At 46.7% G+C, this 49,732-nt stretch carries 42 protein-coding genes; 12 read left to right on the forward strand and 30 right to left on the reverse strand.

Annotation, left to right across the window (positions count from 1 at the left end):
• Positions 1 to 51: 51 nt before the first annotated feature.
• The 8 genes from OXH00_10660 to OXH00_10695 form a co-directional block, all read right to left on the reverse strand.
• The gene (locus OXH00_10660) at positions 52 to 1,488 is read right to left on the reverse strand and encodes a sulfatase (protein ID MCY3741471.1); all 1,437 of its coding nucleotides are present in this window, start codon (positions 1,486 to 1,488) and stop codon (positions 52 to 54) included.
• A gap of 3 nt (positions 1,489 to 1,491) precedes the next feature.
• Positions 1,492 to 2,205 carry an orotidine-5'-phosphate decarboxylase gene (pyrF, locus tag OXH00_10665; protein ID MCY3741472.1) on the reverse strand — a complete coding sequence of 238 codons (714 nt, stop codon included), beginning with the start codon at positions 2,203 to 2,205 and terminating at the stop codon, positions 1,492 to 1,494.
• Between the two features lie 11 nt (positions 2,206 to 2,216).
• A complete protein-coding gene (locus tag OXH00_10670; GenBank protein ID MCY3741473.1) occupies positions 2,217 to 2,624 on the reverse strand; it encodes a hypothetical protein in 408 nt (135 codons plus the stop codon).
• A 176-nt stretch (positions 2,625 to 2,800) separates the two neighbouring features.
• Positions 2,801 to 4,297: an argininosuccinate lyase gene (gene argH / locus OXH00_10675; protein ID MCY3741474.1), complete on the reverse strand. Its 1,497-nt coding sequence runs from the start codon at positions 4,295 to 4,297 to the stop codon at positions 2,801 to 2,803.
• A 6-nt stretch (positions 4,298 to 4,303) separates the two neighbouring features.
• Positions 4,304 to 4,576 carry a hypothetical protein gene (locus tag OXH00_10680; GenBank protein ID MCY3741475.1) on the reverse strand — a complete coding sequence of 91 codons (273 nt, stop codon included), beginning with the start codon at positions 4,574 to 4,576 and terminating at the stop codon, positions 4,304 to 4,306.
• A 9-nt stretch (positions 4,577 to 4,585) separates the two neighbouring features.
• Positions 4,586 to 4,834 (reverse strand): hypothetical protein, encoded by a 249-nt coding sequence (locus OXH00_10685; protein ID MCY3741476.1) that lies wholly within the window; start codon positions 4,832 to 4,834, stop codon positions 4,586 to 4,588.
• Between the two features lie 17 nt (positions 4,835 to 4,851).
• Positions 4,852 to 5,706, reverse strand: coding sequence for a phytanoyl-CoA dioxygenase family protein (locus tag OXH00_10690; protein ID MCY3741477.1), 855 nt, complete (start codon positions 5,704 to 5,706; stop codon positions 4,852 to 4,854).
• 44 nt (positions 5,707 to 5,750) lie between these two features.
• On the reverse strand, positions 5,751 to 6,554 hold the full coding sequence (locus OXH00_10695) for a ThuA domain-containing protein (protein ID MCY3741478.1): 804 nt from the start codon (positions 6,552 to 6,554) through the stop codon (positions 5,751 to 5,753).
• Positions 6,555 to 6,767: 213 nt separating this feature from the next.
• Between OXH00_10695 and OXH00_10700 the strand changes: the two genes are divergently transcribed.
• Positions 6,768 to 7,622 (forward strand): amidohydrolase family protein, encoded by an 855-nt coding sequence (locus OXH00_10700; protein ID MCY3741479.1) that lies wholly within the window; start codon positions 6,768 to 6,770, stop codon positions 7,620 to 7,622.
• A gap of 73 nt (positions 7,623 to 7,695) precedes the next feature.
• Here OXH00_10700 and OXH00_10705 read toward each other — a convergent pair whose 3' ends face one another.
• Positions 7,696 to 9,879, reverse strand: a complete 2,184-nt coding sequence (locus OXH00_10705) for a malate synthase G (GenBank protein MCY3741480.1) — start codon at positions 9,877 to 9,879, stop codon at positions 7,696 to 7,698.
• Between the two features lie 808 nt (positions 9,880 to 10,687).
• Here OXH00_10705 and OXH00_10710 point away from each other — a divergent pair.
• Positions 10,688 to 11,767 carry a Gfo/Idh/MocA family oxidoreductase gene (locus tag OXH00_10710; GenBank protein MCY3741481.1) on the forward strand — a complete coding sequence of 360 codons (1,080 nt, stop codon included), beginning with the start codon at positions 10,688 to 10,690 and terminating at the stop codon, positions 11,765 to 11,767.
• Positions 11,768 to 11,814: 47 nt separating this feature from the next.
• Here OXH00_10710 and OXH00_10715 read toward each other — a convergent pair whose 3' ends face one another.
• From OXH00_10715 to OXH00_10775, 13 genes are all read right to left on the reverse strand, one after another.
• The gene (locus tag OXH00_10715) at positions 11,815 to 13,704 is read right to left on the reverse strand and encodes a hypothetical protein (GenBank protein MCY3741482.1); all 1,890 of its coding nucleotides are present in this window, start codon (positions 13,702 to 13,704) and stop codon (positions 11,815 to 11,817) included.
• A 119-nt stretch (positions 13,705 to 13,823) separates the two neighbouring features.
• Complete coding sequence (locus OXH00_10720; GenBank protein ID MCY3741483.1) at positions 13,824 to 14,597, reverse strand: hypothetical protein; 774 nt, start codon at positions 14,595 to 14,597, stop codon at positions 13,824 to 13,826.
• A 119-nt stretch (positions 14,598 to 14,716) separates the two neighbouring features.
• Entirely contained in the window at positions 14,717 to 15,679 is a 963-nt protein-coding gene (gene hflC / locus OXH00_10725) for a protease modulator HflC (GenBank protein ID MCY3741484.1), read from the reverse strand.
• Between the two features lie 87 nt (positions 15,680 to 15,766).
• Positions 15,767 to 16,735, reverse strand: a complete 969-nt coding sequence (gene hflK / locus OXH00_10730) for an FtsH protease activity modulator HflK (protein MCY3741485.1) — start codon at positions 16,733 to 16,735, stop codon at positions 15,767 to 15,769.
• A 223-nt stretch (positions 16,736 to 16,958) separates the two neighbouring features.
• A complete protein-coding gene (locus OXH00_10735; protein ID MCY3741486.1) occupies positions 16,959 to 19,946 on the reverse strand; it encodes a DEAD/DEAH box helicase family protein in 2,988 nt (995 codons plus the stop codon).
• Between the two features lie 82 nt (positions 19,947 to 20,028).
• Positions 20,029 to 20,316, reverse strand: coding sequence for a hypothetical protein (locus OXH00_10740; GenBank protein MCY3741487.1), 288 nt, complete (start codon positions 20,314 to 20,316; stop codon positions 20,029 to 20,031).
• Between the two features lie 221 nt (positions 20,317 to 20,537).
• Positions 20,538 to 21,755 (reverse strand): restriction endonuclease subunit S, encoded by a 1,218-nt coding sequence (locus OXH00_10745; protein MCY3741488.1) that lies wholly within the window; start codon positions 21,753 to 21,755, stop codon positions 20,538 to 20,540.
• Positions 21,756 to 21,877: 122 nt separating this feature from the next.
• Positions 21,878 to 24,310, reverse strand: a complete 2,433-nt coding sequence (locus OXH00_10750; GenBank protein MCY3741489.1) for a hypothetical protein — start codon at positions 24,308 to 24,310, stop codon at positions 21,878 to 21,880.
• Positions 24,311 to 24,505: 195 nt separating this feature from the next.
• Positions 24,506 to 25,555 (reverse strand): hypothetical protein, encoded by a 1,050-nt coding sequence (locus tag OXH00_10755; protein ID MCY3741490.1) that lies wholly within the window; start codon positions 25,553 to 25,555, stop codon positions 24,506 to 24,508.
• Positions 25,556 to 26,029: 474 nt separating this feature from the next.
• Positions 26,030 to 26,563, reverse strand: coding sequence for a hypothetical protein (locus OXH00_10760; GenBank protein MCY3741491.1), 534 nt, complete (start codon positions 26,561 to 26,563; stop codon positions 26,030 to 26,032).
• Positions 26,564 to 27,065: 502 nt separating this feature from the next.
• Complete coding sequence (locus tag OXH00_10765) at positions 27,066 to 27,422, reverse strand: hypothetical protein (protein ID MCY3741492.1); 357 nt, start codon at positions 27,420 to 27,422, stop codon at positions 27,066 to 27,068.
• Positions 27,423 to 27,568: 146 nt separating this feature from the next.
• Positions 27,569 to 28,177, reverse strand: coding sequence for a Uma2 family endonuclease (locus OXH00_10770; protein ID MCY3741493.1), 609 nt, complete (start codon positions 28,175 to 28,177; stop codon positions 27,569 to 27,571).
• 139 nt (positions 28,178 to 28,316) lie between these two features.
• A complete protein-coding gene (locus tag OXH00_10775) occupies positions 28,317 to 30,062 on the reverse strand; it encodes a class I SAM-dependent DNA methyltransferase (GenBank protein ID MCY3741494.1) in 1,746 nt (581 codons plus the stop codon).
• Between the two features lie 871 nt (positions 30,063 to 30,933).
• On the opposite strand from OXH00_10775, the gene bioD reads away from it, so the two are divergent.
• Entirely contained in the window at positions 30,934 to 31,677 is a 744-nt protein-coding gene (gene bioD, locus OXH00_10780; protein MCY3741495.1) for a dethiobiotin synthase, read from the forward strand.
• Position 31,678: 1 nt separating this feature from the next.
• Complete coding sequence (locus tag OXH00_10785; protein ID MCY3741496.1) at positions 31,679 to 33,073, forward strand: NDP-sugar synthase; 1,395 nt, start codon at positions 31,679 to 31,681, stop codon at positions 33,071 to 33,073.
• Positions 33,074 to 33,224: 151 nt separating this feature from the next.
• Here OXH00_10785 and OXH00_10790 read toward each other — a convergent pair whose 3' ends face one another.
• On the reverse strand, positions 33,225 to 33,614 hold the full coding sequence (locus tag OXH00_10790) for a hypothetical protein (GenBank protein ID MCY3741497.1): 390 nt from the start codon (positions 33,612 to 33,614) through the stop codon (positions 33,225 to 33,227).
• A gap of 417 nt (positions 33,615 to 34,031) precedes the next feature.
• On the opposite strand from OXH00_10790, the gene larA reads away from it, so the two are divergent.
• The 4 genes from larA to minE all read left to right on the forward strand — a co-directional run bounded on the left by larA (position 34,032) and on the right by minE (position 37,144).
• Positions 34,032 to 35,297, forward strand: coding sequence for a nickel-dependent lactate racemase (gene larA, locus OXH00_10795; protein MCY3741498.1), 1,266 nt, complete (start codon positions 34,032 to 34,034; stop codon positions 35,295 to 35,297).
• A 79-nt stretch (positions 35,298 to 35,376) separates the two neighbouring features.
• Entirely contained in the window at positions 35,377 to 36,048 is a 672-nt protein-coding gene (locus OXH00_10800; GenBank protein ID MCY3741499.1) for a hypothetical protein, read from the forward strand.
• A gap of 17 nt (positions 36,049 to 36,065) precedes the next feature.
• The gene (minD, locus tag OXH00_10805) at positions 36,066 to 36,860 is read left to right on the forward strand and encodes a septum site-determining protein MinD (GenBank protein ID MCY3741500.1); all 795 of its coding nucleotides are present in this window, start codon (positions 36,066 to 36,068) and stop codon (positions 36,858 to 36,860) included.
• Positions 36,861 to 36,871: 11 nt separating this feature from the next.
• On the forward strand, positions 36,872 to 37,144 hold the full coding sequence (minE, locus tag OXH00_10810) for a cell division topological specificity factor MinE (protein MCY3741501.1): 273 nt from the start codon (positions 36,872 to 36,874) through the stop codon (positions 37,142 to 37,144).
• A 62-nt stretch (positions 37,145 to 37,206) separates the two neighbouring features.
• Here the strand turns inward: minE and OXH00_10815 are convergent, their stop codons facing one another.
• The 3 genes from OXH00_10815 to OXH00_10825 all read right to left on the reverse strand — a co-directional run bounded on the left by OXH00_10815 (position 37,207) and on the right by OXH00_10825 (position 40,111).
• Positions 37,207 to 38,007, reverse strand: a complete 801-nt coding sequence (locus tag OXH00_10815) for a Cof-type HAD-IIB family hydrolase (protein ID MCY3741502.1) — start codon at positions 38,005 to 38,007, stop codon at positions 37,207 to 37,209.
• A 264-nt stretch (positions 38,008 to 38,271) separates the two neighbouring features.
• Positions 38,272 to 39,390 carry an ABC transporter ATP-binding protein gene (locus OXH00_10820; protein ID MCY3741503.1) on the reverse strand — a complete coding sequence of 373 codons (1,119 nt, stop codon included), beginning with the start codon at positions 39,388 to 39,390 and terminating at the stop codon, positions 38,272 to 38,274.
• Between the two features lie 133 nt (positions 39,391 to 39,523).
• Positions 39,524 to 40,111, reverse strand: coding sequence for an SEC59/DGK1/VTE5 family protein (locus OXH00_10825; GenBank protein ID MCY3741504.1), 588 nt, complete (start codon positions 40,109 to 40,111; stop codon positions 39,524 to 39,526).
• Between the two features lie 397 nt (positions 40,112 to 40,508).
• On the opposite strand from OXH00_10825, the gene OXH00_10830 reads away from it, so the two are divergent.
• The 4 genes from OXH00_10830 to OXH00_10845 all read left to right on the forward strand — a co-directional run bounded on the left by OXH00_10830 (position 40,509) and on the right by OXH00_10845 (position 46,877).
• On the forward strand, positions 40,509 to 43,361 hold the full coding sequence (locus tag OXH00_10830) for a TonB-dependent receptor (protein MCY3741505.1): 2,853 nt from the start codon (positions 40,509 to 40,511) through the stop codon (positions 43,359 to 43,361).
• A gap of 236 nt (positions 43,362 to 43,597) precedes the next feature.
• A complete protein-coding gene (locus OXH00_10835) occupies positions 43,598 to 45,112 on the forward strand; it encodes a hypothetical protein (GenBank protein ID MCY3741506.1) in 1,515 nt (504 codons plus the stop codon).
• On the forward strand, positions 45,099 to 45,629 hold the full coding sequence (locus tag OXH00_10840; GenBank protein ID MCY3741507.1) for a hypothetical protein: 531 nt from the start codon (positions 45,099 to 45,101) through the stop codon (positions 45,627 to 45,629). Before OXH00_10835 ends, OXH00_10840 begins: the two co-directional genes overlap by 14 nt.
• Before the next feature lie 372 nt (positions 45,630 to 46,001).
• A complete protein-coding gene (locus OXH00_10845; protein ID MCY3741508.1) occupies positions 46,002 to 46,877 on the forward strand; it encodes an energy transducer TonB in 876 nt (291 codons plus the stop codon).
• 157 nt (positions 46,878 to 47,034) lie between these two features.
• Here the strand turns inward: OXH00_10845 and OXH00_10850 are convergent, their stop codons facing one another.
• From OXH00_10850 to OXH00_10865, 4 genes are all read right to left on the reverse strand, one after another.
• On the reverse strand, positions 47,035 to 47,670 hold the full coding sequence (locus OXH00_10850; protein ID MCY3741509.1) for a hypothetical protein: 636 nt from the start codon (positions 47,668 to 47,670) through the stop codon (positions 47,035 to 47,037).
• A 42-nt stretch (positions 47,671 to 47,712) separates the two neighbouring features.
• Entirely contained in the window at positions 47,713 to 48,210 is a 498-nt protein-coding gene (locus OXH00_10855; protein MCY3741510.1) for a hypothetical protein, read from the reverse strand.
• 71 nt (positions 48,211 to 48,281) lie between these two features.
• Entirely contained in the window at positions 48,282 to 48,665 is a 384-nt protein-coding gene (locus tag OXH00_10860; protein ID MCY3741511.1) for an STAS domain-containing protein, read from the reverse strand.
• Between the two features lie 351 nt (positions 48,666 to 49,016).
• On the reverse strand, positions 49,017 to 49,732 hold a 716-nt coding region (locus OXH00_10865), incomplete at its 5' end, for an MFS transporter (protein ID MCY3741512.1).

Below are 49,732 nucleotides of genomic sequence, written 5' to 3' on the forward strand. Positions count from 1 at the left end.
ATTGACTACAACCTATCCGATAAGTTGTGGGAGGAACTTCGTAAGTCTGGTTTACATTTCCGCCAACTTCTTTTGGAGCCATCGTGTCATTGGGGCATATCCGGGATCGCAGACCTCAATGAAATGTCCGGGCAAGGGTTGACCGATCAACGCCTCAACATCCCGTCGCCGTTCTGCGACAACTGTCGGATGATCACTCGCAACGTTTACCTTCTCCTCTGGGTCGTTCCGAGTATCAAAGAGTTCATCGCCTCTTTCATCGTTATAGCCTACAGACGTACAGAAGTTCCAGTGGTCATCGCGCACACTGACGCGTCCGCGTGCATTGCCCGTAGCAAAGCCAGCCCACCCCGTGATAATCCGTTCACGGAGAGCCGCTTTCTCTTGTGTAACGAGTTGCCACATATCCTCACCATCCGTCCAACCGCACGGTATGCCAAGTTGATTCAGGAGCGTCGGCATTAGATCGTGATTCTGCACAAACGCGAAAATCTCCTTGTCGCTCGGTCCTTCAGGATGTCGGATCATCAAGTTTAGCTGCGTGTTGAAGGGGTGGAGCTTGTTCGCGCCCTTCCCGAAACTCCCGTGGTCGCGGAGTTGTGTGCCGTGGTCGGACATCAGCACAACCAATGTATCGTCTTTGATGTTCAATTGCTCTATTTTATCAAGCAGCACACCGACCCATTTATCGACAAAGGTAACCTCTCCGAGGTAGAGTGCCTCAATGCGGCGCAGTTCATCTTCCGTAGGACCGTCGCCTTCGTTTGCGCCGCCCGGTGTGATGAAATCTTTACCGGAATAGTCTGGGAAATAGATATCTGCGTAGGACTTCGGGGGATCCCAGGGTTCATGCGGATCGAAACTATCCACCCATAAGAAGAAGGGACCGACAGTGTGATTATCTTCAAGCCAATCCGATGCAGCACGGAAGACGCGCGCGCAACTATAGTCATCTTCTGATTGCCGGTGGCGTTGCGACAATAGATAGTTAACGAGCCCGGCATGTCGTCGCCAGTTGAGCGGTTCACGGACATGTTTTCGGAGTTGTTCCTCAATCAACCTCGGATCACCGCTGTGCCAGTTATCGGATTCCTGTCCGCGGATGAAATCGAAATGTGCAAATCCGCGCGAGAAATTCATCGTCGGTTTGAACATGTGATACGTATCGGCAATCAAGGCAGTGAGGTAACCACGTTCCAGCAAAACCTCGGCAATCGTGTCCTGTTCAGGCGGAATCTTATGCCAGCCGGGTGCGTGGTGCCAATGTCCCCGCCGATCGAAATTATATCTCCACGGGAAACTCCGCATTCCTGTGAAGTTACCACGGCGTATCTGAAGTGTCGGTTGCCCCTCGCCAAATGCGCGTGTGAAACGGACAGACTCCGATGCGAGCGTGTCGAGGTTCGGGGTTTGCACGTGGCTATACTTTTTACCTTCACCGATGATGTCGGCGCGGAACGTATCTAAACAGATACAGACAATATTCATATTTTAAGCCTCCTTCATTTCATCAAGGATCATTCCGGCAGCCTCTAATGGATCATCAGCCTCAATAATAGGTCTACCGACGACAATGTAATCCGCGCCTCGACGGATCGCCTCTGCTGGTGTGGTAATTCGACGCTGGTCGCCAGTCTCCGCCCACTCCGGCCGGATTCCGGGTGTGACAATCAAAAAGTTATCGCCGCACGCTTTTCGGATTGGCTCAATCTCCAACGGCGATGCGACGACCCCGTCTAACCCTGCTTCTTGTGCCAATTGTGCCAGATAGACAACCTGCTTTGTAAGTTGCCGTTCTGAACCGAAATTTCGCTGAAATCCGGTCTCATCAATGCTCGTCAGAATAGTCACGCCGAGCAGAATGGGTCTCGGAATATCTGCTTTGTATGCGGCATCATCTGCGCTGTTTCTTGCGGTTTGCATCATTTCAAATCCACCGGAGGCGTGCATGTTAATCATGTTTGCGCCGTGTTTCGTCATCATGCCGACATCGCGTGCGACTGTATTCGGGATATCGTGGAATTTCAGATCAACAAAGACTTTATGTCCGTTCTGTTTGAACCAAGGAAAAGCTTCCACTCCAAGCGCACTGAACGCCTGAAAGCCCATCTTAAACCAACGGACTGTCTCAGCAAGTGTTGCAGATAACCAATCAATCTCTTTACCATCATCCGTATCCAATGCGACGATTAATCTGTCTTTCAATTTTCGCCTCCTTATTCGTGTTTAAGAGTATTGGTGTTTTCTGGATCTTGCGCTTCCGAGTAGCGAGTGGGACCGGATTTCGCGTTAGGGACCTGTTGTGCTCTACAGTTTTCAATATGCGCAGCCAGTTCTGGCATCTGTGTATGGTCATATTTTTCAATAAGTAGGATAGCAAATTCCATCAATGGCGCGAAAATGTGATTTTCGTCATCACGCACGACATCGGTTAAGTCACCAAGCAGGACTACAAGGTGTTCGTAGTCGTCTTCAGTCACAGTCGGGATACTGTCGTCTTTACAAACACCAACTGCATGAATTAACACTTCTAAGGCTACCGCAAGTGACTGCGGATTGCTATGCGGGTCGTGCTTCAACTCCACTCGCGATACGTCAGATATACGATGTTCTTCAGTTACCATAATTTACTCCTCACATTTTTTAGTAATAGATTTCCCCTCTCAGGGTCTCCATTTATCAATCTATACCAATGGTTGAGTGCAGATCTGGTATTCGGATGCTGCTGGGCAAAATCCCGCAATAGTGTGTACGGACCTGTATGCATTGATGCTTTATATTCGTTCGCTTACAATATTATCTAAACCGGCACTTCTAAAACTTCGTCAACGATTCGGAGCGTCTCTCGATGCGCGTCTCCAATTTGCGTCTGGCAATTATAGATATTTAGATCAACTGCCTCAAGTTGCGCTTCAAAATTATCTATCATCCGATGAACTTCCACGGGAGAGGTACCGCCGAGGCTCTGATTATTCTGAATCGCTGACTCTGCATCCAAAACCTGTTTCAACTGCGAAATCGGTATATCAATATTTTTTTCTTTCAAGAGTTCCTGCGTGAGTTTCCAATCCGAAAAGGTTTTTCCGCGCTGTACCAACTCACCAACAAGCCATCCGACAATCTCGTGGCACTCCCGGAAACTGATCTGATGCTCTTTAACGAGATAGTTCGCCAACTCCGTTGCGGTCGCGAAATTCGCATTCGCCAATTCAGCCATCCGGTCTGTCTGGAAATCTGTCGTTTTGAGGAGTTCCGGTAGTAGACCGAGGCACGCCTTCACAACATCGAACGCCTCCCACAGGGGCGGTTTATCCTCTTGGAAATCACGGTTATACCCCATTGGCAAACCCTTGAGGTTCGTCAACAAGTCGAGCAATGCACCGTAGACGCGTCCGGTGCGCCCGCGTGTGAGTTCGGCGATGTCTGGATTCTTCTTCTGGGGCATGATGGAACTCCCGAAACTATACGCATCATCAAGCACCGCCATCCGAAATTCATAGGTCGTCCAGTAGACAATTTCTTCGCTGATTCTTGAGAGATTTGCCATCACGAGCGATAACGCAAAAAGCACCTCGGCAATAAAATCTCGGCTGCTGATAACGTCAAGGGCGTGTTCGTGTGGTGCGTCAAAACCGAGTAGTTTCGTTGTCAATTCTCGGTCGATTGGGAAGGTCGTGCCAGCCAAGGCACATGCGCCGAGGGGGTTCATATTGGCGAGTGCATAAGCAGACTGCAGACGTTTCTGATCCCGCAAGAACATACTGACATAAGCCGTCGCCCAGAAACCGAGACTGATCGGTTGCGCGTGCTGTGTATGCGTATACCCCGGCATTACGGTGTCGGCGTGTGCTTTCGCAATTTGCAGGAAGGCTTCGCAGAGTGTGGAGAGTCCACGCTGGGTATTGAGAATCTCATCTCGGATGTAGAGATGGGCATCTACGAGTACCTGATCGTTACGGGAACGCGCTGTGTGGAGTTTACCGCCGAACTCGCGTCCTGCGTTCTCAATCAGATACGATTCAACGTTCATGTGGACATCTTCTTTATTGGGATCAAGCACAAAATCGCCGTTTTGAAAATCCTCTTCCGCTTTGTGGAGCCACCGTAAAATCTCGCGTAGATCAGCATCGGAGATGATTTTTTGCCGAGCGAGCATAATCGCGTGCGCTTGGCTCCCCCAAATATCGTATCCGATGAGGCGTGTGTCGGCTTCAATGGAGTGTGTGAAGGCTATAGTCTCTGTGGTGAGGTTTGTGCTAAAACGTCCACCCCAGAGTGTTTTTTTCGGTTTTCCCATATTCCGTCAGTTTTCCGTTTTATCAAGCAAATCAAAAACCTCTGCTGCTACTGAATTTTGATCCCATTCCGTCCAGACCCCATAGTCGTCATAAAAAATGATAGTTTCATGACGCGCCCGATATAAATCGTGAATAACCTGTTCAATATGAAGCAGCTCATCGGTGCTTAAGTTCGGCAATGCTGCGATTATTTTTTGAATTGTCCGCATTTGGTAAAAAGTCTGTTGTGGGCTGTCCCGCATGAGCTCCGAGACGACATTAGTGTCAAGAACAATCATGGTTGGTATTTAGTCAAAGCGAGGTGGTTCTCGTGCCGGTTCCCGTTGGGGTATCTCAAGTTCCACTCCACCAAAAGGTTTGAACAGTTCGTGGATCGCCGTTCCCAGATTTTGTGATGGAATTTCGTGATCAGAAGAGACATTTCGCGTCTCTGCATCTTGAAGATAAACGAGATAATCAACAGCAGATTTGAGCCTTTCGGTAGAAAGTTGTCTGATTAACGTAACTGCTTGCTGTTGTAAATCAACTTTTCGCATGATATATGTCTCCTTTGCTACGTAACTTGTGGTGGACGGCGTATTGACATCGGTTGGATAATCTTACGTTGGTCTGGGGTCAACCGCGCCAACAATTCATCTGAATGCGGATAGTCGAATCGTTCACGGACATATCTCGGAGAGTAACGATAAACGATTGATCTGCGATACCCCTCATTTGTTCGCTCCGCCGACCCGTGCGTAATCGCGTCTGTGAACATGACGACATCGCCCGCCTTGAGATAGATTTCCTGTGTCGCGAAGGCTGTCCCTGCCGGTTTCCCGGTCACACCGTCATAGACCATACCTTTCCCGTTCTGCTTTAAACGCGGGTGTATCTCTGTGCATTTATGGCTCCCTGGGACGAGTACCGGTGCGCCATCACCCGGCCCAATGTCGTTGAGTGCCATGAGAACGTTAATCTGTCCTACCATCCATTCGCCAGTATTCTCCTGCCGGAATGTCAGGTAACTCAACGGAACATGCCCACCGCAGTGGATATGAATGAAACCACCGGGGCCGCGGACATTGAGGAAATTCTCGTGGATCGAAAGCCCATTGACTTCATGGATGTATTTCCGAACAAGCCCGATCCACGCGGGATGGTCGATTAACTTCTGAAAAACATCGCCGCCCTCAATGATATTCTGGAAATTCACACCGTTCTCGATGTTGTAGGTATGCGTCTCAATATTGCCGATCCAACGTGGAATCCGTTTATCCTCTGTATTTTCTTCCCAAGGTTGTTCAACGTAAGCCCAATGTGCGTCGATCCACACGTTCATCTTATCCAGATCGTCTTTCGAGATGGCGTTCTCCAAAATGAGATAGCCTTGTAGGTCAAACAGATAATCTTGTATCTCTTGATCCATGTTCTGTCTCCTGAGCCAGTAGGTGCGGTTGAATGAAGCTGCACTTACAGATATGCGTCCAATTCCGCTTCCGTCGGTGTCGGTGTCGAGATACCGCCTTCAGGGATTTCTAACTTGGCTGTCCATACGATTGCGTTGAGAATGAGTTTACGGATCTGGTCATCTGCCCAATTGCTGTGGAGATGCCCACCAGTAAACCCGAACCCGCGCCCACCATCTGGACGCTCTACACACCATCCTAAGTGCTGCGGTTCACCATTCGCAACGGATGCGCGGACGTGCGGGTTCCCGCTATGGGGTCCGTCGGGTCTTTCAAGTGTTGATTCAGGTGCGATTGCGCTCAATAGCGGTGTCACACCCTGCATATTCTCACGGAAACGCATGTGATAATACCACTCGTCTTCGAGTGAGAACGGTTCCAACCCTTGCGTTATCGGGTGTTCAGGAAATCCGGTAAATGTTGCTGTCCAATACGGGTTGACCGAAAGATGTGTTTCAAAGTAACCGCCGATCCAGTCCAAGAAACGATCTCCGGGTTCACCTTTCGGCACTTCGACTGCATAATGCAACATCGCAAGTCCAACGCCTTGATCTATCAGTTCAGAGATCTGTTCAAGGTGCGGAATGCTAAGGTGTCGGGCACCACCATCAGAATAAACAATGATTGCATCTGTATCAGCGAAAGTTGCCGGATCCTCGGGCCAGCCCTGAGAGACCACGGCTTCCACACCTTCAACATGTTTGTTCAATAGATCCGCGAAAAGTGCGCATCCAGCGGGATGCTCATGCGAACCGCTGCCATGACTCGCGCTCCCTGCCACCATAACAATTCGAGACTTTTTCGACATATTTTACTCCTCTGTTTGGAATATCTATCAGTTTATCACATCTCACGTCTTTTTGCCAAAACTTTTTGCTAAATAGCAATCAACTGTCAGCCATTAGTACTCAGTTCCATTCGTTTTGATTAGCGTGTATACTAACCGTAAAAGAAAATATTGACAAACCTCAAAAGACGGACTAAAATAGAGGCAAACCCGATACAAAATAGGAGGACCTCAATGGAAAAATTCCCGATCGTTGACACACACGTTCATCTCTGGCACCCGGAACAGTTGCGCTATCCGTGGCTTTCGGAAGTCCCTCCCTTAAACAGACCTTACCTCCTAAAAGATTACATCGCAGCGTACGGTGCGTTAGAAATCGAATCCATCGTCTTTGTCCAATGTGATACACACCCGGATGACGGCTTGAAAGAGACAGCGTGGGTCACCTCGCTCGCGGCGGTAGAACCCCGGATTCAAGGGATCGTTGCGTGGGCACCGCTCGAAGAAGGTGAACAAGTTGCCCCATTCATCGAAAAATTGGCAGCGAATCCGCTTGTCAAAGGGATCCGCCGCCTCATCCAATCCGAAAGCATAGACTTCTGTGTCCAACCGAATTTTGTGAGCGGTGTCAAGACGCTTTCTCACTACGATTTGAGTTTTGACATCTGTATCTTCCACCCACAACTCGCCAATGCGATTCGGCTTGTCGAACAGTGCCCGCATGTCCGATTCATTTTGGATCATATCGGCAAACCGGACATCAAGCACCAACTTTTTGACCCGTGGAAAGAGGAGATCCAGGTGCTTGCGTCGTTTCCAAACGTCCACTGTAAAATATCTGGCTTGGTAACAGAGGCAAACCTTGAGGGGTGGACCCCTGCCGACTTACAACCGTATATTGAACACGTCATCAGCTGTTTCGGTTTTGAGCGTGTTATATACGGCAGTGATTGGCCCGTCTCCACACAAGCCAGTGATTATCCACACTGGGTGCAGACATTGCAGGATGCAGTATCAGGCTGCTCATCCGAGGCATTAGGCAACCTTTTCCGTGATAACGCTATTAAATTTTATCGCCTCAATGGGTAAAAAAAGAAAAGGGAAGCATGGAAGGACAGATTTTCCACCCTTCCACGCTTCCCTCTTGTAGCAATCCGTTTCATTAACTTCCTGCTTTAACCTCTCGTCGACGTGGATGTAAGACAAACTCTGTATAGCCATTCGGCAGTTCGCATCCCTTAAACACCAAGTCTAACGCCGCCTGAAACGCCACACTCTGGTCATAATTGGGTGCCATGTTTCGATAGTTTGGATCACCGGCGTTCTGTTCGTCAACGATCTGTGCCATCCGCTGGAATGTCTCGGTCACCTGCGCCTCCGTGACGATCTGGTGGTGTAGCCAATTTGCGATATGTTGACTCGAAATCCGCAGGGTCGCCCGATCCTCCATCAAGCCGACATTGTTAATATCGGGTATCTTGGAGCAGCCAATCCCTTGGTCTACCCAGCGGACGACATAACCTAAGATGCCTTGTGCGTTGTTGTCCAACTCACGCTGAATCTCATCGGATTTTAACGGGCGCGCCTTCAAGAGGGGTGGTGTTAACAGATCCGCCAAACTCGCGCGCTGCCTCGCCGCCAACTCTTTTATCCAGTTTCCAACATCAACGCGGTGGTAGTGCATCGCGTGCAGCGTTGCAGCCGTTGGCGATGGCACCCACGCCGTTGTTGCACCCGCCAGCGGATGATTCACCTTCGTTTCGACCATCTCTGCCATCTGGTCAGGTTTCGTCCACATCCCTTTTCCAATCTGTGCGGTTCCGAGCAAGGCGGTCTCAATTCCGATATCAACGTTCCAATCCTCATAAGCGAGCATCCAGGGTTCGTTGCGAATGTCCATTTTCGGAATCATCGCGCCCGCCTCCATACTGGTATGGATTTCATCGCCGGTTCTATCCAAAAAGCCAGTGTTAATAAAGACGAGTCGTTCCTGCGCGACGCGGATCGCTTCTTTGAGATTGACGGTTGTCCGCCGTTCCTCATCCATAATCCCGATTTTAATCGTATTCGTCGGCAGTCCAAGAGCGGACTCGATCCACTCAAACAACCGAATCGTCATATCGACTTCTTCGGGGCCATGGAACTTCGGCTTGACGATATAGATACTCCCCGTTTTGCTATTGGTGAGGGGACCGTCGCCTTTTAGATCATGCATTGCAGCGAAGCTCGTTACCATGGCATCAAGGATACCTTCTGGAATTTCCTCACCCTCTGCTGTTATGACGGCATCGGTGTACATGTGGAGTCCAACATTCCGAATAAGAAGTAGACTTCTGCCGGGTAATGTCAAGGTACTTCCATCGGGAGCGGTAAACGTCTTATCGGGTGCGAGGCGGCGGGTCAGCATTTCGCCATTTTTCTCGAAAGTCGTCTCCAGCGTTCCCTTCATGATACCGTTCCAGTTGCTATAGACGCGGACCTTGTCTGCCGCGTCTACTGCAGCAACAGAATCTTCGCAATCCTGAATTGTCGTGATTGCGGACTCAAGGATAACATCAAACACACCGGCAGGGTGTGCCTTCCCAACCGGATGCTCGTTGTCTATCTGTATTTCAATGTGCAGCCCGTGATTTTGGAGCAGAATCGCGCTGAGTCCAGCGTTGTTTTGGGTAAACCCTACAAATTTGCTTGGATCCGCTAAACCGACTTCACTCCCGTCCTTGAGTGTTGCGCGTAACTGTTGATCGCCATGAACAGCTTTAAGGGAAAATTCTGTAACGTCAGAGAAACTCCCGGCTTCAAGCCCTGTCATTTCATCTAAAAACTGTTCGGTGTACGCGATGACTTTCGCCCCTCGGATCGGGTTATAGGTAGCACTCCGCGTAGCACCGTCCGACTCATCAATCACATCGGTGCCGTAGAGTGCATCGTAGAGACTTCCCCAGCGCGCGTTCGCGGCATTGAGTGCATAGCGCGCGTTATCGGTCGGTACCACAAGTTGCGGACCTGAGATGAGTGAAATCTCCAAGTCAACATCCTCGGTAATCACAGTAAAATCCCGACCTTCCGGGAGTAGATAACCGATTTCAGTAAGGAACGCCGAATACGCCTGGCTGTCCAGCGGTTCATCTCTGCGCGCCAGATGCCATGCGTCGATCTGTTGCTGGAGCGTATCTCGTTTCTCCAAAAGCGATTTGTTCTCTGGTGCGAATGCCGCAACGATGTCGCCAAGTGCTCTCCAGAATGCTTCTGTTTCTACCCCCGTGCCGGGAGCAATCTCATCTCTTACGAGTGCGTACAAACCTTCATCTATTTTGAGATTCCCGATTTCAATCCGGTTTCCCATGCTATTTTCTCCATTGCGAAGTGCCGTAGGGCGTTGCTTTGAACCCATATTGCGAATGCCAATTTTCTGTCAACCGATGCGCCGTTGCAACGGTGTCCATCTGCCTCAAATCCTCATTATTATGATAGCAACACATCCTGTTTGTGTCAATCATTTTTATTAGCGCAGGATCATTTAGTTTTAAGAAATTATCCGATTTCATATCTTCTTTTACAGATCCGGTGCGGTTAGAATGCAGGTCGCATTTGGGCGAGTACGCCGCAAAACACGCACCATAGGTGTCAATTTAGTGATTTTTTGATGGCATTTTAGCATAAATGATATAAACATGCCGCCCTTACAGGGCTGAGGAAACGAGGGAAACGCGTTTCTATAAACATTGCGTCCCTACGGGACTGAAGAGGGCTTTGAGATCTTCAAGGTTTCCGCGTAGTATCCGGTTCGGTTAGGGGATTTAGTCTGGGAATAGACTAAATCCATTCCTTGTATTACATTCCGAACCTACCGGACCTGGGTCCGAGGCGGTTTTTCTCCTTAAATTGACGCTTATGGTACGCCGCAAAACACGCCCCTACCGGGCCTGGGGAAAATCGGAATTACCGATTTAAATAATTAAACTTCATGAAACCGCCCCTACCGGGCCTCTTAACCGAGTCCTGAGTCCTGATAACTAATAACTGAAAGGTTTTCGTAGAAAACCGTACTGACAACTACTATAAAATCTTGCCAACATCCTCTATAACTGATATAATACACACAGATTTAATTCATCACCTCGTAGATAAACACCGGAAAGGTAAAATCAAACATGAAAATTGGAATTATTGGTTGTGGAACCATTAGCAGTGCTTATTTTGAAGGGGCACGGAAAACCGACATCTTAGAAATCGAAGCGTGTGCTGACCTCCGAATAGAAGCGGCACAGGCGCAAGCCGAGAGATATAACTGTAAGGCATGTACTGTTGACCAATTACTCGCAGACGATGCAATTGAACTCGTTGTGAACCTCACGATTCCGAGGGCACACGTGGATGTCGGACTCCAAGTTTTGGAAGCAGGCAAACATGTCTACAGCGAAAAACCGCTCGGCGTGGATACCGAAAGCGGCAAAAAACTCATTGAAACCGCCGCTGAAAAAGGACTTCAGGTCGGTTGTGCCCCAGACACCTTTCTCGGTGCAGGCATCCAGACCTCGCGGCAGGTATTGGATTCAGGCAAGATTGGTAGACCGATCGCTGGCACGGCGTTTATGTGCGGTCATGGTCCCGAAGGTTGGCATCCGAATCCCGCCTTTTTTTACGACATCGGCGGCGGCCCGATGCTGGATATGGGACCTTACTATGTGACGGCACTCGTGAATATCCTCGGTCCCGTTAAACGCGTCGCGGCGATTACCACAAATGCATTTGAGGAACGCATCGCGACGAGCGAAGCACTAAACGGCTTACGGATTCCCGTCAAAATCACGACCCACCTCACGGGGACGCTTGAGTTTCAGAACGGTACGATTATCACAATGATTATGAGTTTCGATATGTGGCGGCACAGTCTCCCTTGCATCGAAATCTACGGTGAGACGGGTTCAATGACGGTCCCGGATCCAAACGGATTTGGCGGCCCTGTAAATGTCTGTCCGGCAGGCGGCGATTGGGAAGAGCAGGAACTCGCTTTCCCGAACAACGCTCGGATGATTGGTGCCATTGATATGGCATCGGCAATCCGTTCAGGACGGACGCATCGTGCAAACGGTGCGTTGGCATATCACGTGCTTGAGGTGATGTGCGCCTTCGACAAATCTTCGGAAACCGGCGAACACGTTGTCATCGAAAGCACGACGGAACGTCCCGAACCTGTACCCGTTGGTTTGAATGAATGGGAGGTAGATTAGATTTTTCATGCCGCGCAGTGAGAGAAAACCGTACTGACAACCAATCTCTACAAATTAATCGTAATGTAGGTCTCGACTCGGAATAGAATCGCCGCTGTGCCCCAGAAGGTTGTCACGACGAATTCACCCAACACGAGACCGAGAAAGAAGGGTGCCGCCTTCCGAAAACCGCCGATGCCGCTATGCTTGCTAATCAGCCACTTTAGCAGGAAACTCAGGAAGATCGAAAACCAGAAAAAATTCATCGTGAAGGTGCTCGTAACGGCATAGCCCGCCGAATGGAACGGCAACCACATCCATCTACCGCGTATAAAAGTGAAGAGCATCGCGACAACAGTTCCGACACTGATTGCACCAAGCACGGCTGTATCGGGGCCCGCGGGTTGGACGAGCCTTCTACCGAGCCGACTGAAGGTCTCTCTGCCTGCCCACGCTGTATAGACACCATCCTGATAGGAGACATGCAAATATGCCCAGATTGTCGCGACGATGCTGACACCGATCGCGATAATCACAGCCTTCGCGAAAGTTTTGTTTTCGATGTTGGCGCGTTCCGCTATTTTCAGACCTTCAAGATGGTGCGGCATCAACAGACAATCGTACGCGCGATTGAAAAAGTAGAGATACGCCAACCCTGTCAGATTGCTTGCCCCGAGTCGTTTTGCACCGAATACCGAATACATCATCCTATCGGGACCGGCATAATGCTGATCGTGAACGGGTGAACCGAGTTCAGCGCGCATCCGCGTAATCCCCGTCGCCAATCCGAAGAACAACCCGAAGAAGGAGGCGATCACCCACAACGACATCCCCATCTTATAGCAGAACGCGACCAGAAACACGATGCTCAACAGCATCCATACCACCGCTGCACGGTATGAGATGGGTTCATCGCTATCAGTGAGTGTAGACTGCGCGCCAAACAGCCTGCGGAAAACTTGCGTTAGGTATCGACGCGCGCTCCATACGGCAACGATGCCGATGCCGAGATACGCTCCGAAAGATTGCTCCTCCGCATACGGAAACGGTGCCGACAAACCGACTGCGCTGCCCAATACACGGAGTGCTTGCCAATAGAGATAAAAGAACCAACAGGAAAATGACAACTCTAACGGCATGAAAAACGCCAGGCCAACCGCAAATGGATAAATGCCGATCGGGAACCACGTAATCGCGTTCCATGGACGGACGGTAAAGAAATCGGCGATGTCGTAGGCACGGATCCCACTGAGCCGCGGCACCTGCGGAAACAGATAATTAATCCCGTTGAGGAGATCAATACTCGCGGCAACGCCAAACCCGATCCACATCGCCTTACTGCGGAAAAATCCGCTTCTCGGATTCGCCATCGCAAGTGGCAATTGGATCAGTGGATAACTCAATTTTTCGTTCTCTGTCCACTGCCTTCGGAAGATGAAGTTGATACTTAGCATCACCGAGAACAGCGCAGCGAGAAAGAGTCCCCACCATAACAACGGCGTGCGCCACGCTTCAAAGTGCGGATAAAATGTGGAACCGCCATCAAAGAAATTTGACAGTCCGCGTTTATCGGTAACCGATGTCCACGACGGGATATAGTGCCAAAATAGGGATTGCCAATCGTTCTCCGGTGTTGCGTATGTAAAGGCATAACTGATAATAGGAAGGAGGATCTGCACACACATGTGCCCACCGATAGCTGTCGAGAGGCACAACATGACATAGATCGTCAGGAGTTCGGCAGTGGAAAGGGAAAATTGGGGTGAGACTTTTTTCGTGAACCGATTTACAATCGTCAGTACGAACAGCAGCGTGATGGTGTTATAGAGCAGGGAGATCATCGACATGTGCGCGATGTCCCAGCGTAGCCCCATCATCTGCCACATTGCATTTACGGGTATCAACAGCAGCCCGATGCAAACCGCTTTTAAACTAAGAGGGGAGCGTTGACGTTTCACGGATAATAGTTGTCAGTACGATTTTCTCTCACTGCGAGGCATGAAAAATCTTTCAGTACTCAGTTGTCAGTTAAGCCGAACAACCAGATATCCTTCCCTTCTTCCTCACAGAGCGACTGTCACATTTTCAGATGCGCCCATTGCGTTGCGAGTTTACCCTCTGCTTCAACAGCGGCGAATTCCTCAACATGGTTTAGCAAATTCTCCATGAAAAGTTTTGCCATGTCTTTTGTATGGTCATCGTTCCCAGCGATATAGTATTTATCAGGCGCGATCGCCATCATCAGGAACTTACCTTTCCCGAATTCTGCTTCCATAATGACGGGTTGTCCCAAACTTTCCATCAATACGTCAAACCCCTTTTGAGAAGAGATGACTTCCCAGACGGTTGGCCAGCCTTGATGTCCCCAGTTTTTGAACGTTTGCTCGGTCATACGGTTGGGTTCGTTAAAGAGGGAGTGCTTGGCTTCCAAGATTTCAAAATCTGGGCTATCACGGTCGCTCCGAACACAACTTAATTCAGGCGGCAACCAATCTACATTCGCTTCGTTCTGATCTGCTTGGGTCGGTTCCCAGACGAGCCCTCCGTTTTTGACGAAATCCTGAATCACTTCTGCATTCTTGTCGAGGTTTTGGTGAAGTCCAGCATTGTTGGTTGTCATGCTTCCGATCAAGAAGACTCTATTTTCCGCCTTGAAAGGAAGTTTCCCATTTTCAAGTTCCTTGGTCAGGTCATCGTATTCAACTTTGAATTCGTCGAGTGTCTGCCGGAGTGCATCAACCTTCGTCCACTGGTCAGCAAAATCAACAACGGCAATTTTAGCGGCATCAACCGCCATTACACCGAAAACGAGATTCAAAATAGACATCCACGCGAACAAACGAGACAACATAAGCGAATCTCCTTACACGTATTTTTCCGATTTAAAGAGGTTACAGTTCTGTCCACATTTTATCCTGCTATAGAAGCGAGTGTTTTTGTTCGAGTGTTTCCCCGCGCTCGCGATGCCCTTCAACGCCCAAACAAATTGCTACTTTTCAGATACCCATAGAGATCGCTATCGGTTGTCAAGATGAGTTTTGTGCGCTCACCTGTTGTTTTTCGGTACGTCTCTAAGGTCTGAATAAAGGCGAAAAACTCTGGGTCTTGACCGTGTGCTTCGGCGTAAATCTGGATAGCCTGTGCATCCGCATCGCCTTTAATCTGCTCCGCTTGCTTATAGGCTTCAGATTGGATCCGCTGCAACTCTTTCTGTTTCTGCCCGCTGATGTCCGCAGCTTCGCCTTCGCCTTCCGATTTATATTTCTCAGAGATACGTTGCCGCTCCGAAATCATTTGGTCAAAGACTTTCTTTCGGACTTCGTCTACATAGTTGATCCGTTTTATCTGAACATCGACGAGTTCAATGCCGTATTGTGGCACGGTCTCTTGAACCTTCTCAAGGATCATGCGTGTAATCCGTTCCCTGCCGACCTGAATCTCTTCCAGAGGTTCACCAGATTGCCCCTCTTCTCCTTCGAGTACTTCCAGATCGAGGGTTAAGACGCGATTTGAATCCCGCACGACTTCAATCAAGAGTTGGGCTGTCACTAAATCCCGCGCTGCGGAATCAATGATGTCATCCAAACGGGACTGTGCAAACTGTTCTGTGCCGAGTGCTTGATAGAATTTGAGAGCATCTTTAATGCGCCACCGCGCTGTCGTATCAAGCCAGATAAACCGCTTGTCCTTTGTCGGAATCTGGTTCGGAGACCCATCCCATTCAAGTACACGTTTCTCAAAACGATGTACCTGTTGAATAAATGGGGTTTTTATTTTCAGCCCAGCGGTGATGATCGGCTGCCCGACGGGACGACCGAATTCGGTAATAACCACCTGCTCCCCTTCATAGACAGTATAGAACATCCCAGCAGCAACAGGGAGTGCTAAAATTACGATGATGATCACCGGTATAAGCATCTTTTTCGATTTCATGTTTTTAATTTTCCTTGCGGTTGGGTTAGGCGGGTTTGAAAAATGACGACCCGTCTTCACCGACTTCCAATTTTTACCTTACGGTTTTTATTCATTGAGTTGCAGAAGTGGGATAGGTGAGTTGGTTTTACCGTCAATAATATAAATCTCCTTGACGAGTGGCAAAACTTCTTGCATCGCTTCAAGATAGAGGCGGCGGCGGGTGACCTCTTTCGCCTTTTGATACTCTGATCGAATCGCCTTGAACCGATCCGCATCGCCTTGCGCTTCGTTGACGCGTTTGAGTGCGTAACCCTGTGCCTCCGAAATCTGTTGCGCCGCCAACCCTTTCGCTTTCGGGACAGATTGGTTGTAATCGCGCCAGGCTTCGTTGATCAAACGCTCCTTCTCCTGCTTCGCCTCGTTAACGGCGTTAAACGCTGCTTTCACCGTTTCAGGTGGATTGACATCTTGTAAGGTCACCGTCGCTACATCTAAACCCGTCTGATAGAGATCGAGAAGTTGCTGTAGATGTTGTTCAACTTCTGCGGCGATTTCGATACGACCGACAGTTAACACTTCAGTCACAGTCCGGTCGCCGACGATTCGGCTCATCACGGATTCTGAGAGGTCGCGCAAAGTCTGCTGCGGATTCCGGACAGAAAACAGGAAATTTTTGGGGTCTTTAATCTTATACTGCACGACCCATTCGACATCGGCGATACTCAGGTCGCCGCTCAGCATCAGGGATTCCTCTGCGAAATCGCGGGTGTCATACTGCGTACGCACGCCCGCTCTGAGCGTCCGAAAACCGAACTCCTCTTTAAAGACTTTGCGGACAGGCACGTTAATGGCTCTCTCAATGCCGAGCGGCAATTTGAAGTGGAGCCCGGGTTCGGCTTGCCGGACAGACTTCCCGAACATCAGCACAACAGCGATCTCGTCTGCCTCAACCGTATAAAAACTTGTCGCCAAACACGCGAGGATGATAATGCCGAGGATCACCATCAACACCCTTTTGGGTGTGATGAGATGCCTATAGGGTTGCTGCGTAATTAATTCTTGGAGTTCTTGCATAAGAGCTCTCCTTTTTCATTATATGTACTAATGAAGTAATCATAACGCCTTTGACAAAAACAGTCAAGCGGAAATGGTTGTCAGTCGCGCGCCGTTCACGCTGCTGAAGTCCGAACTGTGATTTATGGGATTTCCATGATAAGAAAGCCGATTACAAGTCGCTGTTAACTGACAACCAAGTAGGGACAACTGATAACTGATTGCTGATTGCTAATTATGGGTTTCAATCTCGTAATTGGGAGGCGGCGGACGATTGCTCACGATAGACTTGATAGAGTTGACGCTTGAGATCTGCGTTGACTTCCGGATTCGTTAATTTTGATAATTTCTTGTAGAGTTCCAACTTACTATTGACGAAACTCAATAAAATCTCATCAATCACATCATCAAACTTACGTATTTTGTTAGTCTCCGTATTATCTGCCTTGATCACTTTTCGGAGCTCTTCGTGCTGACAAACCTTTCGGTAAATAGTCTCAACGTCAACCTTATCTTCCGGTGTGAAATCTGTCTGATAGGCATCGTTCAGGGCGTTAATGATATTGGAGAGGAAATCCTGCTCAGGCTCCGTGCGGGGGGCGACATCGCTGCCAATTCCCGCGACCTCACTATCCTGCGCTTCAAGGAGCAGTTGTAGACTGTCATGCATTTTCTGTATGCGAAACGAATCCAAGTTCACAGACTCGATAAGACCTTGCAGGTCGGAGTGTTCCCGTTTCGGCAACTTCTTGTTGAGACTGTGCCCAAAGATATACAACTTTTCCAAGGCTACATCGGTGAAGGTAATAAGTTGTGAGATGTATCCGTAGCAGCGAATGTAACCTTGTAAGTTAGAACGAAATCCCTCCCTGTCATCTCTTTCGAGTGCTGCCCACCTCTCGACGACCTCATCAAGAACGCCTTGTAGAAGTTCGTCAGGTTTATCAGCATCATAAAAGACTTCACAGAATTCGTTGAGAGTCTCCTCATTGTAGAGGTCAAAACCCTCCAGTTGGCTTTGTAGGTCATACAACCGATTCGGGTCGGTTTCCTCTGGAAGCGTCGCGGTCTGATAGTATTGTTGGAATGCGGCTTGTATCTGGTCAGGTTCATTCACGAAATCGAGTACCAGCGTATCCGTCTTACCGGTAGCGACACGGTTCAGACGGCTCAAGGTCTGAACACATTGTAGTCCATCTAACCGCTTATCAACGTACATCGTGTGTAGCATCGGCTCATCGAAACCTGTCTGGAACTTGTTGGCGACAATTAGAATCCGATACTGCGGCTCCTTGAAGCTATCGGCAATTGAGGTGCTTGGTGGTAACGCATTCATCCCGTTTTCCGTGTAGTCCTGCCCGTTGTCGGTGTCGTGCACGGTGTCGCTAAACGCCACCAGACAGCCGTAGGGCAGCCCCATTTCTTTCATCTGTCTGTCGAATTCCTGCTTGTATCTGACGCAGTGCAGTCGGGACGATGTAACCAGCATTGCGCGTCCCTTCCCGCCAATTGTCTTTTCGGTGCGGGCGGTGAAGTGTTCCAGCATAATCCGGGTCTTAGTCTCAATGCTGTGGGGTTGCAGGTCAACGTAGTTGGTTAGTGTCCGGAGTGTCCGCGCCTTCTCGTACTCTTTATCCTCCGGCACACTCTTGACGAGTTCAAAATATCGCTTAAAGGTGGTGTAGTTCTGCAGCACGTCCAGTGTGAAGCCTTCGCTGATGCTCTGGCGCATTGAATAGGTGTCGAATGGGGTAAATATACCTTCTTCGTTTTTCCGTCCGAACAGTTCTAAGGTCTTGTTTTTCGGTGTGCCGCTGAAACCGAAGTAGGAGATATGATCCTGCATCCTGCGCTGTTCCATCTGTTGAAGGATTTTAGTATCTATATCTGATTCTACCTGATCGGGGTCATCATCATCTATGTCTTCCTCAATCCCTTTTGAAAGCGAAACTCTGAGGTTTTTTGCTGCTTCACCGCTCTGTGAGGAGTGTGCTTCGTCGATAATCACAGCAAATTTCTTGCTTTTGAGTTTGCCGATCTGTTCGGCAATCACGCTAAATTTCTGAATCGTCGAGATGATGATGTCTTTGCCAGATTCAAGGAAACCCCTGAGTTGCACTGAATTCTTGTCAACAGCATGAACCACACCTTCAACCTGTCCTACCTGCTTAATTGTGTCCTGAAGCTGCTTGTCAAGTATCAGTCGATCTGTCACAACGATGATGGAATCGAAAATCCGATTGGTATGGGTCTCGGAACGGTACAGATGCGTCAGCAGGTGCGCCAACCATGCGATGGAGTTCGACTTCCCGCTCCCTGTAGTGTGTTGGATAAGGTAGTTATTTCCAACTCCCTCTTTCTTGATAGCCTTCTCCAATTGATGAATCACATCAAGTTGATGGTATCGCGGGAAAACGAGGACACGGGATTTTTCATCTCTCACCGCACTAATCTTGTCGTCGTAGACCTTTTCTACAGTTTCCTGCTCATGGATAAAGTTGTTGATTAACGCCATCAGGTTATCGGGGTGTAGGATGTCCTCCCAGAGGTAAGCGGTTTTGTGACTGTCCGGGTTCACAGGGTTTTCGATACCCTTGTTAAACGGAAAGAAGCGTGTCTTGCCTCCCAGCAAGTGCGTTGTCATGGAAATTTTCTCGTTGCCCACGGCAAAGTGAACCAGACACCGCTTGAATCGGAACAAGGGTTCCCTCGTATCCCGGGACGTACAGTACTGCTTCTCCGCATCCGTGAAGACCTGCCCGGTGAGGCTGTTCTTGAGCTCCATCGTCACCAGTGGCAGACCGTTGAGAAACAGCACCATATCCAGCGATTTCTCGTTCTTCTCTGAATAATGTAGTTGCCGAACCAGAGTAAATCGGTTCTGATCGTAGAGTTCTTTGTGCTTGGGGTTCATGCCGCTCGACGGACGGAAGTAGGTCAAATCAAAGGCGCATCCGCGATCCTTAATGCCTTTCCGTAGCACGTCCAGCACGCCTCGACTCTTAACCTGATTGCTGATACGAAGCATGAGTTTCTGCGGTGTGTCTTCCTTGTACTGACGTTCCAGTTTCTGATAGGCTTCGAGTTGCGTCATCTGAATAAACCGTAGCGTCTCATTGGGTATCAGGCAGAGGGGTTTATTATAATGGGGAGATTGTAATGACCGGTAGCCCGACTGATTCAGATGTGCTTCGATGTGATCTTCAAATCTTTGTTCTGTATACGTCGGCATGGTCTAAACCTTGTTAAGCAGATGAAGGTTGCTGCTGCATCATAGGGTCCCGTAACTCCGAGTTATCATCCTATCAATTGCTTCAGGTCGACTTCAAGGAGGAATGCGTATCTATTTCCTCTAAACTTTGCGCGGTCATGGCTTGTTCTAAGAGTGTGTCGAGGCGTGTTAGGTTGTGGATGTTGCGGATTTCACGTGAAAGCGTTTCCGGCACGTTCTGAAATTGGAGCTGCAGGAGTTTGAGGACTGCGTCCTGTATACCTTCCACTTTACCTTCCACTTTACCTTCCACTTTACCTTCCGCTTTACCTTGTTCGATGCCTTCCGCTTTGCCTTGTTCGATGAGAAATTCGGCTGTTGTCTGTGCCATTGTTTCTAACTCCTTTGGGTCTTGAAAAGTATAACATAGAAACACCAAAAAATCAACGTTATATAGCGAAATGCTGCGACAGGCTGCGATAGGCTGCGAATTTTTCAGGGTTTTTTGAAAATACATAACATATATTAAGTATTAACACCTGCGAAAAGGACAACAGAAAAAACGGACAATTGAGTACCCCTGTATCGCACGCCGAATGAAAAAAATAGGGGCTAAACTTCGTTTCGGACATCTATCTTGCCGGTCACTGCTTCGGAGATGAGGGATTGACGGTATTCTTTGAGGCGTTCAATCTTTCGCTGCTCTGCGGCTATCAGTTCGTCAATCTGCTCGGTTTTGTCGTCAAGGAAGTTAGCGATTTGGAGTTTCTCCTGATCTAAAGGTATAGGGATTTTTGTATTCAGAATATCATCAACAGCCGTTCGCGGCATTTTTGCCCCGTAAGATATAGAATCGCAGTATTCAATGAAGCAATTGGATAGCATCAAATAGAAAAGATATTTATTCATACATTGTAAAGTAGGTCTTATGACTATCATTTCACCAAGAGAGTACCCATCACATTTTGCAAAGACTACTTTGCTAAGATAGACACGAATTTTGTTAAATAGCACATCCCCATCTTGAAATTTCACACCAACTGCATCGTAAGAACTATAAAAATCGAGGACTTTGCCGGTTTCCGATTCAACATTTTCAGGTGAAATTTTTATGGCATCTGTCTCAGGAGTAGATTTTTCACTTACAAGAGTTGCAACGTGTTTTATTTTCTCTATTTTCCAATGTGCTGGTATCTCGCCAATCCATTCCACATCCGACGGTTTCATTCCCACATTCGGGTCAAGTCCCTTTGTCACAGCCTTATTTATCAGTGTAGTGCGTTGTTCCTGCAGCAGTTCTATCTGTCGTTCTTTGATGCGGATGAGTTCGTCGATTTGTTCGGTTTTGCGGTCGAGGAAGGTGGCGATTTGGGTTTGTGTTTGAAGTGGAGGCACACAAACATTGATACTTGCAAAAGTTGATTTATTTACAATAGGAGTTGTTGCTTTATTCGCTACACTATGAAGGACATCTGTTTTGGTTATAAGGAGATAATAGACAAAATATGGATTGTGTTTGTTTTCATTCACCACAATACTGTTTATTTGTTGATTCGTCACACTGGGAACGGTTGTCATGCAAATCTTGCCGATGCTTGCAATACAGGTAACACAAACAGCATTTGGAGGAAGCAAGCGATTTTTATTATATTCATAGCCTTCCTGGGACAAAAAGCGTTCAGTTTGAACGGTGCGAGAATCTATAGTTATGTCCGTCGGGGTAATAAAGGGATAGACATCACCAAAGTACTCCGCGTTCTTTGTTGGTGGAGTATATCCCGTGACGACCTCTCCCAAATTACCAACAGTTATGTTACGCCATGAACTCATACCGCCCCCTTCAAACTATCACCATTCTCTTTATATTCAGGATAACGCTTCATAATTCTACACGTCCTCGCAGTAAGTTTTTACTTTCCTTCTCGAGGACCAACATCTTATCAGCAACTGTTTTAGGTTTTTGACTGTGTTAACCTTTTTCTCTTTGCTTCACGTTCTCGCATTTTTTTCATTATAACCGAGTCATACGATGGCATTCCCAAATATAGTTGTTGTGTGAGATTAGCAAAGACCCTTAGATTCTCAGTTCTTACCCATCCCGAACCTATGAAGTTTTTGTGTTTCCCTCCTTTTTCCTTCCATGATTCTTCTAAAGACATTTCCGCGAACAATTCTGTGCCTGTAAGCACTATCACCGGGGCACGCGTCTGCTTTCTGTCCTTATCATACCTTCGTCCCCATTGTGCTAATTTTCTGATACGGTTAATTTCCTTCTGAGAAAGCTTATCTTTCATCGTAGCAAACACTAATGTGGAGCCCGGAAACGCTTCTGCCAATAATTTCATTTTATTAACATCGTCTGGTGTAAAGGCTTCCTCACCGAAACTTTTAGTTTCGCCAAACACCATCTCAGTAGGATAATTAAGTGCTAATGTCTCTTCGCGCTGATACCATAACATAAAATCAACTTCTACTTTCTCACCCATGGGTAACGTCAACTCTTGACCAGACGACCAAGCCACCTTTGATCCACCTGTTCTGCCTATAATGCTTGCAAAGAAAAGAATTCCCAAGGCTGCTGCATACCCTCCTCCAGCGTAGTCAGGCAGAGCAAACGGTCCCATTAGGCGATAAGCCCATCTGGCATGTTTGCCACCTATGGGATTAGTGATAGGAAAATCAAATTGCTTTAAGCAGAAACTACAGGTTAATAAGTAATCAAGCTGCGTAATTGAATACCAACTCCACTTGCTGCACTTACTACATTTTAGTTCTAATCCGAGCTCAACAACCTTTCGTTCCACCAAATTCTCAAAAATTCTCTTTTTCCAATTCTTGTTACCGATTGCATTACCAATCTTGTTCTCAAATTCTTTATAATGGGCGGTTTTGGTAATGGACCTTCTTGATATTTCATTGAGCAACTCAATAACACCCTTATGGGCTATGCAGCTGACCCCTGCACTGCCTCCCAAGGTCTCAATTATCTGCTGTGTTGCGCTACCTGCATCAGAAAGGGTAGCAGACGCTTGTTTGCCATTAAGCCATTGATTAAATGCAGTGGTTCCATCAACTAAGTCCCATTGCTCGGAAGAATCCCTATATTTAGGGAAAATAACCAACCCTTCGGTAGTCGGTAGAAGTGGTTCCATTCTGAATCTGAATTTGGGAAAAATGGGGTTTCTATAATCGCACGGAAAAACTGTCGTTATCTGATCTGCATAACCCCAGTCTTGTAACCTGACAACATTTGCCACACGATATTGATTGCCATATTCATTGGCAAATTCTGGAAAAAGGGTATCAAATCGAATTTCAGGATTATCCCTGCTGATCTGTACATCCATGTTTTTTTTCTCAGCTTCCAAGGTTGGACGTGTGGTTCTAAATATCTTTTCTGATTTTTTGCCCCAAATAGATGGGTACCACGTTTGTATTGTGTTAGCACCCTTTTTATCAACACGAAGGTAATTCCTATGTATTTCTTCTATGTCATCCTCAGGTATAGAACGTGAGTACATTGAGGTAAGACTGAGCCTAATTTTTTCTGCATCACCGCGTAGAGAGTGATAATTATCCAGAATGAGTTTCTTACAAAACGGTGAAAGCTCCTTAATCCATTGAATAGGAACTGGGAGAACATGTTCATGTACCGCACGTAAATTCCAGAAATCAACAAGGTCTCTCGATTTTTTTGCGTCTAATATGAATAGTCTGATATCTCCAAGATCATGAAAATCTATCCGAAGTTTTGCACAACATATCCCTACAGCAGAACTATATCCAGATTGATACAATTCTGAGAGCACAGCAGCATCTAATAATTTATGCTCCGGGTTGAATACACCTTTGTAATTATGTTCAAAATACCCAAGTCCTTCTTGAGTTGGAAAGCTGCCGAAATTAGCAGCAACAAAACCCACAAAAGCACGCTCTTTTGGCTCGACATGGACCATATTGCGTTGATGACGAAGTTCAAAACGAAATTCTTCCTGATACAACTCCGAATATAGATCATGAACGCTCAAACCGAATTTATTCCAACGTTCTTCTTCTGATTTTTCCAGAATATCTGAAAGTTGTAGTACCCTCTCTGAATCATAACCGAATCCATCCGCTAACCCTTCCTCTGCCTCAACAAGGAAATCGGGTTCAAAGAAATCAAGATAACCGTTGATAATTTGCTTAGCGTTTTCAAAACGAAAACCGTGTCTTTCCCACCAAGATGGTACGCGGTTAAAAAAAGGGATAATAGGGTTGAATATACCGCCCCACAAACATGTATTGATACGAAAAATCTCAATTATCTTTTTCTTATCATCCGGACGAACCAAAAATCCAAACCGAATGGGTCGAAGGCGTATATCAACACGAATATTGTTCACTTAATCCACCTGACTCTTGTTCTTATACTAAGGATAACGCAAGTTACCACCTTTTATACACATAGCACTCTACGGGGTGCAGCCGCGTGAATATGCCGTTTTCTATAGACGTACCCCCCTGTGGGGTGGGAAAGTGCGTGAAAAACCTCGTCAAAGCACCTAAAATTCGTTAGTAGTAACTTGGGGTAAAGATAGTTAGAAAAACTCTTTCAAACCACTTATTACCGTTGTAATTATGAATATCCAACGGTATCCAGGCTCGGTTAAAAGCGTTGGATTTAAAGAAAAGATAAAAAATATAACAAGACCTGCTATGCCCACGGTTAATTTGACTTTTTCCAATACACTTCTTCTTCTGTAGAATAGTTTTTGCTTGATGTCTATAAGAAAACGGTATTTTCCTTGTAATCTAAACCATACTTCTTTTAGATAATTTATTTTTACTTTTTTATATACACTTAATCTTACATCCGTGTCTTCTAGCGTATTATCTATTTTTGAAGGGTACGATTTGTTTTTGAAGTCCTCTATAGTAAGTGGTTGGTTTTTACACCTAATAAGATTGTAATACTTCCCTATATATTCTGGTTCCGGTTCAGTTTCTGGTTCGGGATAAGAAAATTGGATTAATTCCCCTACTCTTAAATCCATCATACGGCAAATTGTTATTAATGATGCAAATCTTTTACTCCTTTTTTTAATATAAGATACCTCCTCGAATTTTCGTGCTTCCTCCGTTGAACGCACTCCTATTGTCGTAAAGCAAGACGTTTTTATTTTTAAATTAGAGTGTTTAACAGAAATAATTTCTGCCTCTATTAAAAAATCATAAAGACTAGGCTGAAGATCTTTTGCTTCTCTATAGGGGCTCGTTATTTTTTTACAATGACCATACATTGGTGTGGTACCAGATTGTAAACGGGTAATTTTGAGAATTTTCGCTGTGTACTCCATCATTACCTTCTTTTGTTCGTTTTTATCTTTAGGCAAACAATCTATATCCGAATCTTCAGCTTTTTTAAATTTGCTAAAATGTGTTGTGAATGTATTCTGATATGTGCGACCATCTATTGATCTATTTAGAGTTATTACTCTAATACTCGTACCATCAGATGTTGATAAATACGCGTCCACGTGCCCAACTTCATTATGAGAGTTATTTTCATTGAAACAAATAACTTTGGTGCCAAGTGGAAATTCATTCATAACCTGTCCCAGCTCTTCCATATATTCTTTCGTATTCATCTTATTTTCCTCTTTAGTTTCGTACGTTTTCTTACAATGAAGGTTTTTCAGATACTACCTTTTTCTTAGGCTTTTCGACTGTGTACTGCCATCGGATGAAGTGCCATCGCTTATTCAGACCACAAAATTAGCAAAGTTAAGACAAGTTTTTTTACTCAAATTCGACCGGTGTCAATACCGTAACGCTGAGTGAGGGTGTTTCTTGTATTCGATAGGCCTTTTTCGCTAAACGCTGTTATAGACATTCTTAAGAAATCCGCAGAAACACCCTATCAAAGACCCCAAGGAAATAAACCCTACGGGACTGAAGAGGGTTTTGAAGTCTTCAAGGGTTCCGCAGAGTATCCGGTTCGGTTAGGGGATTTAGTCTGGGAATAGACTAAATCCATTCCTTGTATTACATTCCGAACCTACCGGGCCTGGGTCTGAGACGGTTGTTTTTCTTAAATTGACACTTATGATTGTGTTTTGTAGTTATGAAGGATCGTCCATTTTTGGCGAAGGTATTGATTCTTGAGAGTTGTTATTATTAGGATTTGGTGGCGGCGGGTCGTTAAAGGGGAGTCCTTTTTCTGCTGCTACCTGTCTTCGTTTTTCCCAATCTGCGTGCCAAGCACGATATATCTCGGCTTTGGCTTGCTCAATAACTTTTGCAATGCCCTGCTCAATACCCATTACGATGCCCTGTTCAATAGTTTTATCAGTGTCTTTTGCAATGTCTTGCTCAACACCTATTGCTTTAGCTTGCTGAATAACTTTTTCAATGTCTTTTGCAATGCCCTTCTGAATAATTTTTGCTTTGGCTTGCTCAATAACTTTTTCAATGTCTTTGGCAATGTCTCGCTCAATATCTATTGCAATGCCCTGTTCAACAATTTTTGCAATATTTTTTATAATGTCTTGCTGAATAACTTTTGTTTTGCCTATTATTCTGCCTTCCTCAAATCCTACTGCAAAGCCTTGCTCAAAGCCTTTTTCAAAAAGCGTTTCTGCTGTTGATTTTATCATATTATTTTCCTCTGAGTGCTGTCCATTCAACTTGGATTCTAACACATTGGACGTTACAATACAAGTTAACATGAGTATAGAAAAAATGCAGTTCCTGTAGGTTGGGTTGAACGGAGACCACCAAAACCGTGAAAATCATAGAAAAACACAACTTTCTCCAGATACACCACATCCATCAGAGACCGAGTGAAACCCAACGCTTTGGCTTTGAAGTCTCCTGGACGCTGGGCGCGTAAAGTTGGGTTTCACTCCATTCGTGGATAGATATGACTGGATATTGATTTTCAAGTATGTATGGCATATCAACGTCCGATCTCAACGCCATTCAACCCAACCTACGGGACTGAACGCTAAGATCTAAACCCTCATCATTAGTTTTTCAAGTCGCGGCCGAAATACCGCATAGAATTTTTCAAGCATATCAACCAACCATTCGTGTTGATTGTGCCAATCTTTTTCATCGGTAGAATCTGCATCTTGATTCCTGAAAGCCACGCGTTTCTCAGATTTTGCTAATGAGAGACGCCGCTCCAAAAGATGTGAAAATTGAACGAAGGATATGAAAAGGGGGCATGGATCCATTGTTTATAGCGTCTGAAAGAAACTTCGGATCAATACCAACTCGTTCTGAAACGCTAAGAATCCCACCTTGTGCTTCTATAACATTTTTTATTCCCTTAAGAAAAAATGCCTTGTCGCCATCCTCTAAATATTCTTCAAGAGAAACTTCAAGGTAGCCGATAACATCTTCTGGATCAGAAAGACGTTCTATTAAAATTTCATGCCACGTTCTAAATCGTTCCATCATCACATTCCTATCTCCATATTCAAGACCCTTTGCTGAGCGAGTCAGAGGCATTTAGTTTTTTCTTTTTTAGCGTGATGCACGTTGCATCTGGGGTGTTTTTGCAATGTAATACAAGGAATGGATTTAGTCTATTCCCAGACTAAATCCGGTATTTCTGCGTATTGCTGGGGCGTTTCTTCAAGTACGCCGCAAAACTTTTAGTTTGCGCCTTCAGATGCTTCAGGAAATGTGACGCGCCCGTATATCTCCTGCAAGGGTAATTCGCACTGAAGAGAAGTTAACGGAAGGTGCTGCTCAAGTTCTTGAAAGAAAGTGTAACTCCAGTCATCACGCTTTCGCAGAAAACGTTCAACGTTCACGCTATCTTGTGAAACAAGGATATATTCTTTCAAGGCATCAAGCTGTCGGTAGCGCGAGAATTTTTCACCTCTGTCATAGCCCTCGGTACTCGGGGAGAGTACCTCTACAATAACAATCGGGTTCAGAAGTGTGTCAAAAACATCGTCTTCAAAACGCGGTTCGTCACAGACGACACCTACATCAGGGTAAAAGTAGGATTTTGCTGAAGGGATACCGACACGCATTTCATTCGCAAAAACGACACAACTGCTTTCTGTCAAGCGATTGTGAAGTTGAACAAAGATATTCCCTTTAATAAGATTATGTGTAAAACTTGCACCGGACATAGCGATAATTTCACCTTGGATGTATTCGTTTCTGACTGTGTTCGCGTCAGGTTTTGCTTTACGTTCTAAAGTGATGTACTCTTCTGGACTAAGGTATGTTTGGACAGCATTTATCGCCATGATTTCCTCCGTTTACATCTGGGAAAGCGGATGAAGATTAAAATTTTTTAACCTTAAAATATTATACCACACTTTCTACTTTTTACCATGTAAATTATGAATCCCGATCTACTCTATTCCCTTCTTTATACCAGAGACTTCATAACCCCAACACCTCATTCAGCAAGCCTTCACTTTTCCGCTCCAGTGCCAGTATTTCATCGGCAATCTCTTTGAGTGATCGCAGCGGTGTGTACTGGTAGAAATACCGATTGAAGTTGATCTCGTAGCCGACCTTATCCTTTTTCCTGTCTATCCAACTATCTGGTACGTGCGGTTTGACTTCGCGTTGGTAGTAATCTTCGATATTTTCCGTGAGCGGAACGCGTTCATGGTCACGCAGTGCTGTATCCGGTTTCGGGTTGCCTTGCTTATCCGTGACAATGACTTCTGTTTCCTCTCCGAGAATTTCTTGCTTTTCAATTAGCGGTCTCTCAACCGTCACTTTCGTGTAGCCGAAAAAGTCGTTTGGATAGATTTTGCTGTGTTCGGTCTCTTCAAAGTTGGTATACAGTTCGGCGATCTGACGGATATGGCTATCGGAAATGAGAGCGTTCTTGGCTCCGAGATTCCTTTTCATCTCGTCGTGGAAGTCAACGGCATTGATGAGTTGGATATGACCTTGTCGTGCCTCGGATTTTCGGTTTGTTAAGATCCAGATGTAGGTGGCGATACTGGTGTTGAAAAAGAGTTTCTCGGGCAGCGCGATAATACACTCCAGATAGTCGTTTTCGATGATCCATCGTCGGATTTCACTCTCACCGCTACCGGCATCACCCGTAAAGAGCGGCGATCCGTTAAAGACGATGCCGACGCGGCTCCCGCGGTCTTCCATCTTGGAAAGCATGTGTTGCAGGAACAACAACGCCCCATCCGAGGAACGCGGCGTACCGGCAGAGAATCTGCCGTTGGCGGTTTGTGCTTCCGCTTTCACCGCGGCTTCATCGGATTTCCAACTCACACCGAAGGGCGGATTTGTAATCATATAGTCAAAGCGTTGCCCTTGAAATTGGTCATTAGAGAGACTGGAGCCGTGTTGGATACTGTCGGGATCCTCTCCGGTGATGAGCATATCCGACTTACAGATTGCATAGGTTTGGGCGTTCAGTTCCTGACCTAACAGCCGAATATCGGCATCGGGGTTAATCTGCTCGCGGAAGTATTTCTTCCCTATGGTCAACATGCCGCCTGTCCCACAACACGGGTCAAAGATACTGCGGATAACGCCCTGCTCGCGCAGGTTTTCACGGTGTTCCGCAAACAGCAGCGAGACCAATAACTGCACGACATCCCGCGGTGTGTAGTGCTCCCCGCTGGTTTCGTTGGACATCTCAGAGAATTTGCGGAGCAGTTCCTCAAAGACCAGTCCCATCGTGCGGTTATCTACCTGATTTGGGTGCAGATCGACCTCAGTAAACTTATCACAGAAGATGAACAACCGGTTGTTTTGGTTCAATCGCTCAATAAACCGATCGAGATTGAAGTTCTCAATGATGTCGCGCACGTCTTGACTGAATCCGTTGAGGTAATTCTCAAAGTTGAGATGGATGTTGGTCGGGTCCTCTGTCAGTCGAGAGAGGTCGTATTGGGAGGTGTTATAGAAACTGGCGTTTATCTCTTTGAGGATAATCGGTGGTAGTGCTTCTTCAGGTACGTGATCTTTGAATTGATTGTAGGTCTGGATCGCTTTATCTTTTCGATCGTCTTCGTCTAAGATGCAGTCCAATCGGCGGAGCACGAGAAACGGGAGGGTGATGTCGCCGTATTCGTGTGGTTTGAACAGTCCTCTGAGTACATCATCGGCTACAGTCCAAACGAGATTTGCCAGTTCTTGATAATTTGCCATAGGCTTCCTTCTTTTTGTAATACTATCAATAAGTTAAAACAATAACAGATTTCAACGAAAAAATCCAGTCAAAACATCAAATGGGCAAAGCCACTCATTTCGACGTCTTATCACGAAAATCATATAAATCCCATCAATCACAGTTCAGATTCCGAGCTGCAGCGGACTCGTACACATGCGACGCGCATTATCACGCTTTGTAGCCGTCCCGAAAAAATAAATTTGAACTCTCATATTATATATGTTATCATATATACATATACTCGAATTAATTAAAAATATCTAAGGTATTAAAGGCGTATAGCGCGTAGATTCTGATGAGCACCCTCAAAACCGGATAGCAAAAATAAATCGTTGCCGACGATTGACTGACAACCAAACCAAATGTTACACTTTTCGCCAAATTATTTTTTTTTCAAAATGACAAGCAACAGCAAAATTGCCTCTAAACCCTTACAGTGACTGGCTTTATACCGATAATCAATTTACATCAAATGTTACACTGGTGTAACATTTTTACGACTTACCTACTCTCTCTTAAAATCCACCTACCGCTCTCAAGAAACACCCCAGCAAAACCGCTATCGCACAAGTGTTATTATATTGTTAATTTATTTTTAACTCTAAATTTTACTATAAGTTTTCAGAGAACGACATTTATAGTAAAGTTTAGAATTAATAGAACACTCTGTGTAGGTTCGGTTAGGATGCAGGTCGCAAGAAACACCCCAGCAAAAACACCCCCCTTTATCCCCCCTTATCAGGGGGCAGGCGTGTACGCCGCAAAACCGAACCTACCGGGGGATGTAAAGTGTTTCTTCATTTTTAGGTTCACTATATTATTTGCTGCGCTGTGAACTACATCCAGCCAATGGAAAACGGAATCCTTGACGAAAAGTGCTGTTGGACGTATAATAATAGCATGACACGAGGCATCTTTATTACTGGCACAGGGACAGAAATTGGGAAAACTGTGATCGCTGGCGGTCTCGCTGCTGCGCTCAAACAGGCGGGGACAAACGTAGGCGTGATGAAACCGATTAGCAGTGGTGATACTGCTGATGCACGGTTTCTCAAGCACGCTGTACAGGTTGACGATGACCTCTCTCTGATTAACCCAATCCATCTCCGGCATCCTTTGGCACCGTCCGTTGCAGCGAGGATGGAAAATATAGAAATAGACCTGTCCCGCGTTGAGACTGCTTTCGCTGAACTCCAACAGCGATACGATTTCGTGATAGTGGAGGGTGTCGGTGGGATTGCGGTGCCAATCCGCGACGATTTTCTCGTTGCCCAACTTATCAAGCAACTCAAACTCCCGATACTCATTGTCGCCACTGTTGGTTTAGGTACACTCAACCACACACTTTTAACCGTCGCATTCGCTCAGCAGTTTAATATCCCAATTGCGGGTATTGTGCTTAATGGGCTCCGTTCAGAGAGTGCCGGACTCGCTGAAGCGACAAACCCAGTCGAAATCGAGAAATTGACGGGCATCGCAGTAGTCGGTGTCGTCCCATACCAGAAACAGCTGGATACGCCTCATCCGGATTTAGAGTTTTTGGCAAAATTTACGAACCAGCATATCGCATGGAGGAAATTAGGAATACCTTAAAATGGATACCGCTATTGTTCTCGCTGCAGGATTAGGACGCAAAGTCTGGCCCTATGGTGAATTTCGACAGAAATGCACAATTCCTGTCGCTAATAAGCCGATCGTTCGCCGAGTTGTGGAAAATTTGCTTGAAGCAGGCTGTCAGCGAATTATCGTTGTTGTGGGGCACCACGCGCAACAGGTGCGTGGTGCGCTTGCCGATATACCGAACACCGTTTTTGTCACACAGCACTCGCTTGACGGCACCGCGAGTGCAGTACTAACAGCACTTGAACACCTCGAAGATCAACCGTATCTCGTCGTTTACGGTGATACTGTAACCACGGCTGATAACCTCCGTAACTTTATTGAAGAATTTCGATCACACAACGTAGAAGCCGCAGCACTCGTGCAAGGATTGGGTGATGAAGACGCAAGCGACTGGCTTTGCGCGGGTATCGGGACGGAGGCTGTCGAAAACAGGAGTGTTCTAAAACTTAACGGTATTGAAGGGCATCCGCGCGGCGGTTCACATCGGCTTTGTGGCGTATACGCTTTTACGAGCTACGCGACCCCCTACCTCTTAAGGAACCCCGGCATCGTTACAAGTGTACCTGTGGGTGGCATGCCGCCGCCTGAATCCGAAATCGCGCAATCTTTACAACTGATGGTGGATGACGGAAGGACTGTATTGGCAGTTCAGACAGCGGACTTCTTCGTCGATGTCGATAAACCGTGGCACGTGTTGGAAGCGAACAATCGGTGTGTTGACTATCTTGCAAAACAGGTTACGGCAGATCAGATAGCAGATGGTGCGAAAATCTCGGATGCGGCTGAAATCAACGGACACGTTGTGTTGGGAAAAAACTCCGTGATTGGCCCCCGCGTTGTCGTCAACGGCACGCTCATCGCAGGTGCGAATAATAATATCACAAACGGCGCGATTTTACACGGGCAGATCTTCGTCGGAGACCAGTGCAGAATCAGCGATTATTGCGATGTCGACAGCAGTGCCATCGGTAATCGGTGTATTATTGGGCACGGTGCCGAGATGGCAGGTGTCCTGTTCGATAAGGTCTATCTGTATCATTATTGCGAAATGTCCGGCGTTTTTGGATGTGCGACGGATATTGGCGCAGCAACGGTATGCGGAACGCTCCGATTCGATGATAAGGATACCCCGATAGAGGTAGAAGGCCGTTACGAAATCCCGCCCTACGGTGCGAACGCGACCTATATGGGTGACTATTGCCGGACCGGCGTGAACGCGATAATTATGCCGGGGCGGCGGATCGGTTCTTATAGTGTTGTTGGACCCGGGGTTATTTTGTACGACGATGTACCGAGCAAAACGATGGTGATGGCGAAGCAGGAATTAATTACCAAACCGTGGGGACCGGAACGTTATGGTTGGTAAATGTAGTATAAAGTTGGGTTTCGCTCTATTCTTGGGTGGATACGCAGGTATGTTAGATGCGACGTGTGTTTCGTATACCGCATTAGACTTTTCATTACCGCTCTACCCAACCTACGACACCTAAATTGGTATCTATGCAGCGCGCTGGATATTAGTTTGAAAGGAGATCCTTGAGCAGATTTGTCAATTCGTCATTGTCAGCAGCGAGTTCAAAAACGCGTTTAATTTTGCCTTCACGGGCATCATCGGATTCGGGGGTGCCATCCTCTGGATCCCAGAGCACTTCAAGTTTCTTTGGGTTGAGTCGATCATAGGTAACCTTGACAAGGGTGAAAGGGTAGTTCTCAGGGATAATGACGATCCAATCAATAGTTTCACCACGGGCGGAGTACTGTCTATCTACGGTTAGTTTTGAATCTTGATGGGGTACGTTCTTTTTAACCCACTGCTTGCGATCGAGTGCATCTGTTTGAAAATGACCGACTTCTAACCAATTGCGTCCGGCACCGTTTGGTTTGGTAGTAACTTCAATGCGTTGCATGGCTGTTTGTTCTCCGTTCCGTATTTAGATTTTCCGGCAATCCGCGCGATTAAACATACAAGTTCTGGTAAAAGATTCTAACACGTTGAACCCAAAAAGTCAAGTGTCTGAATTAGGAAGAAGGTCGATTTATGGTGGATTTTACAATTAACTTGACATTTTTCAGTTATAGGCGGGAACTCTGATTAATGTTCCGAAAAATTTGGAATTGAGTTCCGAAGATAAAAAAAAAACAAACAAAATGCGGAGAAATTTAGGTCTTATATGACTAAATATGGATTTTAATCGAAATTAATTTGCATTTTTTCTGAAAAACGAGTATAATTGTAAAAAGGGATAGTATTTTCGCGCAGTTTGCGTGAATATTTGCCTTTAATTGCGTCAGGTTGAAGGGACACGCTTGACATGAAAGTGGAAATGAGATACGGAACCGGCACATTACCGATTGAGATTCCTGATAAGAACGTTGCCGGCGTTCTTGAAATTTCGGAAAGTGCTCCGTTATCGGATGAAGATAGCGCGGTTCGAGAGGCGATTGCGCAACCGATTGCCTCATCACCTTTGGCTGAACTTGCCAGGGGTCGCGAGTCGGCATGTATTGTCATCTCAGATGTGACGCGCCCCGTGCCAAATAAGGTCATTCTCCCACCTATATTGGAAACGCTGAAACGAGCGAGTATTCCACGCGAAAAGATCACTATCCTCATCGCGACGGGTATCCACCGCCCTAATGTTGGGGAAGAGCTCGAAGAGATGGTTGGCCGCAATATTATGGATACATACCGTATTGTCAACCATTTTTCCCAGAAACCAGATCAGCACGCATATTTAGGCAAGACCCGAAACGGCACACCCGTTCATATTGATAACACCTACCTCGAATCGGACCTGAAGATCACGACGGGCTTGATTGAACCGCACCTGATGGCTGGATATTCTGGTGGCAGGAAAGCGATCTGTCCAGGGGTTGCCTCTGTTGAGACAATGAAGGTGATGCACGGGCCCGAACTCATGGAACATCCGAAGTCGGCAGTCGGCATTTTAGAGGGAAATCCGTTTCACATGGAAGCGACCGAAATTGCGCTGATGGCGGGTGTTGATTTCAACCTGAACGTTGCGATTGACAAGCACCGTCAAATCACGGGCGTATTCGCGGGCGATATGGTTGAATCGCATCGTGTCGGTGCGGCATGTGTGGAAAAACAGGCAAAGGTTACACTACCAGCACCAGCGGACGCAGTCGTCGTCTCCAGTGCAGGCTATCCATTGGACACAACATTTTATCAAGCGATCAAAGGTTTACTTACGGCTGTTGAAATCGTAAGGCAGGGTGGTAGCATCTTGCTTGTTGCGGCGTGCAGCGAAGGTATCGGCAGCAAACCGTTTACCGACCTAATTTTTAAGACTGATGATTTAACGGCGTTTGTCCAAGGGCTTTACAATCCAGCAAACTTTGTTATTGATCAGTGGCAACTTGAAGAATTAGCGAAAGTTGCCCGGAAGGCAGATATTTATTTTTATACCGACGGCATCCCTTACCACCAGCGGACAAAACTGTTCGTGCATCCGTTAAGAAGTGCGCAGGCAGGTATAGACGAAATTTTAGCCCGCTACGGGGAAGATGTCCAAATTGCTGCGATTCCTGAAGGCCCTTACGTTTTAGCGCAGTTGGAAAAGGCTTAATACCAGACGTCAATTAGCATCGAAACTCTCGCCCCCGAGATTAACCGCAATACTACTGAAGTTGGGAATGAATAGCAAAATGGCAAATTCGACTGTGGTACTCAGAGCCTATGGAGATGGCTTGCACCTGATCATCAGGCCCCATCTATCAATATCAGAAGTTGAAGCTGCGATCGAGCAGGAAATAACGCGTATGAATCGCTCTTTAGCGGGGGCATCGGTGCAAATTGATCTTAAGTCTCCAACCTTGAAAGAGGAGGAGATCGAACTTCTCAGTTCGAAGCTTCAGCAAACCTATGATCTCACAGTGCGTGGTGTCGAAGTCGCTGATGAACCGGTTTCGCCGCCTATCGCTGCCGCGCCAACGACGCATGTCATATCGCCCCCGACGGATACCCGTCCCTCTCGGGACAGTGAACCCTCTCGGATAGTAGCACACACAATTCGTTCTGGGCAGACAGAGGAATTTCCACAAGGGAGTCTTATTATTTACGGGGATGTCAACTCAGGCAGTGAAGTAAAGGCAGGTGGAGACATCGTTGTGTTGGGTACACTGCGGGGGAGTGCTTACGCTGGGATGAATGGCAGGTTATCGGCTGTGATTATTGCGATGGATTTTGCCCCGTTAAAACTTCAGATAGGCAACTATGTGAATCGTTTATCGGTGAGTCAGGAATCGCGAGGTTATCCAGAGATCGCCCGCATCGGTGCAGAAGATGTAATTATTATTGAAAAATTTGTTAAATTTTAACAGAGGAGGTTCCGGTTATGGGAAAAGTAATCGTAGTGACATCAGGAAAGGGAGGTGTCGGCAAAACAACCTCTACAGCCAACTTAGGGACAGCCCTGGCACTTCTGGGTAGAACCGTCGCCGTTGTTGATGCAGATGTGGGGCTTCGGAATCTCGATATCGTGATGGGGCTTGAGAGCAGGATTGTTTATACCTCAATGGATGTCATTGAGAAACAGTGTGAACTCAGTAAAGCACTCGTTAGGGATCGGCGTGTTGATGGTCTGATGTTGCTTGCGGCATCGCAGAAAAACAACAAAGACGATATTCAGCCAGAGCAGATGAAAGCGATTTGTGATAAGTTGCGGACGACGCACGATTTCGTTCTGGTTGACTCGCCCGCTGGCATTGAACGCGGTTTCAGCAACGCTTCCGCCGGTGCCGACGAAGCCATCGTTGTTACAACACCAGATGTCTCCGCTATTCGGGATGCTGACAGGATTATCGGATTGCTGCAAAATGCGAGAATTGAACCGATCAATCTCGTTTTAAATCGGTTCTCACCACAGCTTGTAGGGAATGGGAGCATGATGGATCAAGCCGACGTATTGGATATCCTGAATATTGAGCTCATCGGTGTTGTTCCAGAAGACAGCGGTGTAATCACCTCTACAAACCGCGGCATTCCGCTCGTCTATGAAGACGGTTCCCCCGGTGCTCAGGCGTATATGCGTATTGCGCGACGCCTGACTGGGCAGCGCATCCCGATTCATAATTTTGAGCAGAAGGGCATATTGAATAATATTTTAAACTGGTTCACGAGAAAGAGATAAGGAGTTTTCTGATGAATATCAGCATAAGACAACTATTCGGGCGCAAACCGAAATCGAGCAGTATAGCGAAACAGCGCCTGAAACTGGTCATCACCCAAGACAGGTTTGATGTTGATGACCGGGTTATGACCAGGTTACATCATGAATTAGCAGAGGTGCTGGCAAAGTACTTTGAATTTTCAGCCAACTCTGTTAAGATGGACTTGAAACAGGAGGGGAATTCCTACATCCTTGTCGCGGATTTTCCTTATACGAAATTCCACGAAACGAACATGAGACAATAATCGATGAGTGAAAGATTTATGCGTCTTGAAAGCGGATCTACGAACAGTAGGGGTTTCCTGCGTCAAAGAATCAATTCCGAAATCGCTTTTGCCACCCCATTATCGTCATTCGTCGTTGTGATGAAGTCGGCACAAGCACGGATCGGCGGGACTGCGTTTTCCATCGCTACCGCGAAACCGGCTGTTTTGAGCAGACTTTCATCGTTATAGCTATCGCCAAAAGCAACAACCGCATTTAACGGGATGTTGAACCGGTTGGCGAGTGCTGTCAGTGCGCGCCCTTTAGTAACTTCCGGATTCATAAATTCAATATATTCTGCTTGGGTCTGCGTAACATAAAGCTTCTCAGCGTAATCGGTTTGAAAACTCATTAAGAGTGGTTGCAATTTTTCAGGCGTATGGATAATAAGGAGCTTCGTTGGCGTTTCACCAGCTAACTCGCGTAGGTCTCCGACAGCTGTAGCCGGAACCCCTGTTCGTGCTTCATAAAGGTCGCTCCATGCATTCCGCTCGGCGACATAAAGTTCATCGTTCAGGCAGAAATTGAGATGTAACCCTTGCTCGATACAGTGATTGACAACCGCCATGGCGTAATCTGATGGAACAGGCGTGTGATGATAGACCTCAGCGGTTGTGGCATGTCGTACCATCCCCCCGTTATAAGAGATAATAGGATTTTCGAGTCCGATCTGATCGCTAATCGGTTGGATAGAACGGTGCATCCTTCCAGAAACTAATACCACGAGTATATCGTTTGCCGCGAGTGCTTGGAGTGCGTCGCGGTTTTTTGGTGATAATTTATGATCACTGCTTAGCAGCGTTCCATCTAAGTCGAAAGCTGCTAAACGACACGGTATCTTCATCTTATCGCTTTCCATCCTTTTTGCGTAAATTCTTTGATTTGCTCATATTTTGTAGCACAAACTGGAAGTTTATGCTACATAGGTGGCAACTTAGGTTAACGCAAGTTGCCACCTATTTATCTACATAGCACTCCTACGGAGTGCGGCGGCTTAAATATGCTGTTTCTATAGACATAACACCCCTACGGGGTGAAGAAAGTGTCGGAAAAACCGCGTTACAATGCTCAAAATCCGTTGATAGCAACTTGGGTTAGGTGAGTATAATCACCAGATTGCTTGTTCTGTCTCTCGGTCAAAGAGATGCATTTCTGCTTCATCAAAATCTAACCAGATAGTATCGCCTACCGTAACCCGAAACGTTGGATGTGCTCTGACCCGAAGTAAGATAGGGTCCTGCGTCTCTGAATGCGTGCCGAGCCGGATGTCAAGAATATTGACTGCCCCGAGCGGTTCAACGAGATGTACCTGCGCAGAAATACGCTGTTCATTGGGTTGACTCCGCGCTGTGATATGCTCAGGACGAATACCAAACACCAAACCGTTTTTTTGCGCGTCTGAAGTGATCGTCGTCTGCCGTTCTGGTGAGAGGCGAAGATCAACATCGGTGTGACTGAGATGTAGCACAGATTCCGCTTCGTTGAGGGTGAGTTCAGCGTCAAGGAGGTTCATGGTAGGCATACCCATAAATCCAGCAACGAAGAGGCTCTGAGGTTTATTGTAAATTTCATGCGGAGTACCGATCTGTTGTAGGAGTCCTTGATGGATCACAGCGATTCTGTCTGCAAGTGACATTGCTTCAACTTGGTCATGCGTCACAAAGATGGTCGTCGCGCCGATTTCATGTTGGAGTCGTTTGATTTCGGCGCGCGTGTCAACGCGCATCTTTGCGTCTAAATTCGCCATAGGTTCATCAAGCAGGTAAACCTTGGGTTGACGGACCATCGCGCGTCCGAGCGCGACGCGTTGCATCTCACCCCCGCTAAGAACGCTGGGTTTCCTATCTAACATGTCAGCTATTTGTAGGATTTTGGCAACTCGCTTGACTTCGGCATCAATCTCCGATTTTGAGATATTCACCGCTTTGAGTGGAAAAGCGATGTTATCGTAGACGCTCAGGTGCGGATAGAGGGCGTAGAATTGAAAGACAAAAGCGATGTCTCGGTCAGCAGGCGAAAGATCGTTGACCCGCTGTCCGTCAATGAAGATGTCGCCTTCTTCGGGATTCTCTAAGCCTGCAATGAGACGGAGCGTTGTCGTTTTACCACAGCCAGAGGGACCGAGAAAAACGACGAACTCTTTGTCCTCAACTTCGAGGTTAAAGTCTTTGACAGCGACGACATCGCCGAAACGTTTTACAACGTTTTCAAGTTTGATATGGGCCATAATATATTAGTTGTCAGTTATCAGTTGTCAGTTAAAAGAGGTTTTTGATGATCCTAAAGTCTCTTTTTCTCGCTGCGAAGCAAACTGAAGGATTTTTTCGCAGAAAAAATCGGTCTGACAACTGATAACTATTCTACATTAGAAAGTAGATCAAAAAGTGCATGACTGCCCCGGAAATCAGCGGCACCGTGAGATTGTCATCAACCGGGACGGGAATGAGTTCGACAATTGTAGCGACCAAGGCACCCACGATTGCTATAACAGGGTTGAACTTAACCAAAGCAATTGCGGCGCAAACAATGAAACAGGCGGCGCTCCCCTCTAAACTCTTCCTGCCGAGAAGTTTCGTCCGCCCCCACTTTTTGCCCACGAGTGCGGCTGCCATATCTCCTAATACCATAAAAAAGATACAGACAATAGCAAGCGTCTTAGCAAATAAGAAAATACACAGGAACGCACTGATAAGATAGTAGGTCGCGCCTGTCACAGCCCCTTTGCGTTCATGTCTACGGAGGATGGGTTTGAAAATTCGGGAAAAAAACTTGCCGAAATGTGGAGATCCCCATTTCACTAATTCGACGGCAAGCGCAAAGCCAGTCAGTATCCCCATTAAAACTAACATAGTCGGTTTATCCAAGAAGAGATAGATAACCGGTAGGGTGAGTCCTGATAAATGAATGCTTTTCCGAAGCAGCTCGCCTATCACTGCTTTACCCTCCACACAACCGAATAATATCCGCTAATTATTATAGGACTTAGCAGAGAAAATATCAAGGATAATAGTTATCAGTTATCAGTACGCTGCGCTTTCAGTTATCAGTTAAGAGGTATGTTGTGGCTGTAACCATAAAGGTAACTGCCACAATATGCTAACTGAGTCCTGAAAGATTTTTCATGCCTCGCAGTGAGAGAAAATCGTACTGATAACTGACAACTTTTTCTACTTTTTGACAAAAAAAACACACATTTTTGTTGCATTCAGAGATTACAATTTTTGCCGTTGGAATAGTATTGGGAACAGAAATGTTGGCGGAACATCTCTTGCACTTTAAAAAATTATACGAGGATTTCAAGTTTGCCTAAAGGGATAAAAATATAAAATGAGAGGACTTCTTAATATGGATTTGCAAGCGCCACCCTTCGGTGGACGACTGCGTATCGGTTTGTTGTTTTTGTTAGTTGGCATAGCACTCACATTCTGCGAAGTAAGTGCTGATAACCACGAAACGCCACAACTCATGAAAATAACAGGTATTGTTGTAGATAGCGATACGGAGGTCCCGCTGCCAGATGTAACAATTCGGGTTACTGATACCCAGATCCGTGTAAAGACTGACGAAACAGGTGCGTTTTCGCTGGAATTACCGATCGGTACTTATAAAATCCATGCAAGCGCGTCGTTCTATAACACCTATGTTATCACTGATTTTGAAGTAAAAGCAGGAGAGATCGCGGAACGGCTTCGCGTACCCTTGGTTGCACAAGTGGTGAAACTGGATGCGATTAAGATGCCGGTTCAGTTAAGCCAGGCGAGCGAGCGCGGATTGCTTGAACAACGGATGCGCAGTTCCCGAATTGAAGACAGTATCAGTACGGAAGAAATGAGCCGACTCCCTGCATCGTCTGCGGGTGAGGCTATTAAACGGGTGACGGGTATCAGCATTGTTGGTGGACGTTATGTATTTGTGCGTGGATTGGGAGAACGTTACAGTAACACACTTCTCAATAATGTCGAAATTCCGAGTCCTGAGCCAAACAGACGGGTTGTACCTATGGATATTTTCCCGGCAAGTCTCCTGGCGAGTCTACAGACAGTAAAGACCTTCTCGCCTGACCAACCGGGTGGTTTCGCTGGTGGTTCCGTCCAAGTTTTTACCAAAGACTTCCCGGAAGAGTTGACGATGTCCTTATCCACGTCAACGGGTTTCAACACACAAACAACCGGGGAAGAAGGCTTGACTTATCCGGGTGGAGATTTTGACTTTTTGGGATTTGACGACGGTTCGCGTGAGCTACCGAGCATCATTCGAGAGGCGGCAGCGGATGTGCCTATCCGGGAGCGTGGACGTTTTACACCCGCTGGCTTTACGCCTGAAGAGATTCAGGCGTTTGGACAATCGTTTGAGAATGTTTGGTCGCCAGAGCGGGAATCTCTGCCGGTCAATCACGGTTATAAATTTAGCCTTGGAAATAGCAACACCGTTTTCGGTAAAGAGTTCGGTTACTTAGGGGTCATCTCCTACGGCAACAGCCACAGTTACGGCACCCAGGTTCGCAACGCCTTCCGCATCGGTCTGAATGAGACCCTTTCACCTGTAACCTCGTACGACGTCGAACGCAGTGGTAACGAAGTAGAATGGGGTACCGTTCTAAACACCAGTCTCCGGTTCTCACCGCAACACCAGATCAATCTACGGTCACTTTTCACACACACCGCTGAAGATGAAATCCGAACCTGGGAAGGCTTCAATGCTGACAGAAACACAGATATGCGAAGTGCGCGCCTCCGATACGTCGAACGTCAACTGTTCTCCGGACAGTTGGCAGGTACGCATGATTTCAACTTCGGTGAACCTGAGCCTGCGTTAGAAACACTGGAAGCACCGAATCTCTCTATGGAGTGGCGGCTTACGTATTCACGTGCGGCACGCGATGAACCCGACACGCGCGAGAACATCTACGAAGACAGAGGTGATGGCACATTCGTATTCCGTGATGTCACGCAAAGCGGAAGCCGATTTTTCTTTGATCTTGAGGACGATGAATACAACGCCCGCGTCGATTGGAAAGTCCGGATCGGCACAGAGGGCCTCTTCAAATTTGGCGGTTTGCTCCGAGATAGAGCAAGGACATTCGATGTGCGCAGATTTAGATTCTTGCCTGCTGACCAAGTAGATGCTACGGTCAATCTCTCCGACCAACCTGAAATACTGTTCCAAACCGAAAATATCGCCCCACGTGTTTTTGAGTTGCGAGAATCGACACGTTCTACGGATAACTATTTGGCGGATCACAATATTTATTCGGGTTACATGATGCTGGATTTGCCGCTTTCCGCCAAATGGCAGGTGATGAGCGGGGTCCGATTGGAATCTTCCGCTCAAAAGGTAACCACCTACGATCCATTCGCTGCCGCAGTAAGACCACTTATAGCGAGCCTTGAAACTCTCGATTGGCTGCCGGGGTTGAATGTAACGTATCGCCTAACAGAGCGGATGAATCTGCGCCTCGCGGCATCTCGAACAATTACACGCCCCGATTTCCGGGAACTCGCCCCTTTTGAATTTACAGACTTCGTGGGTGGCAGAACGATTCTCGGCAATCCTGATTTGGAGCGGACGCAGATCAATAATTTCGATTTCCGATGGGAAATTTTTCCACAGATAGGCGGAATTTTGGCGGTAAGTGCGTTCTACAAGCAATTCCAAAAACCGATTGAGCAGATTGTCCAACCACAAGCAGAAGTCCGAATCACTTACGAAAACGCCGAAAGTGCACACAATTACGGCTTGGAGTTAGAAGCACGTCAGAATTTAGGCGTTCTCACAGATGCCTTACACAAGTTCTCGGTTAATACTAACGCTGCGCTGATTTCCTCACATGTAGTTTTACCAGAGGATATCGGCATCCAGACTTCTTCGGAGCGTCCACTACAAGGACAGTGTCCTTACATTGTCAACATCTCGATCGGTTTTGAAGATCCGAACTGGGGTATTTCAAGTGCGGTTGCGTATAACATCTTTGGACGTAGGCTCTCTGAGGTGGGGAATCACGGAGCGCCAGATGTGTATGAGCAACCCCGTGGGCAATTGGATGTGAGTTTCAGTCGGACGGTTGCAAATCATTTCAAATTCAGCATTTCGGCGAAAAACCTGCTTGACCCCTACGTCCATTACAAGATAGGAGAAGCAACCTATCTTGAGTACAGGCTCGGTAGATCATTCTCGTTTGGGATCAGCTACAATTTGTAGTGGGAATTAGCCATGAGCAGTCAGCAGTTAGCGATGAGAAAAAAATCTGAAAAGCACCAAAAAATCATAATATTGTCATTTTCTTGCAACAATTTATCGGTATCCTTAATTATGAAAGAAGTTCAAACGGCGACTTAAAGTTAATAGCGATGTGCATCGTAGCGTCGCAACTATAAATGCCTATCCGTAGGATCGGTTGGGCGTAGAAAAAAATGGATAGGAAGCTGGATTAGTTAATGTTAAACATTGCGGGTGCCCCTGCATCCACTGGCGCGCGGGGTGTATATCAGAGTTGGTTGTTCTTGTTAATGGCGATTTTTGCGGTTGGTATTGCGTTGATTTTTGTCGGTTGTGGCAGCGATGAAATGGAAGAAGCAGTTATCCTTGAAGAAGCAGTTCTTGATGTTGACGGACACCAAGTGGTCGTTTTGCAGGGTAACCTCACAGCGAGGAACGACAGTGAACTCAGTGAACGCATTGAGGACATCAGACTTAGCCTCAAAGATGAAAATCTCACTGCGTATACGCGTCAGGAATTGAACGGTGACCTGAATCAGTTGTCTTATGAACGCCAGTTACGTTCACTTTTGAGCGAATCAGATAGTCCAACATGGCACCTTTCTGAAACCTACGAGTACCTGTTACGAGGCGCAGTGTTTGTCAAAGATGGCGCGATATTAAGCATTGAGCCGGGTGTCAAAATTTACGGCGAGCAGGCAACTAACGGCACGCTCATTATCGCCCAAGGCTCCAAGATTATGGCAGAAGGAACAGAATCTGATCCGATCGTTATGTCAAGTGATGCCTTTGAAGGTTCCCGGGCACGTGGACAGTGGGGTGGCTTAATTATCAACGGGAATGCCCCCACGAACCAAGGTGTAACTTTCGGTGAAGGCGACACAGGCGCGTTCGGCGGAAATAACCCGTCTGACAGCAGCGGTATACTCCGTTACGTTCGTATTCAGTATGCCGGTATCGAATTAAGCCCGGATAACGAATTGAACGGCATCTCCTTCCAAGGTGTTGGATCCGGTACGATTGTAGAATACGTCCAAGTACACATGAACCAAGATGATGGCATTGAGATGTTCGGTGGCACCGTCAACCTAAAATACGTCCTCGTGACGGGTGCACGCGACGATTCCTTTGACTGGACAGACGGTTGGACAGGTAAAGGACAATTCTGGGTCGCTCAACAGTATGGTGATGACGCGGATAACGGCTTTGAAGTTGATAACAGCAGTAAAGATAACGAAGCAACCCCGCGTTCCGCTGCGACGATCTTCAACGTAACGCTCGTCGGTGATCCGTCCGGTCCAGAAAGCGATAACGGTATGCTGATTCGTGAAGGGGCGGCTGGTATGTATGCCAACTTCATCGTCACCGGATTTAACAAAGTCGGACTTGATATCAATAACGAAGCGACACATGCCCAAGCAAACAGTGGTAAGTTGGTTGTCAAGAACAGCATTTTCTTTGAAAATGGAAAAGGCAATTTCGGAGACGAAAAGGATGACGACGGATTTGATGAAGCCGCTTTTGCCTCGAAAAACGGTAACAAAGAAACTGATCCAGGCTTGGCGGATCCGTTCAACAAGCGTACACCGAACTTCACGCCCGGTGCGGGTGCGAATGCGGTGTCTCCGGCACCACCACCTGCTGATGGCTTTTTTGACCCCGCTGACTTCATTGGTGGTGTGAGCCCGTCCAATAACTGGACAACAGGATGGACAACGAGTGCGCAGAAGTAGTGAACTCACTGTTCGCACATCTTACATGCTTTTAGCCATCTTGCTGATTTACAGCAGTTCGGTAGGCTGTGAGAAACCGGATCGTAGGGGTTGGGTAACCCAACCCCTACACTCGCCAGACCAACTCGGCCTGGCAGTCGTTGATGCCCTTAACCGCAAAGATATTGAGCACTTGAATCGCTTGCGTGTGCAGCGCGAAGAATTCCTCAATTGGGTTTGGCCGGCGTTTCCTGCGAGTCGTCCGCCAAGTAACTTTCCGGGTGATTTTGCTTGGTCAAATATGAACAAGAAATGTAATACAGGTATGAAAAAGTGGATCGCCCGCTATGGTGGATATAACCTGAAGTTCGTGGGTATCCGCTTTGATCGACCCTCCGAAACTTACGACGGATTCCAACTTTTGCGTGGAACCGTTCTGACTTTACAGAACGCCGCTGGCGAAAAACGGGAATTGAAGATTCTCGGTTCGGTAGTTGTTAAAAACGAGAAATATAAGTTACTGAGTTACAAAGACTAATTACCGATATAGCGAAGTCCGGTGCGGTTAGGAAACCGCACCATAGGTGTCAATTTAGGGAGTTTCCATAGCATTTTGTAGCAATGTCTCTACACATGCCGCCCTTACAGGGCTTGGATCTTTGCCCAGACATGCTGCTATAAACATTGCGTCCTTACAGGACTGAAGAGGGTTTTTGAAGTCTTCAAGGTTTTCGCGTAGAATCCGGTTCGGTTAGGAAACCGAACCTACCGGCCCTGGGGCTGAGACGGTTGTTTTTTCTAAAATTGACGCTTATGGTGCGGTTAGGAAACCGCACCTACCGGCCTGGGGGAATTAGCATTACTGACATGGCACACTTATAGAGTGCTGAAAGGAACGGGAGAAAAAAATATGATGACGATTGCCGACGTTCAACGGCAGAATCGAGAAGCCGCCCAAAAACGGAAAAGGAAAGCGATCCGGATCGCCTGGGGTTTTGCAATCGGATTGCACGTTATCGGGATTATCGTTGGCGGTATTTACTTTATTCGGAAAACAGTGTTAGAGAAATACCACGACAAAGTAGATAGCGTTGTCTTGGAGGCATCAAAACCACAGCCGAAACGTCGTACACCGCCTCGTACAACACGAAAACCGACAAAACCGAAATTTTCTAAGATTCAAGCCCCGAAGGGACAGGCTGTCACAACGAGTGCTAAAATCCCGATGGGCAACGCGCGCTTCACGCTGCCGACGAGCGATGTGCCTACACGTCCGGTGATGGCACCGAGTGTCGCTGGCATCGGTAAAAATCTGTTCAGAACGACGCGACAACAGGCAAATATTGTTACAACGATGCCGAAGTTTGAGGTGCCGAAGTTTGAAAGCACCAGCTTAGTGTCGAGAATGGATATGGGAACAAATCTTGCACAAACGGAATTCAACGATCCGGGTAACTTAGAACTCGCCTCAGTCAACTTAGGTGAGGCAAAACAGTCGTTTAACAATTTCCTAAAAGCCGTTCGGGACCGGATCAAAGAGGTCCAACGTTTCCCGCCACGCGTGCGGAATCTTGACGATGGCACGACAACGACAGTTCGGTTCACGCTTTTCAAAGATGGAACCATTCAGAATCCAGTCGTCACGGATTCTTCTGGCGAGAAAGCACTTGATAACGCAGCCATCGCCGCAGTCCAAAACGCTGTGCCTTACCCACCTTTTCCTGAAGAACAAGAGGGGAATAGTTTGCGACTTGAAATACCAATTATTTTTGAATTAGCGAATTAATCCTATAGACATATCACCCCTCTGGGGTGAGGAAATGCCAAAGACTCTTCAGTGAAATGTTCAAAATTTGTTAGTAGCAACTTGGGTTAGAATAACGCAGGAAGGGACGACTTCATGTCGTCCCTTTTCTTATAGAGCGTCCCTCAACTACTTATCATCACTTATCATCCAAGTTATTTACTTTCTCTTGCTCTGCTAAAGTTTCTTGGAACTGACGCAGTGTTTGTTCACTTGGAAAGCGATGGAACAGAGCGTGCGCATAATCGACGAATTCATCCAGTGGTATACTTTCACCTGCCTTCACTTTCTTCTCAACTTTTACGATGATGTCAATCTCCGGAACATCTCCAAACTGTTCAATGAGTTGTTCACGAAAAAGTCTGGCATACTCTTCTGGATCATTGGTTTCCTCCAGAACGCCAAGTTTTTGAGGCGTTTCCCGATCCGGCCAGAGACGCTTCTGTGCATCGAGATAGGCGTTATACGCCTCAGCGGTGACATGCAACCCTTGTATTCTTTTCCGCTGATATTCTGCGATGGCGTGAACTTCTGGAATATCTCCAAATTGTTTAATAAGTACAGCGAGAAAATAGTCATTGCGTAAGAGGGGGTCTCTCGTCTTATACCACTTGTCTGGAATATAGATATCGTCAGTCTTTTCAGGTTCAGGTCGTTCTGCCATCAAACCGGACGCTTTTTCTGTATCTTCTTCGGTATTGCTACAACCGAAGAATGTGAGCAAACTCAGAAAGCATAAGAGATAAAAAAGGAAGCACGAAGTAACGCCTTTCATTTTTAACTGCTCCTTTCAGAAACTATTGTTTGGTTTAACAGTTCAGTCTGATAGGTATTCATACGGATCTATGCCCGAAGAGTCCATGTCTTCCATGTCTAATACCAGTACGCCTGGGGGAAGTATTCCGTCACTGACTTGGTCTCTAATTGTGTTATCAGCTCCTGAAATCTCAGATACATATTTAGTGCGTGTGCCATCAGGCAGTTGGGTATCTTCCCATTTGACATAAACAACATTCGGATAGTACAAATAGACTTTCCCAGTATCCATATCCATGGAAGTCCCAACAAAATCACGGTCGCCTTCATTCCATTTCTTAACGATAACGAGCCCCCACAATTCTCGCTGGGTCAACTCATTAATACGCACGGCTTTTTCTTTTGGTTGCAGCCAAACGACAGGAAAGGGAAAATCGGGCGGAACTTGGGGACGTTGAATTTTTTTCGACCCCAATACCGAACACCCACATATTATGGATAATCCAAATATGGCTAAAAGGTGCATGCGTAGCACTTGGCGATGTTTCGTAGATTTCATCTTTTAGTCTCCTTTGAGAAATTATTGTGGTCGTCACGGGAGTGTTGGCAGTTAAATCAGGTTTAAGAATCTCAAAGCGTTGATTTCTTGAGTTCCATAGGAAAACTCCGCTGCTCACGGTTGAATGCCGCAACTGCAGCCGCCTCTGTATCAAAATGTTCAAAGAGGCTAATGAGGCGGGTTAGGACGAGCAAGTTGCTGATTTTTTTCTCAACATTGATAATCCCGATGCGGCTTTTCTTCCGCGCTGCGACGGCGCGTGTATTGATCAGCATGCCGAGTCCGGAGCTGTCCATCTGGTTAACATGCTCGAAATTGATGAGAATACATGCTGCATTGGAGGCATCTAACTGCGCAGCGAGTTTCTCTCGCAATTCGGATACTGCGGTTCCAATTATCTTTCCATTCGGTTCTAAAATTACAACGCCACCCTTCAGGCGAATTGTTGTTGCCATCTGTTTTCTCCTTTTTTTACGAACGTTAAAAATAACAATTCATCATCCAGAAAATACCCGTTGTCTTAATTATAGAGATGAAACGGAAAAAGTTAAGGGTGTCTTGCAGAATTTTTAAGGAATTTAGAGAAAAATCACCCCAGCGCGTCAAGGATCGGCTCCGATGCAAAGGGGTTTCTATGCTACAGAGGCACACAGGAAACCAACGGTCTCCTACGCTACGAAAGATAACGTCCAACCAGAAACCTTAGGGCTATCTTAAAATCGTCAAATTGTCCAAAGTTTAGTATAAAAAGTAGGACTTACGGAAAATATGAGGCACAGCGGCGTGCTGGCGGGGTTCCAAACCTGTTAGAATGCAAACTTATCCCTATCCGCTTTCGCCTTTGTTTCATCGACGAACCGTAACAGCACCAATCCAACAATAAAGAAAATCATCAATGAAATGATGGCAAGACGAGCACTGCCGGTGATCTGTTCGATAACACCGAACGTTAGGGGTCCCCAAATTGAGGAAAACTTACTGAAGACAGAATAGAATCCGTAAAACTCTGCGCTTGCCTGTTCGGGAATCATCGCGCCGTAGAAGGAACGACTCAACGCCTGCGTTCCGCCGAGGACGATCCCGACAATCATTCCCAAAATAAAGAATTCTGTTGCGGTATGAATGAAATAGCCATAAGTAACAACGCCACTCCACAGAACTAAAGCGAACATTACGGAGCGCTTAGCACCAATACGGTTTGCGAGTCGACTGAAGATCAACGCGCCCGCTATTGCAACCACTTGAACAAGTAGGAGCGTCACCATCAGTGCCGTGGTTGTGAGTTTTAACTCTTCAGTGCCGTAAATGGTCGCCATGCTGGTAACGGTGTGAATCCCGTCGTTGTATATCATATAGGCGATGAGGAAGAGGGTGAGGTGTTTAAAGCGTCCGACGTGTTTCGCGGTTGAAAGCGTCCGACTGATGCCGAGGATGAGATAGGCGATAGGTTTGGGTTTGTTGCGGTGTGCTTCTGGAAGTTGATACGGTGTTTTTTCCTCTTTTAGGTATTTCAGCGTCAACA

This window comes from Candidatus Poribacteria bacterium (assembly GCA_026706025.1).
GTDB lineage: Bacteria > Poribacteria > WGA-4E > WGA-4E > WGA-3G > WGA-3G.

Bases quoted from the DNA above. Each gene is read 5' to 3' on its own strand.
- OXH00_10745 (MCY3741488.1), bottom strand. From the start codon at position 21,755: ATGAGTTCATGGCGTAACATAACTGTTGGTAATTTGGGAGAGGTCGTC.
- OXH00_10835 (MCY3741506.1), top strand. From the start codon at position 43,598: ATGTTAAACATTGCGGGTGCCCCTGCATCCACTGGCGCGCGGGGTGTA.
- OXH00_10845 (MCY3741508.1), top strand. From the start codon at position 46,002: ATGATGACGATTGCCGACGTTCAACGGCAGAATCGAGAAGCCGCCCAA.
- larA (MCY3741498.1), top strand. From the start codon at position 34,032: ATGAGATACGGAACCGGCACATTACCGATTGAGATTCCTGATAAGAAC.
- OXH00_10790 (MCY3741497.1), bottom strand. From the start codon at position 33,614: ATGCAACGCATTGAAGTTACTACCAAACCAAACGGTGCCGGACGCAAT.
- OXH00_10850 (MCY3741509.1), bottom strand. From the start codon at position 47,670: ATGAAAGGCGTTACTTCGTGCTTCCTTTTTTATCTCTTATGCTTTCTG.
- OXH00_10660 (MCY3741471.1), bottom strand. From the start codon at position 1,488: ATGAATATTGTCTGTATCTGTTTAGATACGTTCCGCGCCGACATCATC.
- OXH00_10670 (MCY3741473.1), bottom strand. From the start codon at position 2,624: ATGGTAACTGAAGAACATCGTATATCTGACGTATCGCGAGTGGAGTTG.
- OXH00_10775 (MCY3741494.1), bottom strand. From the start codon at position 30,062: ATGGCAAATTATCAAGAACTGGCAAATCTCGTTTGGACTGTAGCCGAT.
- minE (MCY3741501.1), top strand. From the start codon at position 36,872: ATGAATATCAGCATAAGACAACTATTCGGGCGCAAACCGAAATCGAGC.
- OXH00_10760 (MCY3741491.1), bottom strand. From the start codon at position 26,563: ATGATAAAATCAACAGCAGAAACGCTTTTTGAAAAAGGCTTTGAGCAA.
- OXH00_10755 (MCY3741490.1), bottom strand. From the start codon at position 25,555: ATGAATACGAAAGAATATATGGAAGAGCTGGGACAGGTTATGAATGAA.
- OXH00_10765 (MCY3741492.1), bottom strand. From the start codon at position 27,422: ATGCCTCTGACTCGCTCAGCAAAGGGTCTTGAATATGGAGATAGGAAT.
- OXH00_10740 (MCY3741487.1), bottom strand. From the start codon at position 20,316: ATGGCACAGACAACAGCCGAATTTCTCATCGAACAAGGCAAAGCGGAA.
- OXH00_10770 (MCY3741493.1), bottom strand. From the start codon at position 28,177: ATGGCGATAAATGCTGTCCAAACATACCTTAGTCCAGAAGAGTACATC.
- OXH00_10685 (MCY3741476.1), bottom strand. From the start codon at position 4,834: ATGCGAAAAGTTGATTTACAACAGCAAGCAGTTACGTTAATCAGACAA.
- OXH00_10700 (MCY3741479.1), top strand. From the start codon at position 6,768: ATGGAAAAATTCCCGATCGTTGACACACACGTTCATCTCTGGCACCCG.
- OXH00_10690 (MCY3741477.1), bottom strand. From the start codon at position 5,706: ATGGATCAAGAGATACAAGATTATCTGTTTGACCTACAAGGCTATCTC.
- OXH00_10800 (MCY3741499.1), top strand. From the start codon at position 35,377: ATGGCAAATTCGACTGTGGTACTCAGAGCCTATGGAGATGGCTTGCAC.
- argH (MCY3741474.1), bottom strand. From the start codon at position 4,297: ATGGGAAAACCGAAAAAAACACTCTGGGGTGGACGTTTTAGCACAAAC.
- bioD (MCY3741495.1), top strand. From the start codon at position 30,934: ATGGAAAACGGAATCCTTGACGAAAAGTGCTGTTGGACGTATAATAAT.
- OXH00_10735 (MCY3741486.1), bottom strand. From the start codon at position 19,946: ATGCCGACGTATACAGAACAAAGATTTGAAGATCACATCGAAGCACAT.
- OXH00_10815 (MCY3741502.1), bottom strand. From the start codon at position 38,007: ATGAAGATACCGTGTCGTTTAGCAGCTTTCGACTTAGATGGAACGCTG.
- OXH00_10680 (MCY3741475.1), bottom strand. From the start codon at position 4,576: ATGATTGTTCTTGACACTAATGTCGTCTCGGAGCTCATGCGGGACAGC.
- hflC (MCY3741484.1), bottom strand. From the start codon at position 15,679: ATGAAATCGAAAAAGATGCTTATACCGGTGATCATCATCGTAATTTTA.
- OXH00_10785 (MCY3741496.1), top strand. From the start codon at position 31,679: ATGGATACCGCTATTGTTCTCGCTGCAGGATTAGGACGCAAAGTCTGG.
- OXH00_10830 (MCY3741505.1), top strand. From the start codon at position 40,509: ATGGATTTGCAAGCGCCACCCTTCGGTGGACGACTGCGTATCGGTTTG.
- OXH00_10710 (MCY3741481.1), top strand. From the start codon at position 10,688: ATGAAAATTGGAATTATTGGTTGTGGAACCATTAGCAGTGCTTATTTT.
- OXH00_10860 (MCY3741511.1), bottom strand. From the start codon at position 48,665: ATGGCAACAACAATTCGCCTGAAGGGTGGCGTTGTAATTTTAGAACCG.
- OXH00_10695 (MCY3741478.1), bottom strand. From the start codon at position 6,554: ATGTCGAAAAAGTCTCGAATTGTTATGGTGGCAGGGAGCGCGAGTCAT.
- hflK (MCY3741485.1), bottom strand. From the start codon at position 16,735: ATGCAAGAACTCCAAGAATTAATTACGCAGCAACCCTATAGGCATCTC.
- OXH00_10820 (MCY3741503.1), bottom strand. From the start codon at position 39,390: ATGGCCCATATCAAACTTGAAAACGTTGTAAAACGTTTCGGCGATGTC.
- OXH00_10705 (MCY3741480.1), bottom strand. From the start codon at position 9,879: ATGGGAAACCGGATTGAAATCGGGAATCTCAAAATAGATGAAGGTTTG.
- OXH00_10720 (MCY3741483.1), bottom strand. From the start codon at position 14,597: ATGTTGTCTCGTTTGTTCGCGTGGATGTCTATTTTGAATCTCGTTTTC.
- OXH00_10855 (MCY3741510.1), bottom strand. From the start codon at position 48,210: ATGAAATCTACGAAACATCGCCAAGTGCTACGCATGCACCTTTTAGCC.
- minD (MCY3741500.1), top strand. From the start codon at position 36,066: ATGGGAAAAGTAATCGTAGTGACATCAGGAAAGGGAGGTGTCGGCAAA.